The 52412-nt window shown below is 74.7% G+C and carries 65 protein-coding genes; 24 read left to right on the top strand and 41 right to left on the bottom strand.

Annotated features, from left to right (window positions below):
* Window positions 1-128 precede the first annotated feature (128 nt).
* The gene (locus AB0B41_RS10040; RefSeq protein WP_358201103.1) at window positions 129-920 is read right to left on the bottom strand and encodes a DUF1990 family protein; all 792 of its coding nucleotides are present in this window, start codon (window positions 918-920) and stop codon (window positions 129-131) included.
* 37 nt (window positions 921-957) lie between these two features.
* On the opposite strand from AB0B41_RS10040, the gene AB0B41_RS10035 reads away from it, so the two are divergent.
* The 7 genes from AB0B41_RS10035 (at window position 958) to AB0B41_RS10005 (ending at window position 7599) form a co-directional block, all read left to right on the top strand.
* Window positions 958-1179 (top strand): hypothetical protein, encoded by a 222-nt coding sequence (locus AB0B41_RS10035; protein WP_358201101.1) that lies wholly within the window; start codon window positions 958-960, stop codon window positions 1177-1179.
* A gap of 47 nt (window positions 1180-1226) precedes the next feature.
* Window positions 1227-1883 carry a DUF1990 family protein gene (locus tag AB0B41_RS10030; protein ID WP_358201099.1) on the top strand — a complete coding sequence of 219 codons (657 nt, stop codon included), beginning with the start codon at window positions 1227-1229 and terminating at the stop codon, window positions 1881-1883.
* A 59-nt stretch (window positions 1884-1942) separates the two neighbouring features.
* A complete protein-coding gene (locus AB0B41_RS10025) occupies window positions 1943-2974 on the top strand; it encodes an LLM class flavin-dependent oxidoreductase (protein ID WP_358201097.1) in 1032 nt (343 codons plus the stop codon).
* 129 nt (window positions 2975-3103) lie between these two features.
* Window positions 3104-3994 (top strand): DMT family transporter, encoded by an 891-nt coding sequence (locus AB0B41_RS10020; RefSeq protein WP_358201095.1) that lies wholly within the window; start codon window positions 3104-3106, stop codon window positions 3992-3994.
* Between the two features lie 92 nt (window positions 3995-4086).
* A complete protein-coding gene (locus AB0B41_RS10015) occupies window positions 4087-5844 on the top strand; it encodes a phosphatidylglycerol lysyltransferase domain-containing protein (protein ID WP_358201093.1) in 1758 nt (585 codons plus the stop codon).
* Window positions 5845-5887: 43 nt separating this feature from the next.
* Window positions 5888-6892, top strand: a complete 1005-nt coding sequence (gene ligD, locus AB0B41_RS10010) for a non-homologous end-joining DNA ligase (RefSeq protein WP_358201091.1) — start codon at window positions 5888-5890, stop codon at window positions 6890-6892.
* A gap of 38 nt (window positions 6893-6930) precedes the next feature.
* Window positions 6931-7599 carry an HAD family hydrolase gene (locus tag AB0B41_RS10005; protein ID WP_358201089.1) on the top strand — a complete coding sequence of 223 codons (669 nt, stop codon included), beginning with the start codon at window positions 6931-6933 and terminating at the stop codon, window positions 7597-7599.
* Here AB0B41_RS10005 and AB0B41_RS10000 read toward each other — a convergent pair.
* Window positions 7577-8584: a TIGR03557 family F420-dependent LLM class oxidoreductase gene (locus AB0B41_RS10000; protein ID WP_358201087.1), complete on the bottom strand. Its 1008-nt coding sequence runs from the start codon at window positions 8582-8584 to the stop codon at window positions 7577-7579. The two genes, AB0B41_RS10005 and AB0B41_RS10000, sit on opposite strands and share 23 nt — an antisense overlap.
* 119 nt (window positions 8585-8703) lie before the next feature.
* On the opposite strand from AB0B41_RS10000, the gene AB0B41_RS09995 reads away from it, so the two are divergent.
* Together AB0B41_RS09995 and AB0B41_RS09990 are read left to right on the top strand one after the other, a co-directional pair.
* Window positions 8704-9135: a DUF3040 domain-containing protein gene (locus AB0B41_RS09995; protein WP_358201085.1), complete on the top strand. Its 432-nt coding sequence runs from the start codon at window positions 8704-8706 to the stop codon at window positions 9133-9135.
* Window positions 9136-9184: 49 nt separating this feature from the next.
* On the top strand, window positions 9185-10261 hold the full coding sequence (locus tag AB0B41_RS09990; RefSeq protein ID WP_358201083.1) for a glutamate--cysteine ligase: 1077 nt from the start codon (window positions 9185-9187) through the stop codon (window positions 10259-10261).
* Window positions 10262-10270: 9 nt separating this feature from the next.
* Here the strand turns inward: AB0B41_RS09990 and AB0B41_RS09985 are convergent, their stop codons facing one another.
* The 12 genes from AB0B41_RS09985 to AB0B41_RS09930 form a co-directional block, all read right to left on the bottom strand.
* Window positions 10271-11185: a Ku protein gene (locus AB0B41_RS09985; RefSeq protein WP_358201081.1), complete on the bottom strand. Its 915-nt coding sequence runs from the start codon at window positions 11183-11185 to the stop codon at window positions 10271-10273.
* Window positions 11186-11255: 70 nt separating this feature from the next.
* Window positions 11256-11552, bottom strand: a complete 297-nt coding sequence (locus AB0B41_RS09980) for a gas vesicle protein K (protein WP_037046795.1) — start codon at window positions 11550-11552, stop codon at window positions 11256-11258.
* Complete coding sequence (locus AB0B41_RS09975) at window positions 11545-11808, bottom strand: gas vesicle protein (RefSeq protein ID WP_358201202.1); 264 nt, start codon at window positions 11806-11808, stop codon at window positions 11545-11547. The genes AB0B41_RS09980 and AB0B41_RS09975 overlap by 8 nt, the downstream gene beginning before the upstream one ends.
* A 2-nt stretch (window positions 11809-11810) precedes the next feature.
* Window positions 11811-12563: a GvpL/GvpF family gas vesicle protein gene (locus AB0B41_RS09970; RefSeq protein ID WP_358201079.1), complete on the bottom strand. Its 753-nt coding sequence runs from the start codon at window positions 12561-12563 to the stop codon at window positions 11811-11813.
* The gene (locus AB0B41_RS09965; RefSeq protein WP_358201077.1) at window positions 12560-13012 is read right to left on the bottom strand and encodes a gas vesicle protein; all 453 of its coding nucleotides are present in this window, start codon (window positions 13010-13012) and stop codon (window positions 12560-12562) included. Before AB0B41_RS09965 ends, AB0B41_RS09970 begins: the two co-directional genes overlap by 4 nt.
* Window positions 13009-13509, bottom strand: a complete 501-nt coding sequence (gene gvpO, locus AB0B41_RS09960; protein WP_358201075.1) for a gas vesicle protein GvpO — start codon at window positions 13507-13509, stop codon at window positions 13009-13011. The genes AB0B41_RS09965 and gvpO overlap by 4 nt, the downstream gene beginning before the upstream one ends.
* 13 nt (window positions 13510-13522) lie before the next feature.
* Window positions 13523-13753: a gas vesicle protein GvpG gene (locus tag AB0B41_RS09955; protein WP_358201073.1), complete on the bottom strand. Its 231-nt coding sequence runs from the start codon at window positions 13751-13753 to the stop codon at window positions 13523-13525.
* Window positions 13754-13759: 6 nt separating this feature from the next.
* A complete protein-coding gene (locus AB0B41_RS09950; protein ID WP_358201071.1) occupies window positions 13760-14491 on the bottom strand; it encodes a GvpL/GvpF family gas vesicle protein in 732 nt (243 codons plus the stop codon).
* On the bottom strand, window positions 14488-14925 hold the full coding sequence (gene gvpJ / locus AB0B41_RS09945) for a gas vesicle protein GvpJ (protein WP_358201069.1): 438 nt from the start codon (window positions 14923-14925) through the stop codon (window positions 14488-14490). The genes AB0B41_RS09950 and gvpJ overlap by 4 nt, the downstream gene beginning before the upstream one ends.
* 3 nt (window positions 14926-14928) lie before the next feature.
* On the bottom strand, window positions 14929-16209 hold the full coding sequence (locus AB0B41_RS09940) for an SRPBCC family protein (RefSeq protein WP_358201067.1): 1281 nt from the start codon (window positions 16207-16209) through the stop codon (window positions 14929-14931).
* Window positions 16202-16942 (bottom strand): hypothetical protein, encoded by a 741-nt coding sequence (locus AB0B41_RS09935; RefSeq protein WP_358201065.1) that lies wholly within the window; start codon window positions 16940-16942, stop codon window positions 16202-16204. Before AB0B41_RS09935 ends, AB0B41_RS09940 begins: the two co-directional genes overlap by 8 nt.
* Window positions 16943-17343: 401 nt before the next feature.
* Complete coding sequence (locus AB0B41_RS09930) at window positions 17344-17796, bottom strand: hypothetical protein (RefSeq protein ID WP_358201063.1); 453 nt, start codon at window positions 17794-17796, stop codon at window positions 17344-17346.
* Between the two features lie 217 nt (window positions 17797-18013).
* Between AB0B41_RS09930 and AB0B41_RS09925 the strand changes: the two genes are divergently transcribed.
* Window positions 18014-18967 (top strand): TIGR03557 family F420-dependent LLM class oxidoreductase, encoded by a 954-nt coding sequence (locus AB0B41_RS09925; RefSeq protein ID WP_358201061.1) that lies wholly within the window; start codon window positions 18014-18016, stop codon window positions 18965-18967.
* 104 nt (window positions 18968-19071) lie between these two features.
* Complete coding sequence (locus AB0B41_RS09920) at window positions 19072-19794, top strand: G1 family glutamic endopeptidase (protein WP_358201059.1); 723 nt, start codon at window positions 19072-19074, stop codon at window positions 19792-19794.
* A 4-nt stretch (window positions 19795-19798) separates the two neighbouring features.
* Here AB0B41_RS09920 and AB0B41_RS09915 read toward each other — a convergent pair whose 3' ends face one another.
* A complete protein-coding gene (locus AB0B41_RS09915) occupies window positions 19799-21424 on the bottom strand; it encodes a Na+/H+ antiporter (protein ID WP_358201057.1) in 1626 nt (541 codons plus the stop codon).
* An 89-nt stretch (window positions 21425-21513) separates the two neighbouring features.
* Between AB0B41_RS09915 and AB0B41_RS09910 the strand changes: the two genes are divergently transcribed.
* The gene (locus AB0B41_RS09910; RefSeq protein WP_358201200.1) at window positions 21514-22134 is read left to right on the top strand and encodes a ribonuclease H; all 621 of its coding nucleotides are present in this window, start codon (window positions 21514-21516) and stop codon (window positions 22132-22134) included.
* A gap of 12 nt (window positions 22135-22146) precedes the next feature.
* On the opposite strand, the gene AB0B41_RS09905 is transcribed toward AB0B41_RS09910, so the two are convergent.
* The 4 genes from AB0B41_RS09905 to AB0B41_RS09890 all read right to left on the bottom strand — a co-directional run bounded on the left by AB0B41_RS09905 (window position 22147) and on the right by AB0B41_RS09890 (window position 24331).
* Window positions 22147-22419: a DUF3040 domain-containing protein gene (locus tag AB0B41_RS09905; protein ID WP_358201055.1), complete on the bottom strand. Its 273-nt coding sequence runs from the start codon at window positions 22417-22419 to the stop codon at window positions 22147-22149.
* A gap of 121 nt (window positions 22420-22540) precedes the next feature.
* Entirely contained in the window at window positions 22541-22873 is a 333-nt protein-coding gene (locus tag AB0B41_RS09900; RefSeq protein ID WP_358201053.1) for a DUF3140 domain-containing protein, read from the bottom strand.
* Window positions 22870-24069, bottom strand: a complete 1200-nt coding sequence (locus AB0B41_RS09895) for an alcohol dehydrogenase catalytic domain-containing protein (protein WP_358201051.1) — start codon at window positions 24067-24069, stop codon at window positions 22870-22872. Before AB0B41_RS09895 ends, AB0B41_RS09900 begins: the two co-directional genes overlap by 4 nt.
* Before the next feature lie 58 nt (window positions 24070-24127).
* Entirely contained in the window at window positions 24128-24331 is a 204-nt protein-coding gene (locus AB0B41_RS09890) for a hypothetical protein (RefSeq protein ID WP_358201049.1), read from the bottom strand.
* A gap of 255 nt (window positions 24332-24586) precedes the next feature.
* On the opposite strand from AB0B41_RS09890, the gene AB0B41_RS09885 reads away from it, so the two are divergent.
* The 3 genes from AB0B41_RS09885 to AB0B41_RS09875 all read left to right on the top strand — a co-directional run bounded on the left by AB0B41_RS09885 (window position 24587) and on the right by AB0B41_RS09875 (window position 26921).
* Complete coding sequence (locus AB0B41_RS09885; RefSeq protein WP_358201047.1) at window positions 24587-24970, top strand: STAS domain-containing protein; 384 nt, start codon at window positions 24587-24589, stop codon at window positions 24968-24970.
* Window positions 24971-25163: 193 nt separating this feature from the next.
* A complete protein-coding gene (locus AB0B41_RS09880) occupies window positions 25164-26615 on the top strand; it encodes an MFS transporter (protein WP_358201045.1) in 1452 nt (483 codons plus the stop codon).
* A 96-nt stretch (window positions 26616-26711) separates the two neighbouring features.
* Window positions 26712-26921 carry a hypothetical protein gene (locus AB0B41_RS09875; protein ID WP_358201043.1) on the top strand — a complete coding sequence of 70 codons (210 nt, stop codon included), beginning with the start codon at window positions 26712-26714 and terminating at the stop codon, window positions 26919-26921.
* A gap of 278 nt (window positions 26922-27199) precedes the next feature.
* Here AB0B41_RS09875 and AB0B41_RS09870 read toward each other — a convergent pair whose 3' ends face one another.
* Genes AB0B41_RS09870 through AB0B41_RS09860 form a run of 3 tightly spaced genes read right to left on the bottom strand, consistent with a single transcriptional unit; the run spans window position 27200 to window position 30208 of the window.
* A complete protein-coding gene (locus tag AB0B41_RS09870) occupies window positions 27200-28789 on the bottom strand; it encodes an NAD(P)/FAD-dependent oxidoreductase (protein ID WP_358201041.1) in 1590 nt (529 codons plus the stop codon).
* Window positions 28786-29217, bottom strand: coding sequence for an SRPBCC family protein (locus AB0B41_RS09865; RefSeq protein WP_358201039.1), 432 nt, complete (start codon window positions 29215-29217; stop codon window positions 28786-28788). The genes AB0B41_RS09870 and AB0B41_RS09865 overlap by 4 nt, the downstream gene beginning before the upstream one ends.
* A gap of 25 nt (window positions 29218-29242) precedes the next feature.
* Window positions 29243-30208: an SDR family NAD(P)-dependent oxidoreductase gene (locus AB0B41_RS09860; RefSeq protein ID WP_358201037.1), complete on the bottom strand. Its 966-nt coding sequence runs from the start codon at window positions 30206-30208 to the stop codon at window positions 29243-29245.
* 80 nt (window positions 30209-30288) lie between these two features.
* Here AB0B41_RS09860 and AB0B41_RS09855 point away from each other — a divergent pair, with 80 nt between their 5' ends.
* Window positions 30289-30528, top strand: coding sequence for a hypothetical protein (locus tag AB0B41_RS09855; protein ID WP_358201035.1), 240 nt, complete (start codon window positions 30289-30291; stop codon window positions 30526-30528).
* Between the two features lie 165 nt (window positions 30529-30693).
* Here the strand turns inward: AB0B41_RS09855 and AB0B41_RS09850 are convergent, their stop codons facing one another.
* The 8 genes from AB0B41_RS09850 to AB0B41_RS09815 all read right to left on the bottom strand — a co-directional run bounded on the left by AB0B41_RS09850 (window position 30694) and on the right by AB0B41_RS09815 (window position 35656).
* Window positions 30694-30876, bottom strand: coding sequence for a hypothetical protein (locus AB0B41_RS09850; protein WP_037046767.1), 183 nt, complete (start codon window positions 30874-30876; stop codon window positions 30694-30696).
* A 51-nt stretch (window positions 30877-30927) separates the two neighbouring features.
* Window positions 30928-31497, bottom strand: coding sequence for a hypothetical protein (locus tag AB0B41_RS09845; protein WP_358201033.1), 570 nt, complete (start codon window positions 31495-31497; stop codon window positions 30928-30930).
* A gap of 93 nt (window positions 31498-31590) precedes the next feature.
* Window positions 31591-32025, bottom strand: a complete 435-nt coding sequence (locus AB0B41_RS09840) for a ChaB family protein (RefSeq protein WP_358201031.1) — start codon at window positions 32023-32025, stop codon at window positions 31591-31593.
* A gap of 17 nt (window positions 32026-32042) precedes the next feature.
* Window positions 32043-32846 (bottom strand): SDR family NAD(P)-dependent oxidoreductase, encoded by an 804-nt coding sequence (locus AB0B41_RS09835; RefSeq protein WP_358201029.1) that lies wholly within the window; start codon window positions 32844-32846, stop codon window positions 32043-32045.
* A gap of 48 nt (window positions 32847-32894) precedes the next feature.
* Window positions 32895-33101 (bottom strand): DUF2945 domain-containing protein, encoded by a 207-nt coding sequence (locus tag AB0B41_RS09830; RefSeq protein WP_358201027.1) that lies wholly within the window; start codon window positions 33099-33101, stop codon window positions 32895-32897.
* A 60-nt stretch (window positions 33102-33161) separates the two neighbouring features.
* Window positions 33162-34004: an oxygenase MpaB family protein gene (locus tag AB0B41_RS09825; RefSeq protein WP_358201025.1), complete on the bottom strand. Its 843-nt coding sequence runs from the start codon at window positions 34002-34004 to the stop codon at window positions 33162-33164.
* A 27-nt stretch (window positions 34005-34031) separates the two neighbouring features.
* Window positions 34032-35135, bottom strand: coding sequence for a spore photoproduct lyase family protein (locus AB0B41_RS09820; RefSeq protein ID WP_358201023.1), 1104 nt, complete (start codon window positions 35133-35135; stop codon window positions 34032-34034).
* The gene (locus AB0B41_RS09815) at window positions 35132-35656 is read right to left on the bottom strand and encodes a CinA family protein (RefSeq protein ID WP_358201021.1); all 525 of its coding nucleotides are present in this window, start codon (window positions 35654-35656) and stop codon (window positions 35132-35134) included. The genes AB0B41_RS09820 and AB0B41_RS09815 overlap by 4 nt, the downstream gene beginning before the upstream one ends.
* Window positions 35657-35794: 138 nt before the next feature.
* On the opposite strand from AB0B41_RS09815, the gene AB0B41_RS09810 reads away from it, so the two are divergent.
* Complete coding sequence (locus tag AB0B41_RS09810; protein WP_358201019.1) at window positions 35795-36379, top strand: DUF6328 family protein; 585 nt, start codon at window positions 35795-35797, stop codon at window positions 36377-36379.
* A gap of 134 nt (window positions 36380-36513) precedes the next feature.
* Here the strand turns inward: AB0B41_RS09810 and AB0B41_RS09805 are convergent, their stop codons facing one another.
* A complete protein-coding gene (locus tag AB0B41_RS09805) occupies window positions 36514-37512 on the bottom strand; it encodes a chemotaxis protein CheB (RefSeq protein WP_358201017.1) in 999 nt (332 codons plus the stop codon).
* A 132-nt stretch (window positions 37513-37644) separates the two neighbouring features.
* Between AB0B41_RS09805 and AB0B41_RS09800 the strand changes: the two genes are divergently transcribed.
* The 3 genes from AB0B41_RS09800 (at window position 37645) to AB0B41_RS09790 (ending at window position 41071) form a co-directional block, all read left to right on the top strand.
* Entirely contained in the window at window positions 37645-38730 is a 1086-nt protein-coding gene (locus AB0B41_RS09800) for a chemotaxis protein CheB (protein WP_358201015.1), read from the top strand.
* Window positions 38731-38812: 82 nt separating this feature from the next.
* Window positions 38813-40672, top strand: coding sequence for a CheR family methyltransferase (locus AB0B41_RS09795; protein ID WP_358201013.1), 1860 nt, complete (start codon window positions 38813-38815; stop codon window positions 40670-40672).
* Between the two features lie 27 nt (window positions 40673-40699).
* Window positions 40700-41071: a hypothetical protein gene (locus AB0B41_RS09790; RefSeq protein WP_358201011.1), complete on the top strand. Its 372-nt coding sequence runs from the start codon at window positions 40700-40702 to the stop codon at window positions 41069-41071.
* Window positions 41072-41117: 46 nt separating this feature from the next.
* Here AB0B41_RS09790 and AB0B41_RS09785 read toward each other — a convergent pair whose 3' ends face one another.
* Window positions 41118-41834, bottom strand: coding sequence for an ATP-binding protein (locus AB0B41_RS09785; protein ID WP_358201009.1), 717 nt, complete (start codon window positions 41832-41834; stop codon window positions 41118-41120).
* A 118-nt stretch (window positions 41835-41952) separates the two neighbouring features.
* The gene (locus tag AB0B41_RS09780; RefSeq protein ID WP_358201007.1) at window positions 41953-42684 is read right to left on the bottom strand and encodes an ATP-binding protein; all 732 of its coding nucleotides are present in this window, start codon (window positions 42682-42684) and stop codon (window positions 41953-41955) included.
* 148 nt (window positions 42685-42832) lie between these two features.
* Between AB0B41_RS09780 and AB0B41_RS09775 the strand changes: the two genes are divergently transcribed.
* Window positions 42833-43636, top strand: coding sequence for a sigma-70 family RNA polymerase sigma factor (locus tag AB0B41_RS09775; protein ID WP_358201005.1), 804 nt, complete (start codon window positions 42833-42835; stop codon window positions 43634-43636).
* 118 nt (window positions 43637-43754) lie between these two features.
* Here the strand turns inward: AB0B41_RS09775 and AB0B41_RS09770 are convergent, their stop codons facing one another.
* Window positions 43755-44339 carry a hemerythrin domain-containing protein gene (locus AB0B41_RS09770; RefSeq protein WP_358201003.1) on the bottom strand — a complete coding sequence of 195 codons (585 nt, stop codon included), beginning with the start codon at window positions 44337-44339 and terminating at the stop codon, window positions 43755-43757.
* A gap of 214 nt (window positions 44340-44553) precedes the next feature.
* On the opposite strand from AB0B41_RS09770, the gene AB0B41_RS09765 reads away from it, so the two are divergent.
* Entirely contained in the window at window positions 44554-45435 is an 882-nt protein-coding gene (locus AB0B41_RS09765; protein WP_358201001.1) for a manganese catalase family protein, read from the top strand.
* A 41-nt stretch (window positions 45436-45476) separates the two neighbouring features.
* Here AB0B41_RS09765 and AB0B41_RS09760 read toward each other — a convergent pair whose 3' ends face one another.
* The 4 genes from AB0B41_RS09760 to AB0B41_RS09745 all read right to left on the bottom strand — a co-directional run bounded on the left by AB0B41_RS09760 (window position 45477) and on the right by AB0B41_RS09745 (window position 48051).
* A complete protein-coding gene (locus AB0B41_RS09760) occupies window positions 45477-46337 on the bottom strand; it encodes a SigB/SigF/SigG family RNA polymerase sigma factor (RefSeq protein WP_358200999.1) in 861 nt (286 codons plus the stop codon).
* Window positions 46338-46475: 138 nt separating this feature from the next.
* Window positions 46476-46769, bottom strand: a complete 294-nt coding sequence (locus AB0B41_RS09755; RefSeq protein ID WP_358200996.1) for a hypothetical protein — start codon at window positions 46767-46769, stop codon at window positions 46476-46478.
* An 84-nt stretch (window positions 46770-46853) separates the two neighbouring features.
* A complete protein-coding gene (locus AB0B41_RS09750) occupies window positions 46854-47156 on the bottom strand; it encodes a hypothetical protein (protein WP_358200994.1) in 303 nt (100 codons plus the stop codon).
* Window positions 47157-47229: 73 nt separating this feature from the next.
* A complete protein-coding gene (locus AB0B41_RS09745) occupies window positions 47230-48051 on the bottom strand; it encodes a SigB/SigF/SigG family RNA polymerase sigma factor (protein ID WP_358200992.1) in 822 nt (273 codons plus the stop codon).
* A gap of 253 nt (window positions 48052-48304) precedes the next feature.
* Between AB0B41_RS09745 and AB0B41_RS09740 the strand changes: the two genes are divergently transcribed.
* Window positions 48305-49102 (top strand): class I SAM-dependent methyltransferase, encoded by a 798-nt coding sequence (locus AB0B41_RS09740; protein ID WP_358200990.1) that lies wholly within the window; start codon window positions 48305-48307, stop codon window positions 49100-49102.
* A gap of 40 nt (window positions 49103-49142) precedes the next feature.
* Here AB0B41_RS09740 and AB0B41_RS09735 read toward each other — a convergent pair whose 3' ends face one another.
* Entirely contained in the window at window positions 49143-49538 is a 396-nt protein-coding gene (locus AB0B41_RS09735; RefSeq protein ID WP_358200988.1) for an STAS domain-containing protein, read from the bottom strand.
* A gap of 319 nt (window positions 49539-49857) precedes the next feature.
* Here AB0B41_RS09735 and AB0B41_RS09730 point away from each other — a divergent pair, with 319 nt between their 5' ends.
* Window positions 49858-50832, top strand: a complete 975-nt coding sequence (locus AB0B41_RS09730) for a SigB/SigF/SigG family RNA polymerase sigma factor (RefSeq protein WP_358200986.1) — start codon at window positions 49858-49860, stop codon at window positions 50830-50832.
* On the opposite strand, the gene AB0B41_RS09725 is transcribed toward AB0B41_RS09730, so the two are convergent.
* Window positions 50729-51559 carry an MBL fold metallo-hydrolase gene (locus AB0B41_RS09725; protein WP_358200983.1) on the bottom strand — a complete coding sequence of 277 codons (831 nt, stop codon included), beginning with the start codon at window positions 51557-51559 and terminating at the stop codon, window positions 50729-50731. The two genes, AB0B41_RS09730 and AB0B41_RS09725, sit on opposite strands and share 104 nt — an antisense overlap.
* A gap of 267 nt (window positions 51560-51826) precedes the next feature.
* The gene (locus AB0B41_RS09720; protein WP_358200981.1) at window positions 51827-52321 is read right to left on the bottom strand and encodes a hypothetical protein; all 495 of its coding nucleotides are present in this window, start codon (window positions 52319-52321) and stop codon (window positions 51827-51829) included.
* Between the last annotated feature and the right edge of the window lie 91 nt (window positions 52322-52412).

Below are 52412 nucleotides of genomic sequence, written 5' to 3'. Positions count from 1 at the left end.
ACGAGGCGAGGCCGGGGCCGCCACCCCGATCACGGCGACCCCGGCCCGAAGGACTGCCCGATCCGCTCCCCAACGACGGACAGTCGCGGTCTGTGCCTCGGTATCCGGGTCCCCGCCCCGCACGCCGTCTACACCTGGTGCGGCGAATCCGTCCGATCCGCGTCGCCCGGGCGTGTCGTGGGCGCTCCGTCCCCGTCCACCGCGAGCCGTCGGGTGCGCACCGTGAGGCCGCCGCGGGGCCGCCCGCCGGCCAGGCGGGCCGCGCGCAGGCAGGCGTGCGTCCACATGACCAGCTGCACCTCCTTGGCCACCAGCACCTGGTCGTACAGCAGATGGGACAGCCGGTCGCCCGGGCGGGCCCAGGACTCGACGACGAACCGGACGTCCTCGCCCGCCTCCTCGGTCCGGAACTCGATCTGCCCGGCCTCCAGGTGCCCGCGCAGCGTCGCGAGGCGGAAGTGCCGCGGCCCGGACCCGACGACGCGGACCGGCCCGTCCCACGGCCCGGGCAGCCGGATGAGGAACTCGTCGCCCACCGTCATGGCGCCGTCGGCGCCCCGCGTCCGCCGGAACACCGCCATCCCCGACGGCGACCAGGCGTTGGGGTCCGCCGCGAGCAGCTCGAGCAGCTGCTCCGGCGTCCGCTCGCTGCCGGCGATGCGCACCGAGTAGGTGCGGTGCAGCAGGTCGCCGTGGCCGTCCTCGAGATGCTGGACGCGGTCGTCGCACACCTCCGCCGGCAACGGCTTCGGCAGGTCGGAGTCGTCCCCGGGCTCCTCGCTGCGGTGCGTGACCGTCGTCCGCCAGAGGTAGCGCCACGCGACGATGCCGACGCCGACGGGCCAGCGGACGAGCGCGCCGACCCGGCGGGACCGTCGCGAGCCCGTCGCCGGACGCGCACGGGAACGGAGGAGGGGCACCGGGTGTGAGTACCCGACGATCGGGAACCCATGCGGCGTGACCATCGGGACGATCCTCCGGCGCGCAGGCGTCCGCGCGATCCACCTGCAGAGCGCCTCGCTGGGCTGCATCGCGCTCTGCATCGGGCTGTGGATGCGGGCGAAGACGGTCGACCAGGAGGAGCGGGGCAACGCCGAGCGCCGCGCCCTGTTCGTCGGGCTCTGGCCGCCGACGATCTGGCTGATCGGCGAGTCGGTGCGGCGCGAGGAGTCCCGCTGAACCGCGCGGCGCTGGAGGCGGAGGTCGACCACCTCGCCGGCCTCGACGTGAACTACGCCGAGGACGAGGCGCCCACCACCACGGACGACCCGCACTGGCACGTCGACTCCGGCTACGCCGAGCTCGGCACCGAGGCCCCGGGCCCGCCCGAGCGCGACGGCCCCTTCGAACGCGCCTGCCGGGTCGTGCGCAACTACGAGTTCGCCGACGACCGCATCCTCCGGGGCATCTACCGTCGCGACGACCCGCTGCTCGGCCGGGACATGGTGCTGGAGGGCCGGTTCCTGTTCCTCCGCTTCCTCATGCCCGTCCGGGTCACCGACGCCTACGACACCGTCCGCGACGGCAAGCGGGTGTGGGGCTGGACCTACCAGACGCTGTGCGGGCACCTCGAGCAGGGCCGGCTGAGCTACGAGGTGGCCAAGGACCCGGAGACCGGGCGCGTCACCTTCTGGATCCACGCCTACTCCCGCCGCGGTCCCGTGCCCAACCCGATCCTCCGCCTCGGCTGGCGACTGTTCGGGCGCACCGTCCAGCTGGAGTTCTACCGGCGGGTCGGACAGCGCGTGCGCGAGCTGATCGACGCGAACCCGCCGGGGGACGACGAGCCGGAGGTCGGCCTGGTCATCGTGCCCCGTGAGCGGCCGGAGCGGTGGCGGGACCGGTTCGCGCTCGACCTCGTCCGGCCCGGGGTGTGCCGGTAGCCCGGCCGCGGCCCGGCCCCCACGCGCGGGCGCACCCTCCCGCGGATCATGATGGACGCATGCCCGCGCCGTCGGAACCGCTGGAGAAGCTCGGATTCCTCACGATCGGCTCGTTCGACGGCGCCGATCCGGGCGCCGGCCACGAGACGACCCTGCGCATGATCGAGCTGGGCGAGGAGCTCGGGTTCGACAGCGCCTGGGTCCGCCACCGCCACCTGCAGTACGGGATCTCCTCCCCCGTCGCGGTGCTCGCCGCGGCCTCTCAGCGCACCCGGCGCATCGAGCTGGGCACCGCGGTGATCCCGCTGGGCTGGGAGAACCCGCTGCGGCTGGCCGAGGACCTGGCGACGGTCGACGTCCTGTCCGGCGGCCGGCTCAACCCGGGCGTGAGCGTCGGACCGCCGATGCACTTCGACGACGTCAAGGGGTCGCTGTACCCGGACACCGCGGACCTCGAGGACTTCGGCCCGGAGCGGGTGTCCCGGCTGCTGCGGCTGGTCGCCGGCGAGACCGCGAGCTCGTTCTCCGGCACGCAGGGCATCGAGGTCTTCTCCGACCGGGTGGAGCCGCACTCCCCCGGGCTGCGCGGCCGGATGTGGTACGGCGCGGCCAGCCTCGGCTCGGCCCGGCGGGCCGGCGAGCAGGGGATGAACTTCCTGACCAGCAGCGTGGTCCGGGCCGAGGACGGTGTCGGCACGGACTTCGCCGAGATCCAGCGCAGCCACGTCGACGCGTTCCGGGCGGCGCACCCCGCCGGTGCGGCCGCCCGCGTGTCCCAGGGGCTCGTCGTGGTGCCCACCGACTCGGCCACGCCGCAGCAGCGCGCGAAGTACGAGGCCTACGCCGAGGCCCGGCTGCCGCGCACGTTCGCCCCGCAGCGCCCGGCCGGGATGCTGTTCGCCCGCGACCTGGTCGGTACGTCCGAGGAGATCGCCGCGCAGCTGTACGCGCACGCCGGGTTCCGGGCGGTGCGCGAGGTGGTGTTCGCGCTGCCCTTCAGCTTCGCGCAGGAGGACTACGTCCAGATCCTCACCGACATCGCGACGCGGCTGGGGCCGGCGATCGGCTGGCGGCCCGCGGCGGCCGCCTGATCCCGGTCGCGGCCCGAACCGGACGGCCGGGCGCGGGCCGGGACGATCCCGACGGCGGCGTCATCGAAACTGCCGATTCCCGTGCGGGGCGGCCCGGTGCACCGGGGCCCGGCCCGTATCGTCGCGGAGGTGCTGATCCCCCTCGCGATCCTGCTCGCGGTCGCCTCGGCGGTGTTCTACGCGATCTCCGCGGTGCTGCAGGAGCGCGAGGCGTCCCGGGAGTCCGCGGCGGGGCTCGGCCTGATGACCCGGCTGCTGCGCCGCCGGCTCTGGTGGGCGGCCGTGGCGGCCACGCTGACCGGGGCGGGCCTGCACGTCGCCGCCCTGGCCGCGGGGCCGCTCGTCGTCGTGCAGCCGATCGGGGTGTCCTGCCTGGCCATCGCCCTCGTGCTCGGCGCGCGGGTGAACCGCACGGCGATCACCCCGCGCTCGTGGGCCGGGGTGCTGTGCGTGGCGCTGGGCCTGCCCGCGGTGCTCGCCGCCGTGCCGCACCACGGCCCGCACGGCGCACCGCCCCCGCCGGGCGCCGGCCTCGGCTTCTGGGCGGTCACCGGCGTGCTGACGGCGCTGGTCGCGGCTGCGGCGGCGGGCGGGCTGCTGTGCGGACGCCGGCTGCCCCGCGGGGCGGCGGTCTGCTACGCCGTGGGCGCCGCCCTGTGCTTCGGCGTCGCGTCCGCGACCACCAAGACCCTGCTGGTCGGCCATCTCACCCCCGGGCGGGTCGCCGTGACCGCCGCGGCCGCGCTGGTCGGCACGGCGCTCGCGCAGCACGCCTACCGTGGCGGCGGGCTGGGCGCGCCGCTGGCCGTCCTCACCCTCCTGGACCCGCTGACGGCCGGCGCGATGGGCGTGCTGGTGCTCGGTGAGCCGTTCGGCACCACCCCGCCGACCCTCGCCCTCGGCGTCGTGGGCCTGGTGGTGACGGCCGTCGGCGTCGGCCTGCTCTCCGCCCGCCGGCCGCCCGCGGGCCTGCCGCCGCCCCTCGGCCCGGTACCGGTGCCCGCGGGCTCGCGCGGCTGAGTCCGGGGACCGGTGTGCCCGCCGTGGGGAGGTCGTAGGGTGCGCCCCATGGCACCGGCGCCGACCGCGTCCCGCACGCCGGGGCGGGCGCGATGACCCGTCCCGCCCCGGCCCGCACGCTGCCGAGGGTGCCCGGCCGCACCCTGGCCGGAGCGACCGCGGTCGGGCTGGTCGTGTGGTCCTCGCGCGTCGTCGGGATCCTCACCCTCGCCGGCGGGCTGCTGGCCGGGCCGCGCCGGATGCTCGGCGAGCCGTTCCGGGCCTCGGTGGGCCTGCCGGAGATCGTCGGGGTCGGGCAGGTCGTCGTCACGGTGGTGGCGGGCGTCGGGATGCTGCTGCTGGCCGCCGGGCTGCGCCGCCGGAAGCGGCGGGCGTGGGCGCTCGCGGTGGTGATCACGGCCGCACTCACCGCCGTCAACCTCGGCCGGGTCATCGGCCCCGCGCACGGCCACGCCGCGGTGGCCACCGCGGTCACCGCGCTGCTGCTGGTCCTGCTGGTGGTGACCCGCCGGTCCTTCCCGGCCCGTTCCGACCCGGGCGGGGTCACCCGGGCGGCGCGCGTGCTCGTGCAGTTCGCCGTGGCCGGCGTGGCGGTGGTGTGGCTGTTCCTCGCGCTGAACCCGCACCGGCTCGCGCCCGGGACCAGCGCGTCGGACCAGCTCGTCCAGGCGCTGCTGTCGCTGGTCGGCGTGTCCGGCCCGGTCGCGTTCCCCGCCCGCGGGATATGGCTCGACGACCTCACCGCCACCGTCGGGCTCACCTTCGGCGTGCTCGCGGTGCTGGGCGCCGGGTACTTCCTGCTGCGCTCCCCCGAGCCCGAGTCCCGCCTCGAGGCGGCCGACGAGGCGCGGCTGCGCGCCATGCTCGCCCGCCGCCCCGACCCGGACTCGCTCGACTACTTCGCGCTGCGCCGCGACCGCACCGTCGTCTACGCGCCGAGCGGCGGGGCCGCGGTGTCGTACCGCGTGCTGGCCGGCGTCGCGCTGGCCTCCGGGGACCCGCTCGGCGAGCAGGGCGAGTGGAACGCGGCGATCGGGGCGTTCCTCGACCGGGCGGTCGCCCACGCCTGGGTGCCGGCCGTGCTGGCGTGCTCCGAGGAGGGGGCGACGGCGTGGGCCCGCGCCGGGTTCTCCGTGCTGGAGTTCGGCGACGAGGCCGTCCTGGACACCGCGGCGTTCACGCTCGAGGGCCGGACGATGCGGGGTGTGCGGCAGACCGTGGCGCGTGCCGAACGGGCGGGCTTCACGGTCCGCGTCCGGCGGCTCCGGGAGATCGACCCGGAGGAGCGGGCCGAGCTCGCCCGGCTGGCCCGCAGCTGGCGCGGCGACGCCGAGGAGCGCGGCTTCTCCATGGCCCTCTCCCGCACCGCCGACGGCACGGACGGCGAGGCGGTCCTGGCCGTCGCGCACCGCGACGGCGTCCCGGCCGCGCTGCTGCAGTTCGTGCCGTGGGGGCGCGCCGGGCTCTCCCTCGACCTCATGCGCCGCGACCCGACGGCGGACGGCGGGCTCACCGAGCAGCTCGTCGTCGAGGTCGTGCGGTGGGCGGGCGGGCACGGGATCGCCCGGGTCTCGCTGAACTTCGCGGTGTTCCGCGGCGCCCTCGAGCGCGGGCAGCGGCTGGGCGCCGGGCCGGTCGCGCGGCTGTGGGCGCGGATCCTGCACGTCGCGTCGCGGTGGTGGCAGATCGAGAGCCTCTACCGGTTCAACGCCAAGTTCCGGCCCTGCTGGGTGCCCCGCTTCCTGCTCTTCCCGGCCGTCCGGGACCTGCCGCGGGTGCTGCTCGCCATGCTCGAGGCGGAGGGGTTCGGCGGCCGCCCGCCGGCCCTGCTGCGGATGCTGCGCCGCTGAAGGGGGACGTGCGCCGGTCCGCGGGAGGCGGTAGGCATCGTCCATGGCCGACACCGATCCGCTCGACCTGCTCGACCCGGACGAACGGGCCGGGCTGCGACCCGCGGCGGCCCGCTTCGTCAGCCCCATGCTCGCCACGCTGACCGCCGACCACTTCTCCGACCCGGGGTGGCTGTACGAGCGGAAGCTCGACGGCGTGCGGGCGGTGGTCGTTCGGGACGGCGACGGCACCACGATCTGGTCACGCTCGGAGAAGTCGATGACCGGGACCTACCCGGAGATCGCGGAGGCGCTGGGCCGCGGGCCGGCCCTGGTCGCCGACGGCGAGATCGTGGCCTTCGACGGCCCGCAGACCAGCTTCTCGACGCTCCAGGCGCGGCTCGGGCTGCACGACCCCGACCGGGCGCGGGCCACGGGCGTGGCGGTGTTCGTCTACCTGTTCGACGTCATGGTCGTCTCGGGCTGCGACGTCACCGGCCTGCCCCTGCGCACCCGCAAGCGGCTGCTGCGGGCGGCGGTCGACTTCGCTGACCCGGTCCGTTTCTCGACCCACCGCAACACGGACGGCGAGGCGTACCTCGCCGAGGCCTGCGCCCGCGGGTGGGAGGGGCTGATCGCCAAGCGCGCGGACTCCGGGTACCGGCCCGGGAGGCGGTCCGACGACTGGCTGAAGTTCACGTGCGTCCGCGAGCAGGAGTTCGTCGTCGGCGGCTGGACCGACCCGGCGGGCTCTCGGCAGGGCTTCGGCGCGTTGCTCGTCGGTGTGTACGACGGCGACGGGCTGCACTACGCGGGCAAGGTCGGCACCGGCTTCGACGGGCGCGTGCTGCACCGCCTGCGGGAGCTCTTCGACGGGCTCGCTGCGGACCGCTCGCCCTTCGCCGGCGCCGTCCGGGAGAAGGGCACGCACTGGCTGCGGCCCGAGCTCGTCGCCCAGATCGGGTTCACCGAGTGGACCCGCGACGGCCGGCTGCGGCATCCCCGCTACCTCGGCCTGCGCGACGACAAGGATCCCCGCGAGGTCGTGCGCGAGGAACCGCGGGCGTGAGCGCGAGTCGCGGGGCGCCCCGCGGGTACCCGGCCCCCATGGCTCCCGAGACCACCGTGGACACCGCCGTGCTCGACGTCGACGGCACCCTCGTCGACACGAACTACCACCACGCCCTGGCCTGGTTCCGCGCGTTCCGGCGGTTCGACGTCACGCTGCCGGTCTGGCGGCTGCACCGGGCGATCGGGATGGGCGGCGACCAGCTGGTCCCCGCCGTCGCCGGGAAGGACTTCGAGGAGGAGCACGGGGACGCCGCCCGCACGGCGTGGGCGGAGGAGTTCCAGCCCCTGCTCGGCGAGATCCGGCCCTTCGAGGGGGTGCGCGAGCTGCTCACCGCGCTGCGCGACGCCGGGCTGAAGGTCGTGCTGGCCAGCTCCGGCAAGCCCGAGCACGTCGACGCCTACCTCGACCTCTTCGGCGGCCGCGAGCTCGCCCACGCCTGGACCAGCAGCGAGGACGTCGAGCAGACCAAGCCCCAGCCCGACCTGATCGGTGTGGCGGTGGAGAAGGTCGAGGGCCGCGACGCCCTCGTCGTCGGCGATTCGGTGTGGGACTTCGAGGCGGCCCACCGGGCCGGGTACGCGGGCTACGCGATCCGGACCGGCGGGTTCTCCGTCGACGAGCTGAAGGAGGCGGGCGCCCGGGAGGTGTTCGAGTCCGTCCCGGAGCTCCGCGACCACCTGGTCAGCGCGCTCGCACGCCGATAGCGGCGTCCTTCGCCTCGCCGTACTCCTCGCGCAGCGCCGGCAGCAGTTCGGTGCGCGCGAACTCGAGGAAGTCCGGCTGCATCCCGCCACCGACCTCGACCAGCGCGACGTGCGTGAACCCGGCCTCGACGAACGGGCGCACCGCCTCGACGTGCGCCGCGACGTCCGGCCCGCACGCGATCGCCGCCGCCACGTCCTCCTTGCGCACGAACTGGGTGGCCGCGGCGAAACCGGCGGTCCCGGGCAGCTCGGCGTTGACCTTCCACCCGCCGGCGAACCAGCGGAACAGGGAGTGCGCACGCTCGACGGCGGCGTCCGTGTCCGGGCCCCAGCTGAGCGGCTGCTGGCCGATCTTCGGCAGGTCGGCACCGGAGGCCCGGTCCCAGCCCTGCACGAGGTCCGGCTCGGGCTCGACGGCGACCATCGCGTCGGCGACGGGGGCGTACCGGTTCACCGACTGGGCGCCGGACACCGCGAGCGCGAGCGGGACGCCGTCCTCCGGGCAGTCCCACAGCTTCGCCGAGTCGACGCGGAAGTGCTTCCCCTCGAACGTCACGTAGCCGCCGGCGAACAGCTCGCGGATGATCGTGACGGCCTCGTCGAGCATCTCCTGGCGGACGTCGGCCGTCGGCCAGCCCCGCCCCACGACGTGCTCGTTGAGGTTCTCGCCGGACCCCAGCCCCAGGGTGAACCGGCCGTCGGACAGCAGGGCGACCGTCGCCGCCTTCTGCGCGACGACGGCGGGGTGGTACCGCATGATCGGGCAGGTCACGTAGGTCATCAGGCCGACCCGCTCGGTCGCGGTCGCGACGGCGCCGAGGACGCTCCACGCGTACGGGGCGTGGCCCATCTCGTCGAGCCACGGGAAGTAGTGGTCGCTCGTCACCTCGAAGTCGAACCCGGCCCGTTCGGCGGCGACGGCATCGGCGACGAGCTCCCGGGGCCCGCGCTGCTCGGTCATCAGGGTGTAGCCGAAGGAGGTCATGACGGGCGGGTACCCGCCCTGTGCCCGGCGATTCGGTCACGACGGGTAGGGCCGGGAGCGGTTCGGACCGCCGGTCCGGGGTAGTCCGAGCCGCGCGATCCGGACGAGAGGAGCACACGGTGCTCAGCAACAAGGAACGGGCGACCCTCGCGGCGATCGGCAGGTACCTCGAGCACGAGGACCCCCGGCTCGCCCGGCAGCTCACGGCGGACCCGAGGGAGGTGCCCGGGGCCGTCGAGCCGAGCCCCGGCCATCCGGCGCCCGCGGCCCCGGTCCCCGGCCCGCTGCTCGGTACGGGTGCGTCCGCCCCGGCCGCGGCCGACGGTGGCCCCGACGGCGTCGGCGAGATCGGTGAGGAGGACGACGAGGAGGAGCCGCCCTCCCCCGGCCCCGAGATCGCGGCGATCGCCGTCCTCGCCGTGATGTCCGCGATCGGGCTACTCGTCGGGCTCCTCGCCGGTCGGCCGGGCTACGCGCTGATCGGTGCGGCACTCGGGGCCGCGGGCGGGTTCTGGTGCCGCTCCCGGCGCCCGGCCCCGCGCTGCGACTGATCGTCCCACCGCCCGAGCCGGGCTCCGCCGGGCCCGCGATACTGACCGCGTGGCAGTGCGGACGCTCGGCGTCGAGGAGGAGTTCCTGCTGGTCGACCCCGATTCGGGGGAACCGCGCGCGGTCGGCTCGACCGTCCTGCGCCGCGCCGGGGACGCTGATCTCACGGCCGAGCTGCAGGCGGAGCAGGTCGAGACGGCGACCGACCCGGTGCGCGATCTCGGCGACCTGCTCGGCGAGATCCACACGCGGCGCGCGGAGGCGGTCCGGGCCGCCCGGACCGCGGGCGTGGAGGCCGTGCCGCTCGCGACCCCGCCGGTCCCCGCCGACGCGCACGTCTCCCCGGGCCGCCGCTACCGCGCGATGGTGGAGCGCTTCGGCCGCACCGGCCGCCAGCAGCTGACCTGCGCCTGCCACGTGCACGTCGCGGTGGACTCCGCCGAGGAGGCCGTCGGCGCGCTCGACCGGATCCGGCCCTGGCTCGCGGTGCTGATCGCGCTGTCGGTCAACTCGCCCTTCTGGTCGGGTACCGACACCGGCTACGCGGGCTTCCGCAGCCAGGTGTGGGGGCGCTGGCCCTCGGCGGGCCCGACCGGCCCGCACGGCTCCGCCGCCGCGTACCGCGAGCTCACCGAGACCCTGCTCGGCACCGACACCCTGCTCGACGAGGGGATGCTCTACTTCGACGCCCGCCTCTCCCACCACCACCCGACCGTCGAGGTCCGGGTGGCGGACGTCTGCCGCGAGCCGGCCGACGCCGTCCTCGTCGCCGCCCTGACCCGCGCCCTGGTCGAGACGGGGGCCCGGGACTGGGCGGCCGGCGTCCCCGCCGACCCGGTGCGCACCGAGGTCCTCCGGCTGGCCGCGTGGCGCGCGAGCCGCTCGGGGCTGGACGGCGACCTGCTGCACCCGCACACCTGGCGCCCCGCCCCGGCGGGTGACGTCGTGCGCGCCCTGCTCGACCACGTCCGCCCGGCCCTGGACGACGCCGGCGACCTCGACACCGTCGGCGAGCTCTGGCACGTCCTGGACGGGCGCCGCCCCGGCGCGACCCATCAGCGTCTCGCGTTCGAGAAGGGCGGCGACCTCCGCGCGGTGGTGCTCGACGCGCTGGCGGCGCGGGGCTGAGGCGCCCGGTCAGGAGGCCTTGCGGCGGGAGCCGGACGACTTCCCGCCCGACCTGCTGCTGCCGGACTTGCCGCTGCCGGACTTGCCGCTGCCGGACTTGCTGCCACCCGACTTGCCACCCGACTTGCTGCCGCCCGACTTCTTCCCGCGGGCCTCCTCGACGCTGCGCTGCAGGGCCTCCAGCAGCGCCGACATCTCCGTGGGCTCCGGCGGCTCGGACTCGGTGACGATCTCCTTGCCCTGCTTCTTGTCCTCGATCAGCTGCCCGACCCGGTCGCGGTAGGTGTCGCGGTACTGGTCGGGCTTCCACGGCCCGCTCATCGACTCGACGAGCTGCGTGGCCATCTTCAGCTCCTTGTCCCCCGGCTTGGTCCGGCGCGTGGGCACGTTCTCCAGCTCCGCGGGGTCCCGGACCTCGTCGGCGAAGTGCAGGGTGTGCAGGGCCAGGACCGCGCCGTCGGCGCGCACGGCGGCCAGGTACTCCTTGCCGCGCATCACGAACGTGCCGATCGCGGCCTTGTCGCCCTGCATCATCGCCTCGCGCAGCAGCGCGTAGGGCTTGCGGTACTCGTCGCCGGTCGGGGCCAGCCAGTAGGTGCGCTGGTAGTACACCGGGTCGATGTCGGCGAGGTCGACGAAGTCGGTGATGTCGAGGGTCCGGGAGCGGCCGGGCGCGATCTGGTCCAGCTCCTCCTGCTCGACCACGACGTACTCGCCGTCGCCGACCTCCGCCCCCTTGACGACGTCGCCGTACTCGACCTCCTCGCCGGTGCGCTCGTTGACCCGCTGGTTGCGGATGCGGTCCGAGGTGCCCCGCTGGAACTGGTGGAAGTGCACGGTGTGGTCGTCCGTCGCGGTGAACAGCCCCACCGGGATCGACACCAGCCCGAAGGTGATCGAGCCCGTCCAGATCGCGCGTGCCACGCCGCCTCCCTCGTCCCGCCCGGCCGGTCCGGGCGACGGTCGTGTACCCGCCGCCGCGGCCCGTCACCCGTCAGCGGCTGCCGGCCTCCGGGCCGAGCAGGTTACCGAGCGGGCCGAGGTCGATGTTCAGGTCGCCGGGCTCCAGTCCGAAGTGCTCGCGCAGCTCGACCATCGCCTCCTCGAGCCGCATCAGGCCCAGGCCGAGCTGCTCGATCTTCTCGTCGGGGAGGTCGCCGGCGTCGACCCGGCGCAGCGCCTGCCGCTCCATGAGCTGGCGCAGCAGCTCCACGATCGTCAGCACCAGCCGGCCGAGGTCGCGGCCGACCGTGTCCGGCTGGGCCTCCACGCGGCGGGGCAGCTCAGGCACGCCGGGCCTCCGCGCGCTCGGCCTCCGTGAGGGCGGACTCCGGCACGGCGGTCTCCTGCCCCTCCATCAGGGTCGACACCGAGCTGATCAGCGCCCGGAGCGAGACGTGCACGAGGTCCACGTCGGCCAGCGAGATCGTGATGTCGCCGGTGAGCATCACGCCGCCGGCCAGCAGCCGGTCGAGCAGGTCGACCAACGACAGCTCGTCGTCCGGGTGGAGGGGGAGCTCGCGACCCCGGCCATCAGCTCGGGCCAGCGTCACGACTCCCCCAGCGTGGCGAAGGAGAAGGGCGGCCACGGGCCGGTGAGCTCGACCGTCGCCCCCTCCGCCTCGACCGCGGCGAGCGCCGCCCGGAACCCGTCCTCGCCGTCCGTGTCGACCAGGTACGTCGCGTTGAGCACCATCTCCTGCTCACGGCCGCTGAGCCGGGCGTCCTGCGGCTTCATCCGGTGCGAGCCGGCCGCGACCTGCGCCAACGTGTCGTCGAGGCGGTCCGCGACGGCCCGGGCGCGCTCGCGGGCCTGCGCGCCGCGGTCCCGGTCGGCCCGCCGGCGCAGCAGGTACGACGTCCCGGGCCGCTCCGACGACGCCGCCGGCTCCTCGGCCGGCGCCTCGGGCTTGGCGTCGACGTAGACCTTGACGCCCCATTCCCGCCGGTCCCGGACGCGCTCGAGGACGGTCCCGAACTCCACCGCCCGCTCGCGCAGCATTTGGGCGACCGCCTCGTCGTCCCGGTAGACGGTGGCGAGCCGCAGCGGCGCCGTCGGTTCCGCGGCCGCCGCCTCCACGATCACGGCGTGGTGCGCGCGGGCGAGCCGCTCGATGCGGCCCAGGTCCTCCATCGCGCGGGCGAGCGCCGACTCGTCGAACTCCTCCTCGCGCACCGTGCCGACCACGGCGACGAGCGGGCCCTCGACGACGAGCCGGGGGCTCTCGCCGTCGACGCCCGGTCCGGCGGGCGGCCGGTCCGCCCCGCCGAGGCGCACCGCGTACAACCAGACCAGGCTCATCCGCGCTCCTCCCGGGCCCGGGCGGAGCGCCTCCGCGTCGGTTCCGGCTGCGCCTCCGGCGCCGACTCCAGCTCCGACTCCACCTCCGGCTCCGGCTCCCGGGCCGAGCCGTCCTCCAGCTCGCCGCGCGTGCGGGCGGCCTCGAGGTCGCCGATGCGCTGCCGCAGCCGGCGGTTCTCCTCGTTCAGGTCCCGCTGCCCGGAGCTGAGGCTCGGGTCGTGCTCCCACCAGTCGATGCCCATCTCGCGGGCCTTGTCGACCGAGGCGACGAGCAGCCTGATCTTGATCGTCAGCAGCTCGATGTCGAGCAGGTTCACCCGGATGTCGCCGGCGATCACGATGCCCTTGTCGAGTACGCGCTCGAGGATGTCGGCGAGGTTCGTCGACTCCTGGCGGTGCTCGGGCGGTCGCGCCGTGCGTCCCGGTAACGGAAGGCCTCCGCTCGTCATCGTCCTCCTCTGTGCATCTGACCCCTGCTGTAGCGGCCGGTTCGGCGGTAGCCGTGGAGGTCGCCGTTCTCGTCGACGTCCACCTCGAAGACGGCCAGGATGTCGGCGGAGTCCGGGATGCGGCGCGTCTCCACGACCTCCACGCCGATCGACCAGCCCTCGTCGCGGCGCTCGATCGACACCACCGACTCCAGCTCGCGGCCGGTCAGCGAGACGATCTGCTCCGCTGCGCGGCGGGCGGCCTCGGCGGGCAGCGCGCGGCCGTTGCGCCCGGCCTCCCCCGGGCCGTCCGGGCCGCCCGGGCCGTCCGAGCCGTCCGAGCCGTCCGAGCCCCCCGACCCGCCGTCCGACGCACCCTTCGACGCCGTCTTCCGGGAGGCCGTCCTCCTCGTCCGGGTCGCGGGTGCGTCCTCCCGCTCGCCGCGCCGGGGTGCAGCGCGGCGAGCGGGCCGGGCCCGCCCGGTCTGCTCCTGGTCGTGCTCCTGGTCGTCCGTCATCGGTCTCCGCCGGTCAGGCGCGGCGCACCATCAGTCGCTGCAGCAACTCGTTCTCCCGCTCCGCGGCCTCGGACTCGGAGAGCTCGCCGGTGCGGCGCGCCTCGTCGACCCACTCCAGTTCGGCACGGATCCGCGCCGGGTCGTAGTACTGCTGTTCGGCCTGGTCCTGGATCTGCTCGGCCAGCCAGAGGACACCGCGGACCGGGGCCAGCGGCAAACCCAGCAGACCCGACACGAGACCCATCAGCGATCACTCCTCCGGCACGAAGTCGTAGGGGGCGAGCGGCCCGAGCAGCCGCAGCTTCAACCACTCGTGGGTGTCCGCACCCAGTTCCTCCACGGCGGCCTCGAACTCCTCCGCCCCGTCCCTGCGTACCAGGAACGCCGCGTTGACGACGTCCTCGGGCTGGGTCGGGGTGGTGCTCGACACCGCCTCGGCGAACGAGCCGATCCGGTCGAGGATGTCCTTCGCATCGACCTCGCGGCGCTCCTCGAGCGCCTTGACGATCAGCTCGCCGAGCTTGACGCGGTCGTAGTAGGCCGCGTCCTCGGGCACCCCGCGGATGCGCTCCTGCAGCTCACGCACCCCCTCGTCCTCCTCCACGACCTCGCGGAGCAGGACGTCCTGGTCGTAGCGACCCTTGAGGGTGTACTGGACGGTTCCCTCCAGCTGGTCCAACGCCCGGACGAACCGGTCGTGGTGCGGCGCGAGGAGCTCGTCGAGCACGCCCTCCTCCTCGATCACGGCCGGGAACCGCATCGGGAGCACCGTCGTGTGGGCGGCCACCGAGTCCACCACGGCCTCGTGGGCCACCAGGTCGTCCCGGGTGCCGAGCGGGCGGTCGAGCGGCACGTCGCCCACGATCGCGGCCACCTTCTCGTGCACCACGGTGGTCACCGTGCCCGACGGGCCCAGCCCCACCAGGTCGTCGGGCAGCTCGGCGTCCGACCGGACCAGCCCGTAGACGTACGTCGCGCTCACCCCTCACGCTCCCGCGTCCGCTGCGGCCGGCGCCGGCGCGGCGCCTCCTCCCGTTCCTCCTCGCGGTTGTTGCCGCCCAGGAGCTCCTCCACCTTGTCGACGGCGGCGTCGAGGACCCCGGAGGTCTTGCCCTTGGCGCCGCCCTCCATCACCCCCTGGGTGAGCTCGGTGATGTCCTTGCCGCCCTTGCCCTTGCCGTACAGGTCGAGCCGGTTGGTGGCCTCGGCGAAGCGCAGGAACGTGTCCACGCTCGCCACCACCACGCGCGCGTCGATCGTGAGGATCTCGATCCCCACCAGCGACACCCGCACGAACACGTCGATGACCAGGCCCTTGTCCAGGATCAGCTCGACGACGTCGGCGAGGCCGCTCGAACCGCCCCCGCCGCCGCGGTCGACGTGCCCCCCGCCGCCCGTCTGGGTCGCCACCGTCATCGCTCATCGACTCCTTCCGCCGGCGCCCGCGGTCTGCCGGCGTGCGGTGCGGCGGCGGGCCGGGGGCGGCTCCTCGTCGGGTTCCTCGTCGGGCTCGGTGTCCTCGTCGGCGGCCGGCTCGGCCTCGTCCGCCTCCTCGTACTCCTCGTCCGGCTCTTCGTCCGGCTCCTCGTCGGCGTACTCGTCGGCCTCCTCGTACTCCTCGTCCGGCTCCTCGTCGGCGTACTCCTCGGACTCGTCGACGGGGCCCTCGTCCGTCTCCTCCGCGGGCTCCTCGTCGTAGTCCTCGTCGTACTCGGCGGCCGGCTCGGCCTCCTCCTCGTACTCGGCGTCCTCGTCGGGCTCGGCGCCCTCGGCGTACTCGTCGCGCTCCTCGGGCTCACCCTCCTCCTCGCGGGCGCTCCGCTCCTCGTCCAGCGCCTCCTCGTGGGTCTTCACGACCTCGCCGTCGCGGATCTCGCCGCGCCAGCCCTCGATCTCGTCCTGGTGCAGCAGGGCGGTGGTCATGGCGTGCCGGCGGAAGTGCTTGAACTCCAGCCGGGCCCGGCGGCCCTGGGCGCGCCAGATGTTGCCGGTGCGCTCGAACAGGCCCTGCGGGTGGTACTCGAGCACCAGCAGGATCCGGGTGAGGTTGGGCCCCAGCCCGGTGAAGCTCACCGCGCCGTCGACGTGGCCCTTGGCCCCCTTGGACCGCCACATGATGTGCGAGTCGGCGACCTGGTCCATGATCGTCGCCTCCCACTCGCGGTGGGACAGGAAGACCTGCGCCTTCCAGTGGGTCTTCTCGTCGGAGAGCTGGTCGACGCTCTCGACCTTCTTCATGAAGCCCGGGAAGTCGGCCATCTGGGTCCACAGGTTGTACGTGGTCCGCAGGGGCAGGCCGACGTCCTGCTCCTCGACGATGTTGATCAGCTTGACCTTCTTGCCGCCGCCGCTGCCGCCGCCCCCGCCCTCGGAGTCGTCGCCGCCGCCGCCGAACAGGCCGCTGACCTTCTCCTTGATCCCGGAGAAGAACCCGCCCTTCTTGCCGTCCTCGTCCTCGTCGCCGTCCTCGTCGTCGGGGTCGCGGTCCTCGTCGTCGTCGCGACCGCGGCCGCGGCCGAGCGCCTCGCGGACCCCGCTGCCGCCGTTCTCGGTGACCGTGTCGAGGCGGTCGGTCAGGTTCGTGACCCGGTCCGTGGCGGCCTCGGCCGCCTTCTGCACCATCAGCGACAACAGGCGCTGACCGGCGTCCTTCAAGGCGTCGGCCGGGAGGGCCTCCGCGAGCTTCGACGTGTCAGGCATCGCTGCTCCTCCGCTTGGCGGTGCCCTTGCCCCGGCCCGAGGCCGCCTTCGCCCCGCCCGCGGCGGCTCGCGCCCCGGTCCGGGCCGTGGCGGTGCCCGCGGCCGCGGTACGACGGCCGGAGCCGGAGGCGCGGGACCCGGCCCCGCGCGACGCGCCCTGCGCCTTGGCGGTGCGGCGCCGCGGCTTCGGCTCCTCCTCGGGCTCCTGCTGCTCGTCCTCGACCGGCTCGTCGCCCCGGTCGGTCTCCTCGTCGGAGTCGGCGCCGCCGGCCTCGCGGGCGCTGTCGACAGCGCTCTGCGTTGCGTCCGTGCCCGCGCCGGCGGCGGCCTCCCCGGTGTCCTCGGCGTCCGGCGCCGTGTCGGAGGCGGAGTCCTTGGCCTCGCCCGCCTTGTCCTTCGCGCCGTCCTTCGCGCCGTCCTTCGCGCCGTCCTTCGCGCCCGAGGCGCCGCTCGCGAGGGTTTCGACCTTCTGACCGACCTTGTCGGTCAGCGCGGCGACCTGGCGCGCCGCCACGGCCATGGCGGCGCCCTTGCCCGCCTCCAGCAGCCGCCCGCGGACCTGGTCGGTCACCGCGGCCAGCTCGGGGGAGCTGTTCAGCAGCTTGGTGGCCTGGGCGAGGAGCTCACCCGGCCCGCCCGCACGACGCCCCGCGGCCATCCCGCCGAGCATCAGGGCGAGCTTCATCTTCTTGGTGCGTCCCAGGAAGTAGCCGCCGGCTACCCCGAGCGCCACACGTGCGCCGCATTTCATCGTGCCTCCAAGTTGTGGTGGCCGGCCCGCGCCCACGCGAAGGGATCGATGTCACCGAACCGCTCGCGCCCGAGCCCCGAACCGGGGTCAGCAGCTTCTACCCGAACGGATCTGGCTGCACACGCCGATCGACCACATCAGCCATTTTTGCGCCGTTCGGCCCACCCGTCCGGACCATTTCCCGGAAATGCTCCTGAAACAGGCGGGTGAGCACTGCTGCAACGTTTCCGTGAGAGCACTGGGCCGAACGAGCGCTTACCGCCCGGTCGGCCCAGCGACTGGTCACGGTGCGGAAGCGGGCGAGCGGACTGCGTGCAGGAAAAGAGTGACGGCCATCGACGGAGTCCGGCGTGGACGGGCCCGCCGACCGGCAGAACGGATCGTCAGGAGCCTGCTTTGGCGGCCGCCACGATGATCAGCACGATGAGCGCGACGAGCAGCAGCACCACGGTGATCGGCAACAACACGATCGCGAGCACGAGGGCGAGAATGATCGCCACGCGCATTCCGGTGCTCATGGCCCCGACCGCGCCTTTCAGCGCACCCCAGATCGGGTTCTTCCCGGCCAGCCCGGCACGGACGCCACCCAGCAGCCCGCCCATGGCGACCCCACCCGAGGCGGCAAATTTCTGGACCAGCCCGCCCAGGTCCTCCACGTTCTCCAGGACGAGCCCGACCGAGCTGCGCAGGAGCGTGCGGAGCAGGTCGCGCAGGCTCTCCTTGAGGTCGGCGACCGCGGCGTTCCGGCGCTCGACGGGGTCGAGGCCCGGCTGGCGCGACCGGTCGCTCGACCGCGGGGCGTCGCCGCCCATCTCCAGCGCCGTCATGGGCTGCATGAGTTCCTCCCCGCCTGCGCCGCCCGAATCGTGCGGCGCTGGTGCCGACTACCCCGATCCGGGTCCGCACCACTCGCCGCGGGCGGCGCGTGGCGCGGATTCCGCCCGGACGTCGCAGCGCGCGGTCGTGGACGACGGCCCGCGTTGCCCCGACCGGAGCAACGGCGCCCGCCGGGGTGCCGTGATTCGCGCGGTCATGCAAGGGTAGCGCCCTTCCATGGCGAGCATCGGCTACTTCCTGTCCTGCGAGCAGTACGGCCCGAAGGAGCTCGTCGTCCAGGCGCGGGCGGCGGAACGGGCCGGCTTCGAGCGGCTCTGGATCTCCGACCACTTCCACCCGTGGAACGACGAGCAGGGCCAGAGCCCGTTCGTCTGGTCCGTGATCGGGGCGCTGTCCGAGGCGGTGTCGCTGCCGGTCACCACCGCCGTGACCTGCCCGACGGTGCGCATCCACCCGGCCGTGATCGCCCAGGCCGCCGCGACCGCCGCGGTGCAGCTCGACGGCCGGTTCGTCCTCGGCGTCGGCAGCGGCGAGCTGCTCAACGAGCACGTCCTCGGCGACGCCTGGCCGTCCGTCGGCGAGCGCCTGGCCATGCTCGAGGAGGCGGTCGACGTGATCCGCCTGCTGCACCAGGGGGAACAGATCAGCCACCACGGGACCTACTACGAGGTGCAGGAGGCGCGGATCTACACGCTGCCCGAGCAGCCCGTGCCGATCTACGTCTCCGGCTTCGGCCCGCAGGCCACCGAGCTGGCGGGCCGAATCGGCGACGGCTACTGCACCGCGATGCCCGACGGCGACCTGGTCCGGACGTTCCGCGAGTCCGGTGGCGGGGACAAGCCCGTCCAGGCCGGGATGAAGGTCTGCTGGGAGCCCGACCGCGAGGCCGCGATCGACCGGGCGCACCGCCTGTGGGCCAACGACGCGCTGCCCGGCCAGCTCGGCCAGACCCTGCCCCGGCCGCAGGACTTCGCCGACGTCATGACGCTGGTGCCGCGCGTGCAGGTCGCGGAGACGATCGTGTGCGGCGACGACCCGGAGGACCACCTCGAGCGGGTCCGCCGGTACCTCGACGCCGGTGTGGACGAGGTCTACGTCCAGCAGGTCGGCGCCGACCACGACGGCTTCTTCCGCGGGTGGGCCGACACGGTGCTGCCGCAGCTGCGCTGAGCCGGCGACCCGCCCGGTGACAAGGGCCCGTCGGCCTGTCCTGCAGGCGGCGCGGCGTGCTTGGCTTGCGCCCCTGTCCGGCCGCGAGATGGGGGTGCGTCGTCATGGCGGGAGCACGGGGACGGCACGGGCGCCGGGTGGTGGGCGCCCTCGTGGCGACGGCGGGCGCGGTCCTGCTGCTGCTCGCCCCGCCGGGGGCGGCCGCGGCGGCCCCCGGACCTGCCGCCCACGCCGGCTACCAGCCGGTCACCGGTTCCAACTGGTCCGGCTGGGCGGCGGTCGGGTCCGGCTTCACCACGGTCTCCGCCGCCTGGTCGGCCCCCACGGTCCGCTGCGGTGCGCCCACCCAGGTCGTCGGGCCCTGGGTCGGGCTGGGCGGCGTCGTGACGAACACCGTGCAGCAGACGGGCCTCGAGATCACCTGCGCGTCCGGGAAGCCGGTCTACCGCGCCTGGTACGAGACCGCGCCACAGCCGCCCGTGTACCACCCCGACCCGGTCGGCCCGGGCGATCGGATGACCGCGAGCGTGCACCGGACGGCGACGGGCTACACCCTCACCATCGCGGACACCACGCGTGGCTGGACGCGGACCGCGCACACGGCCCACCTCCAGGACGACCACGCGTCGGCGGAGGTCGTCGTCGAGTCACCCACCGGCGCGTTCCCGGCGTTCGGCAGCCTCACGCTCTCCGGCGCCACCGTCGACGGCAGGCCGCTCGCCGCCACCGACCCGGTCGGCTTCGAGTCCGGCACCACGGATGTGCGGCAGACCCGGACCGGACCGGTGCGCGGCGGCACGTTCACCGTCAGCTACCTGCACGAGTAGGTGCTCACCGCCTCCGGCGGAGCTGCGTCTCGTCCAGGTCCAGCTCCTGGCTGATCGCCACCATCGTCGGCCGGCTGATCTCCCCGCGTGCCTGCATCCGGCGCAGCGTCTCGCGCTCGACCTCGACCAGGCGCAGCCGCAGCGCACTGACGTCCGTCGCGCCCTCGCCGGATGACTCCGGCTCCGGGCCGCCCTCGTCGTCACCGTGGTGGTGGGCGTGGCGGGTCGCCTCCAGCTGGTCGCGGAGGTGCTCCCGGCGCAGCTCCAGGACCTGACGCAGCTCCTCCACCCCGGCCGGCCCGGGCTCGTCCCGCTCGGCGACCTCGTCGAGCTCGCGCAGGGCCGCGTCGACGGCGGCCCGGCGCGCCCGCACCCCCTCGGTGCGCTCGCGCTCGTCGGGCCGCAGCTTCAGCACCTTCAGCAGCCGGGGCAGCGGGACGGTCTGCCCGACGAGGGTCACGAGCACCACCACCACGGTGAGGAACAGCAGCAGATCGCGGCGCGGGAAGGGCGTGCCGTCCGCCGCCGTCAGCGGGATGGACAGCGCGACGGCGAGGGACACCGCCCCGCGCGGCCCGCACCAGCCGAGCACCACCCGTTCCTGCCAGGGCATCTGCGCGGCCAGCTCCTCCCGGACCGGCAGCAGCGCGCCCAGCGGCGCCACCAGCATCACCCACGCCATCCGCACCAGGATCGCGACCGCGACCACCGCCGCCGCCGCGAGCGCCAGCGCCGTCCACGAGTACGCCCCGACCTCGCGGATCACCGCGGGTACCTGGATCCCCAGCAGTACGAACAGCAGCGCGACGAGCAGCGAGTTCAGCACCGTCCAGAAGGTCTCGGAGTGGAGCCGGACCGTCGGCTCGACCAGCCCGCGGCCGCGGACCCCGAGCCACACGGCGGCGGTGACCGTCGCGAGCACGCCGGACGAGTGCAGCTCCTGTGCCGGCACGAACGCGAGGTACGGCGTGACCAGGGAGAGGATCACGTGGCTCGCGGTGTCCCGGACGAACCGGCGCAGCGCCGCGCTGACGATCCCGACGACGAGCCCGAACGCGATGCCGCCACCGACCTCGATCAGGAGTTGCAGGCCGACCTCGCCCACCGAGGTCGTGGCGCCGACCGCCCCGATCGCCACGGCGAACAGGGTGAGCGCGACGCCGTCGTTGACCAGCCCCTCGGACTCCAGCACGGTGACCAGCCGGCGCGGCGCCCCGAGCCGCTGCAGGACCGAGCCCGCGGCCACCGGGTCGGGCGGCGCGACGGCGGCGCCGAAGGCGATCGCCGCGGCCCAGCCCACGTCGGGGAAGACCAGGAGGAGCGACCCTCCGACCGCGAGCGCCGTCGCCACGACGAGCCCGACGGACTGCCCGACGACGGGGACCAGGTTGTTCGCCGTCTCGCGCGGGTCGCTGAAGAACGCGGCGTAGTAGATCAGCGGCGGCAGGAAGACCAGCAGCACCAGGTCCGGTGAGAGCCGCACCTCGGCCACGCCGGGGATGAACGCCGCCCCGACCCCGAGCAGCACGTACACGGCGGCCTCGGGCAGGCCCGTCCCCCGGCTGACGAGGCGGCCGAGGACGACGCCCGCGGCGAGCACGAGCACGACGAGCAGGACCTGGGTCGGCACGGAGCAGTCGGTACCCGTCCGGGCGGCGGACCATGCCGGGGAGCCGGGACGGTGCTCGGCGGGCCGGGTCGTAGGGTGGCCGGGTGCCGATGACCGCGAAGTACGCCACCACCTGCGGCGTCTGCTCCAGCCCCGTCCGGCCCGGCGAGGAGATCGCGAAGGCGGGCAGCGCCTGGGCGCACTCGGCCTGCGCCGAGGTGGCGAAGAGCGGCGGGAAGGGCGACTCCGGTGCGCTGACCGCCCGGCCGTCCCGGTCGGCCCCGCGCCCGGACATGCCCGCCGCCGAGGGCGCCCTCGAGGTGTGGACGGACGGCGCGTGCTCCGGCAACCCGGGCCCCGGCGGCTGGGCCTGGGCCACCCGGGACGGCCGGCAGGACAGCGGCGGCGAGGCCGGCACCACCAACCAGCGCATGGAGATCCGCGCGGCGCTGGAGGCGGTCCGGGCGCTCGACGGCCCGCTGGTGGTGGTCAGCGACTCGACCTACGTCGTGAACTGCTTCCGGGACGGCTGGTGGAAGGGCTGGCTCGCGCGCGGCTGGACCACGAGCGCGCGCAAGCCGGTGGCGAGCCGGGACCTGTGGGAGCCGCTGATCACCCTGGTCAACGAGCGGGGCGACGTGTCCTTCCGCTGGGTGAAGGGCCACTCCGGGGACGAGATGAACGACCTGGTCGACGCGCTGGCCGTGGAGCAGTCCCGCGCGGTCGCCTGACCCTCGGAGTCGTCAGTCCGCGGGGCGGTGGCCGCCGCCCTTCCGGCACCACAGGGTGATGCCCATCCCCGTGACCAGCACGGCGAACAGCACCATCACCCCGGACAACAGCGCCATCCCCGCGAGCAGGCCCAGCAGGCCGATCACGACGAGGACCAGCGCCACCGCCCGCCGGGCACGCGTGGGGAAGCTCCCCTGCGCGAGGCGTTCGGCGAACCGCGGGTCCTCCATGCGGATCGCCGCCTCGATGTCCTGCAGCCGGCGCCGGTCCTCGTCGCTCAGCATGGCTCCCCCTCGCTCCTGCGTGAGAGCGAACTCCTCGGAACCTGCCCGGTCAACCGTCCTTCGTGTCAATCCCCCGGTGTCAGTCCTTCGGTGTCAGTCCTTCGGGGTCAATCCTTCAGGGTCAGTCCTTCAGGGGGTCGTGACCCCAGTTCATCAAGGAGTACCGCCACTTCGTCTCCGTGACGTCGCCCTCCGGCTTCTGCGCCAGGTGCCGGTGCACGTAGCCGACGACCTTGCCCATGTGCTTCTCGTCGTCGTCGGAGAGGTCGGCCTTCTCGCTCCGCAGGATCTCCACGATCCGCCGGCCGGACTCGTGCCCGACGGACTCGCCGCCGTCGTGCTGCCCGGCGTCCTTCGACTCGTCCGACTCGAGCCACTTCTCGAGGTCGCCGGCGGTCATGTTGACCACCTCGCCGAACTCCGTGCGGACGTCCTCGTCGCCCGTGCCGCTCACGAGGTCGCGGTCCCGGGCTTGAACAGGACCTTCACCGCCCCGTCCCGTTTCTCCTGGAACATCTTGTAGGCGTCGGGCGCCGACTCCAGCGGGACGTGGTGGGTCGCGAAGTCCTCGGTGCCCAGCGGATCGTCGTCCGTGAGCAGCGGCAGCAGGTCCGGCACCCAGCGGTGCACGTTCGCCTGGCCCATCCGCAGCTGGATCTGCTTGTCGAACATCTGCAGCATCGGCAGCGGGTCGGCCATGCCGCCGTACACGCCGGAGAGCGAGATCGTGCCGCCGCGGCGGACGAGCTCGACCGCCATCTGCAGGGCGGCCAACCGGTCCACGCCGGCGGTCTTCATGAACGGCGCGGCCAGGGCGTCGGGCAGGTACCCGACGAGCTGGTGGGCGATCTTGCCGAAGGGCGAGCCGTGCGCCTCCATCCCGACCGCGTCGATCACCGCGTCGGCGCCGCGGCCGCCGGTGAGTGCGCGGACCGCGTCGGCGACGTCCTTGCCGGCCTCGCGCAGGTCGATGGTGGTGACACCGCGGTTCTGCGCCCGCTGGAGCCGCTCGGGCACCAGGTCGATGCCGATGACCGTCTCGACGCCGCGGTGCCGGGCGATCCGGGCGGCCATGTCGCCGATCGGCCCCAGCCCGAGGACGACGAGGCTGCCGTCGCGCGGCGGGTCGGCGTAGGCGACAGCCTGCCACGCCGTGGGCAGCACGTCGGACAGGTAGACGAAGCGGTCGTCCGGCGGGCCCTCGGGCACCTTGATCGGCAGCGTGTCGCCGAACGGCACGCGCAGGAACTCCGCCTGCCCGCCCGGCACCTGGCCGTAGAGCTTCGTGTAGCCGAACAGGGACGCCCCCATGCCCTGCTCGCGGTTCTGCGTGGTCTCGCACTGCGAGTGCAGCCCGCGTTCGCACATCCAGCAGGTCCCGCAGGAGACGTTGAACGGCACCACGACGCGGTCGCCGACCTCGAGCGAGGTGACGCCCGGGCCCTTCTCGGCGACGATCCCCATCGGCTCGTGGCCGAGGATGTCGCCCTCGCCGAGGAACGGGCCCAGCACCTCGTACAGGTGCAGGTCGGAACCGCACAGCCCGGTCGAGGTGATCTGCACGACGATGTCGTCGGGATCCTTGATGGACGGATCCGGGTGGGTGTCCACCCGGACGTCGCGCTTGCCGTGCCAGGTGAGCGCGCGCACGACGCCTCCTCTCTCGCCCTTCCGCAGGGCCTTCCTCAGGCGGGGTACTGGTGCTCGTTCAGCACCCGGGCCAGGTGCGCCGCAGTGGCGGCGAGGGTGGCGGTCGTGTCCGCCACCGGCTCGGGGTGTCGTCGAGGTCCTCGGAGTCCGTGCCGGACATCGCCTCGCCGTTCCAGTAGACGGACCCCTGCGCCGGCACGGTGAAGCCGGTGTCGTTGAGGGCCTGGAACAGGCCGGCGGCGATCTTGTGGGCACCGTCCATCGTTGCCGACGACGGCGGCCACCGCGACCTTGCCGAACATCAGCGGCCGGCTGGCCAGTGCGGTGAGCATGGCGGACCTCCCGTTCGCCGGATCCTCGGTCGCGGGCAGCGATACCCGGCCGCGACCCCGGCAAACGGACTCCCGACGGGCCGCGCGGGGGTTACGCCGACCGGTACGGCCGTGTCAGCATCAGTGTCCCGAGTCGCCGCGTTCAACCACGCAGCGCGCGACCTCCTCTCTCTCCGGAGGGGCGCATGCCGACGCAGGACAAAGCCATTGTCGAGATCGAGTTCGACGACCGCCCGGAGACGGGCCACCTGGTCGCCCACCTGAGAGGTGAGGTCGATCTGGCGAGTCTCGCGTGCTTCCGCTCCGTCCTGCGCGGGCTGGCCGACACGGACCGCGCCGCGGTTGTGGTGGAGCTCGACGACCTGCAGCACCTGTGCGCCTCGGGGGTGCGCGAGCTGCTGCGGCTGCGGGACGAGCTCGAGCTCCGGGGTAGTGGGCTGCACCTGGTCTGCGGCGAGCACCGGCCGGCCCGGATGATCCTGCGGGCCCTGGGCATCGACGCCCTCGGCGCGCTGCCCGGCGCACCCACTCCCCTCGTCGTCGACTCGCGGGTGCGCCGGCTGAACTGAGAACCCATCGGCCCCGGACCCGAGGCCCCTTCGCACGAGGGCGCGATCCGCCGATTCCCTTCACGGCGTCGAGCGCTCCTCGGCGCGGGTGTGCGCCGGTTGGGCCGGGCAGCCGCCGGGAAGTCCGGGAGATGTTCCAGCTCCCCGTGCCACTGCGTGTGCCGATCCCCGGGGCCGCGCTGCGGCGGACCCGATGAGCCTGCCGTCGCCGCGCCTGGCCGGCCGGTGGTCCACCGGGATCACCATGGCCCTCCTCGGCCTGACGCCGTTCGTGCTGCTCTCGACCGCGCCGTTCCTGTTCACCGGGGTGCAGGCGGGCGAGCTCGGCACCGACCGCGCGGGGCTGCAGCTCGGCCAGGGGCTGGCCAACGCGTCGTACGCCTTCGCCGTCGTGCTCGCCGCCGACCTCATGCACCGCGTCGACCGGCGCCGGATCTACCTCGGCTGCACCCTGCTCATCGCGGCCGGGGCCGCGCTGGCGGCGGTCTCCGGCTCCAACGGCGTGCTGATCGCGGGCCGGGTGCTGCTGGGCCTGGGCAGCGGGATGCTGCTGGTCGTGGCGCTGCCGCCGGCCGTGACGGGGCACGGCCCGCAGCGGGTCCCGCTGACCGTCGCCCTGATCAACCTCGGGCTGTTCGGCGGGTCCGTGGCCGGCACGTCGATCGGGGGGTTCGCCGCCACGCCGGGCGCGTGGCGTTGGGTGCACGTCGCAGCCGCGGTCGTCGCGCTCGCCGGGTTCGTGGTGGGGCTCCTGGGGTTCGAACGGGCCGAGCCCGAGTCCCCGCGGATGCGGGTCGACCCGTCCGGTGTCCCGCTGGCCGCGGCGGCGACGTTCCTGCCGTTCGTGGGCGTGAGCATGCTGGTCGGGCACCCGCCCAGCTCCCCCGGGTTCCTGGTGCCGACGGTGCTCGGGCTGGCCGCGCTCGTCCTCCTCGTGGTGCGGGAGTACCGCAAGGAGAACCCGCTGATGCCGGTGCGGCTCATCGCGCACACGCTGCCCATCACCGGGATCGGCGCCGCGATGGTGACCGGCGCCGGGTTCACCGCCTTCACCGAGCTGGCGGTGCTGCGCCTGCAACAGGTCGAGGGGCACCCGCCCGCGGTCGTCGGCGCGGCGCTCGTCACCCAGGTGGCCGGGATGCTGGTGGCGATCCTGCTGATCGTGCGCGTGCTCCCCACCCGCTGGCTGCCCGTGCTGGTCCTGGGCGGGCTGCTCACGGTGTGCGCGGCCGGCGCCGTGCTGCTGAGCGGCGGCGGGCTGGTGCGCGCCGCGGTGGCCGGGTTCCTGCTGGGGGTGGGCGCCGGCACGGGGGTCGGGCCGGGGCTGTTCCTCGGCGCGCTCAGCGTGCCCGCGCCACGGCTCGGGCCGGCGTTCGCGCTGGTCCAGCTGCTGCGCTCGGAGGCGGCGTTCCTGGCGGCACCGGTGGTGATGACGCTGGCCATGTCCGAGGGCGCCGCCACCCCGTCCTCGATCGACCGGACGATCCTGCTCGGCGTCGTGCTCACCGGGGTCGGCGCGGTCGTGCTGACGGGCACGCTGCTGCTCGGCGGCTCCGGACCGCAGAAGCCCGACCTGCGGCGCTGGACGGACGGCGAGGGGCCGGCCTTCCGCTCCCCGCCGGTCGCGGCGGTGCTGCGGGAGTGACCCTCGCCGTCGGCGGGCGGGGTGTGAGCCGGGTGTGATCGGGTACGCGGAGGCCGGACCGCACAGGGACACGACGTCACGAGGGAGGTCCCAGTCGTGCAGGACCCCGGCCGCGAGGACCGCGAGGACCGCGACACGCGCACCGACACCGCTCCCGACACCGCCACCGGCTCCGGCTCCGGCTCGGACGGTGAGGACCGGGCCCGGGAGGACCGGGCACGTGCGGAGCGGGTCGACGAGCTGGCCGCGCAGATGAACGTGGCGAACAACTGCTCGCCGCCCCGACCCGGCGACCCGGAGTACTGATCGCCGGCGCACCTCTGCACCAGGTGTCGGGTGGACGGCCTGCGCGCCGATCCCGCGGAGGCCGCGCACGATCCGCGGGGTCGCAGCTGCTTCGATGATCGATGCGAGTGGGACAGGAGCGTCGGTCGAGGAACCCTCCCGTAGCTCTCGCTCCGATCACCGGCTCGTGGTCAGCGCGAGTGTCACAGGAGCGCTGCTCGCGGGACCCTCACGTGCCGCTCGGACGGATCATGGGTGGTACCGACGATCGAGCCGAAGGGGCCGCACCGGCCAGGCGGTCAGGCGTAGATGCGGCGGTGCGCGGCGCGGACGAGGCCGCGGTAGACCGGGCCGAGGCGGCCGGAGGCGGCGAGGGCCGCACGGGCCGCGTTGGCGCCCGCCCCACCGTGCACGGCCCCGCCGGGGTGCGCCGAGGAGCCCGAGAGGAACAGCCGGTCGATCGGGGTGTCCGCACGCCCCAGCCCCGGTACCGGCCGGAACACCAGCTGCTGGTGCACCGCCGCCGTGCCGCCGTTGATCGCGCCGTCGACGAGGCCGGGGTTGCGCCGCTGCAGGTCCGCGGGCCCGGCCACGCTGCGCGCGCGGATCAGGTCGCGGAAGCCCGGGGCGTTGCGCTCCACCGTGCGCTCGACGAGCTCGGCGTGCCGCAGCACGTCGGTCTCGTCCCAGCCCAGCCCGCGGGGCACGTGCGTGTACGTCCAGGCGGACTCGGTGCCCGCCGGCGAGCGGGAGGGGTCCGCGGTGGTCATCTGCCCGAACAGCAGAAACGGCTCCTGGGGCACCCGGCCCGCGGCGAGGTCGGCCGCGTAGCCGCGCAGCCCGTCCATGTCCCCACCGAGGTGCACCGTGCCCGCCCGGCGGGCCGCCTCCGCGGTCCAGGGCACCGGGCCGTCGAGCGCCCAGTCGAGCTTCACGGTCGCGGTGTCCCACTGGAACCGGTCGAGATCGCGGACGAACCGCGGCGGCAAGTTGGCCTCTCCCACCAGGTCCCGGTACAGCACCGGGGCCGGGACGTCGGCGAGTACGGCCCGGCGGGCCGTGACGGGCGTGCCCTCGGCGTCGCGCACTCCGACCGCGCGCCCCCCACGGAGCAGCACCTCGCGGACCGGGCGATCGCACTCGACCCGGCCGCCGCGCTCGCGCAGCCGTGCCACCAGCGCGTCGACGATCCGGCCGGCGCCGCCCTCGGGCACCGGGAAGCCGACGTCCTGGCCCAGCATGCAGAGCAGCCACCCGAAGACCGCGCTGCCCGCGGTGTCGGGACCCAGGTCGGTGTGCAGGGCGTTGCCGGCGAGCAGCAGCTTCGCGCCCTCGCCGCCGAACCGCTCGTCGGCGAACCGGCGCACGGGCTGCACGATCGTCCGCGCGAACCGCAGCGCGTCGGCGGTGCCGAGCGCGCGCAGCAGCCGCGGCGTGCCCCGGACCGGCGGGAACGGGCGCAGCACCGTCTCCAGCAGCGAGTCCCGGATGCGCGTCCACTCCTCCGCCAGGGCGCGCCAGGCCGCCCCGTCGCCCGCGGCGAACGTGTCGAGCGCGCCGGCGGTGGTGTCGAGGTCCCGGGAGAGGACGACGCAGCGGTCGTCCGGGGTGACGTGCGCGAGGACCGCGGGGGCGTGCCGCCAGCGCAGCCCGTGCTCGTCGAGCCGGAGCTCGCGCAGGATCGGGGAGGCGGCCCCGAGCGGGTAGAACGCGCTGAACAGGTCGCTGCGGAAGCCCGGCGCGGTGATCTCGGCGGTGCGCACGGCCCCGCCGGGGGCGTCGGCGGCCTCCAGGACGAGGACCTGCCAACCGGCGTCGGCGAGCAGGTTCGCGGCGACCAGACCGTTGTGCCCCGCCCCGACGACGACGGCGTCGGCGGTCCCGGTCACGGTCGGTTCCGGACGATGCTCTCGAGCCGGGCCAGGGTCTCGGTGTTGCGCGGCACCAGCACGACCTGCTGCACCGCCCGGGGGATAAGCACCGCGGGACCGGACTCGGCGTGCTCCTCCATCACCACCCGGGTCCCGCCGGTCTCCGGCCGCAACGTGATCCGCACCCGCGCCGCGCCCGACGGCCAGGCGTGCGCCTTCAGCTCGAGCAGCCGCTCCGGTTCGCAGGCCCGCACCTCGGTGCGGTCCTGGATCTGGACCGGCCAGCTGCCCACGCTGTGGTGCAGGCGGGTCCCCACGGCGGGGTAGCCGTCGTCGACTGCCCGCATGTGGGTGGCGCCGACGACCCAGAGCGGGTAGCTCCAGCCGTCGGCGATCACCTGCCAGACCTTCGCCGGTTCCGCCGGGACGAGCCGATCGACCTTCATCGGGCTCCCTTCTCGAGGTCGTTCCTCAGCGCCGCGCCAGCCCGACGGCCGCGCCGACCGCGGCCGCGAGCCCCAGGCCGGCCGCGAGCGTCCGTGCCCGTTCGCGCCCCGGCCCGTTCCAGCCGTCGTGCACCCGCCGCGGGTGGTCCGGCGGGTCGTACAGGGTGCCCGGGTCGTCGGCCGGGCCGCCACCGCGGGCGAGCACGTAGCGGACCACCTCCGCGGCGAACACCCGCTCGGCGCTCTCCGGCCAGACCTTGTGCTGCAGCAGGAGCAGCCGGGCGAGGACGCCCCCGGCCACGACCTCCCGGCGTGGTGTGCGGATCTGGTTCACGATGATCCGCGCGACGCGCTCCGGCGCATAGGTCGGTGCCGCCAGCCGCGGCCGGGCTCCGGTCCGGTTGGCGGCGTCACGCCAGATCGGGGTGTCGATCGCCGCCGGCAGGACCGTGCCCACCCGCACTCCGCGCACGCCGGAGGTCCGCAGCTCCTGGCGCAGGCTCACGCCCAGCGCCCGGATCGCGAACTTCGCCATCGAGTACGCGGCGCCGTAGGGCAGCGCGACGACCCCGAGGATCGACGACACGTTGACGATCACGCCGCGGTCGCGCTCCACCATCCCGGGCAGCACCGCGCGGCAGCCGTGCACGTACCCCATGAGGTCGACGTCGAGCACCCGCCGGACCTCGTCGAGGGGCACGTCGAGGAACGCCCCGAACCCGACGACCCCGGCGCAGTTCACCCAGGCGTCGATCCGCCCGAACCGGTCGGTGGCCTCGCGGACCACTCCCTCGACCGCCGCGAAGTCGCTGACGTCGGCCGGGGCCGGGACGAGGCCGCGGCCCTCCAGCTCGGCGAGCGCGCCGGCGTCCCGGGCGACCCCGACGACGGTGGCGCCGCGCCGCAGCAGCTCCTGTGCGGTCGCCCGCCCGATGCCGCTCGAGGCGCCGGTCACCACCACGACGCTGCCCGCGATCTCCACAGTGGGCACCTACCCGCGGAGCGCCCTGCCACACCTCCGCACGGCCCGCACCTCCGCGTGGCGCGGGCCCGTACGGGTAGTCGCAGGCCATGAGCGCCGACCGCATCGCGCACCCCTGGGGCGCGCGGACGCCCTACGGAAAGGGCGCGCCGTGGCCCGTCCGCGTCGACCCGCAGCTCGCCGAGGGGCGTCACGGAGGCGGACGTCGAGCGCTGGGTGCCCGCGGCTCGGCAGCGACGGCCGGCCCGGCTCCTACGACGACGTCGACCACGCCGGCGTCGAAGCAGCCGACGTTCAAGACCGGGGCCGCCGCGCTGGGCCCGGCCTGACCGCGAGCGCGGCCGACGGGCACAGCCGACGGGCGCGGCCGACGGGCACCCCGATGCGCCTCCCACACCCGGTCGACGAGATGCGGACGGCGCAGCAGGGTGTGCCGGCTCCGACTCCCCCCGGGCAGTAGGCGGGCGTACTGCTGGCCGGCCGCTCCGGCGCCGTCAGCGGTCCTTGTCCTCGTGGGCGCCCGCGCTGTCGGCCTCGTCCGCACCGCCACGCGGGAACGCAGCGCCCTGCGGCTCCTCCGGGGCGGTGTCGGGCTCGTCGCCGGGGGCGCCGGTGGTGGTCGCCTCCTTGAGGACCTGCTCGGTCATGGTCTCGTCGTGGTCGTCGCGTCCGGTCATGCCCGGGGCGTGCCCACCGCCGCCCGCTTCAATCCTCGGCGCGGAGGCGACCTACGACCGGACGATGTCCAGGTCCGACCGCGCGACCTCGACGTGGGCACGCTGGCGGGACAGCAGCGCGGAGGCGGCCGCGTCGCCGGGCAGGACCTGCGCGGCGAAGGCGTCCGTGTGCGCCGTCATCAGGCCGGTGAAGGACACACGGTCGCCGGTGGCGGCGACGAAGGGCGCCTCGCCCGGCTGCGTCAGCACCTGGACCCAGACCCGCTCGTCGGCCGCGGTGCCCAGCCAGAAGCCCCCGTCGGCCGGCACGGACTGCACGGGCACGCCCTCGGCGGTGACGGTGTCCCCGGCGAACCCGGAGAGGTCCCCGCCCGGCCCCGAGGCGCGCTCCAGCGGCAACAGGGTCGCCCCGCCGGCCGTGAGCCCGCTCGCCGCGCTGGTGTCCGTGTCCGCGACGGTGCCGGCGCCACCCAGTGGGTCCCACTGCACGAAGGCGGCCACCGCGACCAGCGAGCAGACGGCGGAGATGATCGCCCAGAGCCACAGCGGGGCTCCGAGGCGGGGGCGGGCACGGACCCGGGTGTGGGCCACGGCGAGGCCCTCCGGGTGCACGTCGGTCACGGCAGGCTCCTCAGGGGGACGCGATGGGATCGCGCCCGGTATTCCTCCCGTCACCGCCGGTCAAACTCGTGTCACCACAACGATGTAACCAGCTCACCGCTTCCGCGCGCGGGCGGTCTCGCGGTCGTTCGCCTTCTGGATCTCCTCGACGAGCTCGTCCTTGTTCCTGCCGTCCGGATCGTCGATGCCGAGCTTCTGCGCGACCTCCACGAGATGGCTCTTCCTCGCCTTCGCGTCGACGCCGCCCGCGGTCTCGTCGCCCGCCGACCGGGACTGCGGCGCGCTCTTCTCCGCCTGCTCGTCCGAGGGGCCCGGCTCGTCCTTGGGCTCCCAGTGGTCGCCGACCTTCTCGTGGGTGTGCTTGAGCGCGGCGTAGGCGGTGCGGTGGGCCCGCTCGCCGTCGCCGTAGCTGTCCTCGGCCGACTCCAGCGCCTTCTTGTACGTGCGCACGGCCTTGTCGTCGGAGCGCGCGATCGTCGACGGCACGTCGTCGCGCATCTTCTCGGCCTCGTCGTGCTTCCCGGCCATGTCGTCCTCCTCCCCGGTCAGTTCCCGGCCGAGCCCGGCTCGGCCATCTTCCGGTGGGCCCCGGCCTTCATCCGGTCCGGCAGCACGTCGTTCGCCAGGGCCTGGGCCTTGGTCGACAGCGAGCCCGCGACCACCTTCTGGTCCCCGGACAGCAGCGCGTCGACGCCCTGCCGCGCCACCTGGGCGGGGTCGTCCTTGTCCGACGCGCCGACCTTCGTGTCGTCCATCCCGGCGCGGTGGAAGAAGTTCGTCTCGGTCGGGCCGGGCATCAGCGAGGTCACGGTGACCCCGCTGTCCCGGGCGTCGAGCTCGGCCCGCACCGCCTCGGCGAACGACTGCAGGAACGACTTCGAGGCGTTGTAGACGGCCTGGTAGGTCCCCGGCATCTGGGACGCGATGGACGAGGTGATCAGCACCCGGCCCGCGTGCCGCGCCTCCATGTCCCGCAGCACGTGCTTGGCCAGTCGCACGGTCGAGGTGACGTTGACGTCGATGATGTCCTGCTCGGCGTCGAGGTCGTTCTCCACGAAGGCGCCGCCGAGGCCGAGGCCGGCGTTGAGCGCGGCGACGGCGAGCGGGCGGCCCGTCTGGCCGACGGCCGCCCACACCTTCTCGACGCCCTCGCGGCGCCGCAGGTCCGCGTGCACGGTGGTGACGTGCGTCCCCTCGCCGGCCGCGCGGATCTTCCCCGCGGCGGTCTCGAGGGCCGCGTCCTCGGCGGTGACGACGAGGTCGTAGCCCCGGCGGGCGAGCTCACGGGCGAGCTCCAGCCCGATGCCGCTGGAGGCGCCGGTGACGAGGGCGAGTTCTCGGGTCGACATGCCCGTCGGCTACCCGCCCCGCCCCCGGTCAACCGGCGCCGGGCCCGCTCAGCAGCGCTCGAGGGCGTCGGGCTTGTGGACGGCCTCGCTGTCGCTCTTCTCGCTGCGCACGAGGTACTGCGGCTCGTCCTTCGACGCCCGCACGGTGCGTCCGGCCGCCTCCGTGTCCTCGGTGATCTTCTCGAGCACCTCGCCCTCGGCCCAGCCGCCGTGGCTCTTCCAGCGGACCTTGTCGCCCTTCTCGAACTCGCTCATCGTGTCCTCCCGGTGTGGGTCCGAACGGTCCACGGGGCGATACCCCGCGTGCCGCGCCTCTCACACCGGGCGGGCCGCCCGGGCCTCACGGACGAGCCGGCGCGCCTCACGGACCTCGGGCGGCGCGGGCGGGTCGGGCAGCAGATCGGTGGCCCGGCGCAGGCCGACGAGCAGCGCGGTCGCGGCGAGGTCGGTCGTCGGCAGGCCGGGCAGCCCGTACATCCGGCGGGCCCACCGCGGCAGCGTGGCCAGCGCGGCGGTGGCCGTGGCCGAGATCGCCGCCCGGGTCCAGGCGGGCGCGCCCGCCGGCGGGGCGAGCAGCCCGCCGACGGCGATCCGTGCCTCGTCGGTCACCCGCAGCCGGGGCCGCATCCGCGCGAAGTACGCCGCGAGCTCGGCCCGCGAGGCCGGCACGACGGCCGGGTCCAGGCCCACGACCTCGGCGGCCCGGACGCTCTCGGCCACGTACGCGTCGGCCTCGGCCGCGGTGACGATCCCGGCCCGGCGGGCGACGTCGACGTAGGAGTCGATCTCACCGCAGTGCACCCACAGCAGGCCCTCGGGCGCGTCGATCGGGAACCGCCGGCCGCTCTCCGGGTCGACCCCGCGCAGCTTGTGGTGCAGCCGCCGCACCCGGGCGCCGGCGACCTCCACCTCGGCGAGCGAGCCGAAGGTCCGGGTCCCGACGAACTCCACGGTCCGCTGGAACCGCGGCCACGCCTTGGCCGGGTCGAACAGCGCGCTGTTCTGGTAGGTCCCGCGCATCACCCACGGGTGCAGGGACTGCAGCAGCAGCGCGCGCATCCCGGCGACCCACATCACCGGTTCCAGGTGCACCCGCCAGGTCACCGACTCCGGCCCGAACAGGCCGTGGTCCGTCGGCTGGACGGTCTCGACGGTCATCTGCGACCTCCTCCCGCGCAGTCCCCCTCAGAAGGCGTACCGCACCCGCAGCCACGGCGCGTGTCGGGCGACGAGGTCGGTGACGGCCTGCACGCCCTCGCGCTTGGGCACGTTGCGGTACCGGACGTTCCACATCCCGCTCTGGCTGCGCTTGGCCTGCTGCAGCTCGGGCCGCCACAGCACGTCCTCGGCCTTCGGGTGCCAGCCCAGGTTGACCTCGTGCAGCTCGCGGTTGTGGGTCAGCATGATGATCTCCGCAGCGGCCTGCTCCTTGAACGCGGCGCCGAGCTCGTCGTCGAGCCGGACGAGCAGCTCCGCCCAGTCCCGCTCCCAGCCCTCGCGCAGCACGATCGGCGAGAGGTTGAGATGCACCTCGTACCCCGCGGCCACGAAGTCGTCGATCGCCGCGATCCGCTCCGCGACCGGGCTGGTCCGCACGTCGAGCAGCTTCGAGTCCCGCTCGGGCATGAGCGAGAAGCGGATCCGGGTGCGGCCCTGCGGGTCGAGGTCGAGCAGCTCGCGGTTGACGAACTTGGTGGCGAAGCTGGCCTTGGCGGCGGGCAGGTCGCGGAAGATGGCGACCAGGTCGGCCACGTTGTCGCTGACCAGCGCGTCGACCGAGACGTCCGAGCTCTCGCCGATGTCGTAGACCCAGGCGTGCGGGTCGACCTGGTTCGGCTCGGGCTTGGGGCCCTGGCGCGACACGTGCCCGCGCAGGTACCTCGTGATCCGCTCGATGTTGGTGAACACCGTGATCGGGTTGGCGTAGCCCTTGCGCCGCGGCACGTAGCAGTAGGCGCAGGCCATCGCGCAGCCGTTGGCGGTGGAGGGCGCGATGAAGTCCGACGACCGGCCGTTGGGCCGCGCGCTCAGCGACTTCTTCACGCCCAGCACGAGCGTCTCGGTCTTGACCCGGACCCAGCGGTCGACGTTGCCGGCGTTGCCGTGCAGCTCCGGGATCTGCCAGTGCGACGGCACCTCGATGATCTCCGCGCCCGGGAACCGCTCGAGGACCTGCCGGCCGCGGGGGGAGGCCCGGGCGTCGGGCTCGGCGTAGATCGTGCGGACCTGCAGCAGCCGCTGCGCCGGCGTCGGCGTGCCCGTGAGGGTTCCGGAGGGGCCGTCGGTCATCCCGTGCCGCCCCGCCCGGCGGCGACCCGCTGCCCGCTGCCCTGCTCCGTCTCCAGCCGGGCCGCGATGAGCTCGAGGGCCGCCTTCGTCGCGGCGTCGCAGATGTCGGCCGGCTCGCCCTCGAGGTCGAGGCGGAGCACCTCCTCGCCGCCGGGCTCGCCGTCCACCGCCATGTAGACGGTGCCCGGGGGCCGGCCGTCCTGCGGGTCCGGGCCGCCGGAGCCGGTCAGTGCGACGGCGAGGTCGGCGCCGAGCAGCTCACGCACCCGTCCGGCCATGGTCCGGGCCGCGGGCTCGCTCACGACCGGTCCCTCGGGGACCTGCAGCAGGTCGTGCTTGACCTCGCTGGAGTAGGCCACGATCGAGCCGCGGAACCACTCCGCGGCGCCCTCGGCCCGGGCCAGGGCGGAGGCGACCATGCCCCCGGTCAGCGACTCGGCGACGGCGACGGTGCGGCCGGCCGCCGAAGCACGCTCCGCGATCGTCGCGGCGATGTCGTCGGGAGTCTGCTGTGCGCTCATGGGATGTCGTGCCTCGCGGTGGTTCGGGGACGGTGCGGCGGTCGTTCGACCTGCGAGGCCGATACCCCTCGCGGCCCTGCCGAAACGAGGGGCGCCCGTGGCACTCTCGGCTCCCGGCGTACGCAACGGAGGTGGCCCGTGGACCCCGAGCGCCCCGGCTCCCCCACGGAGCCCACGGATCACCCGGACGGACCCGCGCACGGGCCCACCGACCCCGACGTCGACGACGGGATGGACGCGGACGCCGCCTGGGACCTCCGCGAGCGCCGGGAGACCCCGACCGAGCGGCTGGACCGGAACTGGGCCGACCTGCTGCAGGAGCTGCGGGTGTCGCAGACCGGGGTGCAGCTGCTCACCGGACTGCTGCTGACCGTCCCCTTCCAGAGCCGGTTCGCCGAGATCACCGCGCACCAGCGCGTGATCTACCTGGTCACCACCTCGCTGTCGGTGGTCGCCACCGGCCTGCTCATCGCGCCCGTGATGCTGCACCGGGTGCTGTTCCGCCTGCACGCCCGCCGTCCGCTCGTGCAGGTGAGCCAGCGGTTCGCGATCGCGGGGCTCGCGACGCTCGGGCTGGCCGTCGTCGGGGTGGTCGGGCTGATCTTCGACGTGGTCCTCGGGCCGGTGCCGGGGCTCATCGCCGGGCTCGTGGCGCTGGCCCTGCTGGGCGTGCTGTGGGGCGTGGTGCCCGGCGTGGTGCGGCGCCGGTTCCACAACGGCTGAGCACCGGCTCCACCTCCCGCCCCGTGACACCACCGCGTTCGAGCTGCTGCGGCGCGCCTCCCGCGGCACCGACACCGAGCTCGTCGAGGTCGCCCGGCGGGTCGTGGCGGCCGACCCGGGCCGACGACCGCGGGTCAGCTCGCGCGGCCGCGCAACAGCCGCGCCCGCATCAGCCCCGCGAGCTCCGCGGAGTGCTCGGCGGCGCGGATGTAGGCCTCCCCGGCGTCGAGGTCCGGCCCGGCCCCCTCGTCCAGGTAGCGCGCGAGCGCGGCGTGCTCCTCCAGGGCGGCGATCGCCGTCCACAGCTTCGCCTCGGCGGCCTCCCGCTGGACGGCCTCGAGCGAGCGGGGGCTGTACTGGTGCCCCACGTGGCAGCGGAAGTAGCCGATGCGCGGCAGGTCGATCCGGGCCAGCCCACCGCCGCACTCGGGGCACGCCATGCGGGTGGCGGTGGTCTCGTCCGGCCGCAGGAAGACCGGGTCCCCGCTCCGGACCATCCCGTCGTCGTCGGCCGGGGTCGGCGGCGTGTCGGCCATGACGTCACCCCCCGCGGGAAGCTCCTGCACCGTCGTCGTGAGCAGCGGGCCGAGCGCGGAGGCGGGCGCCGCCCGGGCGCTCGGGACGGCCGCCGCTGCGGCCCGCGGCATCGAGTCGAAGCGGGCGTCCGCCGGATCCTGCACGAGGACCCGGCCGCCGGCCCGGTCGACGAGCGCGGCGCCCACCGCGCCGTCGTCGAGGGCACCCGAGAGCACCGCCGCCACCACCCGGAGGCCCCGCGCCCGTGCGGCCGAGGCGAACATCGCGTCGACCGCGGGACGGTGCCGGTTCACCGTCGGCCCCGCGCTGAGCACCGCGGAAACCACCTCCCCGTGGCGGCGGACGAGCAGGTGCCGGTCCGGCGGGGCCACGAGGATCCGGCCCGCCCGCAGCGGCTCGCCGTCCGTCGCCTGCGCGGCCGGCAGCGGCCCGGCGCGGGCGAGGACCCGCGCCAGCGTGCTGTGCGGCCGGTCCCCCGTGTGCACGGTGACCAGGACGGCGGCGGGGAGGTCGCCGGGCAGCCCGGCGACCACGTCGACGAGCGCCTCGACGCCCCCCGCGGAGGCGCCGAGCACGAGCAGTGGGGCGTCGACCACGCACCCACTGTTCCCGGTCCGCAGCGGTCCAACCGTCCGGCGGGCGATCGGCCGACCCGGGAGGGGGTACGGTTCGCCCGGGCCCGGGGGCACCGCCCGGGTCGGCCGACCCCGAGCGAGGGGGCGATCTCCGTGCCGGACGCGTCCGTCGCCGGACCGATCCCCGGCGGACCGGCGGACGGCCCACGCGCGGCCGCCGGGGGTGCGCCCCGCGCGCCCGTCACGGACGTGGTCGTGGTCGGGGCCTCCGCGGGCGGGGTGGAGGCACTGCGCGCGTTCGCCGCCTCGCTGCCGGTGGACCTGCACGCGGTCGTCGTCGTGGTGCTCCACATCCCGAGCGACGCGCCCAGCGCGCTCGCCGCGATCCTCGACCGGGCCGGGCCGCTGCGCGCGGTGACCGCGCGGCACGGTATGCGTCTGGAACCGGGCACGATCGTCGTCGCGCCCGCGGACCACCACGTCCTGCTCGCCGACGGGCACGTGCACCTCTCGCGCGGGCCGCGGGAGAACGGGCACCGGCCCTCGATCGACCCGCTCTTCCGCTCCGCGGCGGTGGACTTCGGGCCGCACGCCATCGGGATCGTGTTGTCCGGCAACCGGGACGACGGCACCGCGGGGCTCGTCGTGCTCGCCCGCGAGGGCGGCGCAGCCCTGGTCCAGGAGCCCGCGGAGGCCGGGTACCCCGGCATGCCGCAGAGCGCACTCGACCACGTGCCGACAGCCCGCGCCGTCCCCGCGGCGAAGCTGGGGGCCGCGGTCGCCGAGCTGCTCCGGGACCCACCCGACGACCCCCCCGGCGCGGACACGGCGGTTCCGGCGGACCCGCTCGCCGCGGAGGAGGCCGACATCGCCGACGCGGTGCGCGGGACGGGCCCGCGGGTCGGGCTGGGCGAGCCCTCGCCCCTGTCCTGCCCCGACTGCGACGGGGTGCTGTTCCGGCTGGAGGGCGAGCCCTTCCCGCGCTTCCGCTGTCGGGTCGGCCACGCCTGGTCCCCCGGCAGCCTCGCCGCCGAGCAGCCCGACGGCGTCGAGGTCGTGCTGTGGGCGGCGCTGCAGGCGCTGGAGGAGAAGGCGGCGCTGCAGCGCTGGCTCGCGGACACCGCAGCCGCGACCAACCGGACGCACACGGCCCGGTCGCACCGGCACAACGCCGAACGCACCGGTTCGGAGGCCGCGCTGTTGCGCCGGATGCTCACCCGCGACCTGCCGGAGGGATGAGCGGCGGAGGGGCGGGGATCGGCTAGGCTCCCGGCGCGTCCGACCCCGTGGCGCACCGCAGAGGGGAGCGGGAGAGAAGTCGTTGTCCCAGCCGGATCCGGCCTTCGAGGCCCTGCTCCAGCACCTGAAGGTGAGCCGCGGCTTCGACTTCACGGGCTACAAGCGGTCCACTCTCATCCGCCGGGTCGAGCGGCGGATGTCGCAGGTCGGCGTCCCGGACTACGCCGAGTACCTGGACCACCTCGAGCTGCACGCCGAGGAGTTCACGGCGCTGTTCAACACCATCCTGATCAACGTCACCGGGTTCTTCCGCGACCCCGAGGCCTGGGACTTCCTGCGCAGCGAGGTGCTGCCGGCGCTGCTGGCCACCAAGGGCCCCACCGAGCCGCTGCGGGTGTGGAGCGCGGGCTGTGCCTCCGGCGAGGAGGCCTACACCCTCGCGATCGTGCTGGCCGAGATGCTGGGCACCGCGGAGTTCCGCGACCGCGTGAAGATCTACGCCACGGACGTGGACGAGGAGGCTCTCACGCACGCCCGGCACGGCGCCTACTCCGACCGCGAGGTCCGCGGCATACCGCCCGAGCTGCTGGAGAAGTACTTCGAGCAGACCGGCGGCCGCTTCGCCTTCCGCAAGGAACTGCGCCGCTCGGTCATCTTCGGACGCAACGACCTGGTGCAGGACGCCCCGATCTCCCGCATCGACCTGCTGGTCTGCCGCAACACCCTGATGTACTTCAACGCGGAGACGCAGGCCCGCATCCTGACCCGCTTCCACTTCGCGCTCTCCGAGCCCGGCGTGCTGTTCCTCGGCAAGGCCGAGATGCTGCTCAGCCACGGCGCGTTGTTCCTGCCGATCGACCTCAAGCGGCGCACCTTCCGCAAGGCGCCGCGGGTGCCACCGCAGAACGGCACCCTGTTCGCCGACGCCCCGCCCACGCCCGGCCGGGCGCCGCTCACCGGTCTCGACGTCCTGCGCAACGAGGCCGTGCTCGCGTCCCCGCTGGCCCAGGTCGTGCTCACGGACGACGGCGTGATCGCGGTGGTCAACCGGCAGGCCGAGGTGATGTTCGGCGTGTCGACGCGGGACGTCGGCCGGCCCTTCCGCGACCTGGAGCTCTCGTACCGCCCGCTGGAGCTGCGCCGGCACATCGAGAAGGCGCAGACCGAGCGGCGCACGGTCCGGGTCACCGACGTCACCTACCACCGCGGGCCCGAGTCGATGAACCTCGAGGTGCAGGTCAGCCCACTGGTCGGGTCGAGCACCGAGGTGCTGGGGGTGAGCGTCGCCTTCCACGACGTCACCGACTTCCGCCGGCTGCAGGACGAGCTCGAGCAGGCCAACCGCCAGCTCGAGACGGCTTACGAGGAGCTCCAGTCCACCAACGAGGAGCTCGAGACGACCAACGAGGAGCTGCAGTCCACGGTCGAGGAGCTCGAGACCACCAACGAGGAGCTCCAGTCGACCAACGAGGAGCTCGAGACGATGAACGAGGAGCTCCAGTCGACCAACGACGAGCTCCAGACCATCAACGACGAGCTGCAGGACCGCACCGGCGAGCTCGACCGGACCAACGACTTCCTCGAGACCATCCTGACCGGCCTGCGGGCCGGCGTCGTGGTCGTCGAGACCGAGCTGCACGTGCAGGTCTGGAACCACCAGGCCGAGGAGCTGTGGGGGCTGCGCCGGGACGAGGCCGTGGGCCAGCACTTCCTCAACCTCGACATCGGCCTCCCGCTGGACCTCGTGCGGCCGGTCGTCCGCAGTACGCTTGCGGGCGAGGACGGACCACAGGAGGTCACCCTTCCCGCGATCAACCGACGCGGCCGCAGCATCGACGTCCGGGTGATCGCCAGTCCGCTGCGGGGCGACGGCGGCGCGGTGGTCGGCGCCATCCTCACGATGGAGGAGTCGGCGGGCGCCGAGGGCGCTCCGGCCCGCTAGCGGCCCGTCGACGCGGCAGGAGCGGGCGTGGGGGACGAGGCCGAGTACTTGGCCGCGGTGGAGCGCCGCCGCGCGGAGATCGACGCGCGGCTCGAGGAGCTGCGGGTACACCGGCGCGAGATCGCCGCCCGCGGGCGTCGCGGCTCCTCGTCCGCCGACGTCGAGTCCGCGGAGGAGCGGGCGCTGACGGCCCGGCGGCACGCGGTGACCGCCCACGAACGATCGGCCCGCCGGCACGTACTCGCCGCGGAGAGCCACGAGAACGCGGTCCGGACACTGACGGCGGCCGGCGACCTGGACGGTGCCGAGCGGCACCGGCAGGCCGCCCTCGAGGCCCGGGCAGCCGCGGCCCGGGCCTTCGAGGAGGCCGCCAGCGGCCGGCTCCCGGATCCGGGATGACCGGACCGTCGGAGAGCGGCGCCGGAAGGCGGGTCGGAGGGCGACGTCAGAAGGCGCGGAGCAACGCCCAGACGGTCTTGCCCACGGCGTGCCGGCTCGTCCCCCACCCGTCGGACAGCTCGGCGACGACGTGCAGGCCCTGCCCGGTGGCGGTGTCCGCGTCGGGCACGCCGGTTCCCTCGTCCCGCACGCCGACACGCAACCCGGTGGCGTCGAGGGTGAGCAGCAGTGTCCGGCGCCCTCCGCCGTGCACGACCGCATTGGCCACGAGCTCGTCCGCGAGCAGCTCGGCCCGGGCCGGGATCCCGCCCGCCAGCTCCCACTCCTGGCAGGCGTCGCGCACGAGCGCGCGGGCGAAGCGCACCGCGACCACGGAATCGGGCAGCTCGGTCCGGCGCCGCACGCGCGAGGGCCGGATCTCCAGCTGGGCGAGTCCCTCGGCGCGGTCCGCGGCCAGCGCGACCTCCCGGAGCACCCCGCTGCGCCGCAACGCGAGGGCGAGCGAGTCGGAGGGTGCGACGAGCACGAGCCGGGCGGCGGGCCATCCGCCGACGCCGGAGAGGATGCTGGTGAACAGGGCCAGCGCCGAGGGCAGGACCGGCTCGAGGTCGGCCACGTCGACCAGCAGCGAGCCGCGGTCCAGCAACAGCTTGCGCACCGCCGCCTCCGCCAGGGGGGCCGTCCGCAGGGTCAGGGGCCCGTCGAGGACGAGGACCGGGACCGGTTCGTCCTCGACGCAGCACGTCAGCTCGTTCCGGGACACGCCCGCTCTCCGTGGTCGTGATGGGGACCCCGCACGGGCGCCGGTCGGACCCCCGGGGCGGTGTGGGTACCCCGGCGTCACCGGATCATGCCCCCTTCCGGTCGGATTCCGCCCCGACTCAGGCCGGCCCGTCGTCGACGAGCGCCCAGACGGACTTGCCGCTGCCCATCGGGGTCACTCCCCAGGTCCGGCTGAGCTCCGCGACGGCACGCAGGCCGAGCCCCTCCGCCTCGGCGGTCAGGACCGGCCGGGCGGACGAGCCGTCGCGCACCGCTATCCAGAGCCCGCGCCGGGAGTGGGCCAACGCCAGCTCCCCCGGGCCGAGCGTGTGCTGCACGGCGTTGCTCACCAGCTCGTTCGCCACGATCGCGGCCCGATCGACCACGTCGGACGGGATGTTCCAGTCCTCGCACACGGACCGCAGGAGCAGGCGGGCGAACGGCGCCGCGTCCGGTCCCGGCGGCAGGTCCGTGGTGCGCCGCACCCGGGCGGGGCGCCGCCCGAGCAGGGTCAGGCCCTCGGCGATGTCGCCCGCCACGGGGACCTCGCGGTGCCGCCCGGCCTGCCGCATCGCCTCGACGACCGGCCCCCCGCGCGAGACCAGCACCATCCGGGACGCCGGCCACCCGCCGGTCGCGGCCAGCGCGGCCGGGAAGGAGGCGAGCACCGCGGTGGACGCCAGGTCCAGCCGGGAGACGTCGACCAGCACCCGCCCGCGGTCCAGCAGCTGCTTGCGCAGGACAGGGTCGAGCTGCGGCGCGGAACGGGTGCCGAGGACTCCGTAGACGGTCAGCAGACACACCCCCGAGGCCTCGGAGACGTCCGCACCCACCAGCGCCTCGTCCGGCATGGCTGTCCTCCGGTCACGATGTCGCGCGGGGTGTCATCGTCACCTTCCCCGTCCGGGCGCCCGTCCGCAACGTGCGGTCCGGCATCACCACTCGCCGAGTACGGCGGCCCGAGCCGTTTTCCTCCGGACCACCCGGGTAGGCGGGCTCGTGCCGACGACGACAACCACCCTGCCGGGGAGCCTCCCCGCCGGAGCCCGGGACGGTCCGCACGCCTACGACGACCTGGAACCGCTGCTGCGCAAGCACGCCGGGTCCGGCCCCGAGGACCCGGAGCACGACACGCGCCGCGAGTACCTGATCACGCAGTTCCTCCCGCTGGTGCGCAACATCGCCCGGCGGTACGCGAGCTCCGCCACGGCGGAGGACCTGGAGCAGGCCGGCGTCGTCGGGCTGATCCGGGCCGTCGACAACTACGACCCGGACGTGACGACGGGCGGGCCGCTCGCCTACCTCGTCCCCAGCATCCGCGGGTCCATGCTGCGCCACCTGCGCGACCACACCTGGGCCCTGCGCGTGCCGCGGGGCATCAAGGACCTGACGATCTCGGTCAACCGCGCCACGATCGACCTGACCCAGCGGCTGGGCCGCGCGCCGCGACCCAGCGAGATCGCCGCCGAGCTCGACCAGCCGCTCGACGACGTCGTCGAGGCCCTCGAGGCCCTGGCCGGCCACCGCGCGGACAGCCTCGACGAGCCCGGGTCCGAGACGGGGTTCACCCTCGCCGACCGGCTCGGCTCGGCCGACTCCGGGCTCGACCTCGTCGACCACAGCGGGGACCTGCGCCGGCTCGTCGCGGCGCTGCCCGAGCGCGAGCGCACGATCCTGCTGCTGCGCTTCTACGGCGAGCACACCCAGACGCAGATCGCCGAGAAGGTCGGCATCTCGCAGATGCACGTCTCCCGGCTGCTCGCCCGCACGCTCGCGCACCTGCGCGCCGAGCTGAGCCGTTGACCGGCGCCCGGGCCTGACGCGACGCCCGGACGTCGGCTCCCCGGCCCCGCCGACCGTTCGGCGATCGGCCGCGCGGCCGGAGGCCGCAGTTTCGGCAGGGGCCGGCCGTTCGCCCGGGTCAGCCGTTCGACCGGCCGGAGAGCCGGTCGCGAAGCCGGTCGACGAGGCCGACGCCCGGGCCGGCCATCTTGTGGAACAGCTCCGCGTTCGGCGCGTCGGGGTGCGGGCGGGTCGGCGCGATCTTCTTGGCCGCCTCGACCTTGCCCCGCAGCTCCACGAGCGTCTCCTGCGGGATGCGCTCGCGCATCTTCGGGAACTGCTCGGTCTCCTCGTCCTCGGCGTGGTGGCGCAGGGCCCGCGCCATGTCACCGACGAGCGCGTCGAACCGCGCGTCGTCGCCGTCGACGCCCTCGAGGTCCTTCATGATCCGCTCGAGCTTGGCGTGCTCCTCCTTGTCGTGCTCGACGGTGTCGCCGCCGTGCTCGAGCGCGTCGGACATGGCCGGGTAGACGTACATCTCCTCGGCCACCGAGTGCCGCACCACCTCCGCGATCGCGGTGTCCGCGAGGTCGCGGCGCTCCTTCGCATCCCGCGTGGCGGTGACCCGCTCCAGCAGGTCCAGTACCTCGTGGTGGTCACGGGTCAGCTCGTCGACGACGTCGGCGCCGGCCGGCATGTCATCGCGCGCGACGGTCTCGGTCATGGGTGTCTCCTCGTGGTGGTGGGACCGCGTCCACCGCGGCGGCTACCCCGGTCGTCCGGTGTCAATCCGCCGACCACGCCGGTTTACGGCGGTCGGCGCCGGGCATCCGCCGCCCGCCGGTCGAGCAGCGAGCCGGGCCACGTCGCGGCCGTCCAGGCGCCGCGCGTCCTCGTCGCCCAGTGGGCGGCGCCACCGGATTCCCTGAGGAGCACGCATGTTCCTGCACCGTCAGGAGTTGCAGTACAAGGCCACCCCCGAGAAGCCCGACGCGGTCTACGCCCGCAAGCTGCAGGAGGTGCTGGGCGGGCAGTACGGCGAGATCACCGTCGCGATGCAGTACATGTTCCAGGGCTGGAACATGCACACCCCCGGCAAGTACCGCGACCTGGTCTTCGGCATCGCGTCCGAGGAGATCGGGCACGTCGAGATGCTGGCCACGATGATCGCCCAGCTGCTGGAGAAGGCACCGCTGGGCATCACCTCCGACGCCGTCCAGGACGACCCGACCGTCGCCGCGGTCATCGGCGGCACCGACGTCCAGCACGCCATCGTCGCGGGCGCGGGCGCCCGGCCCGTCGACAGCAACGGCAACCCCTGGCAGGGCAGCTTCATCACCGCCAGCGGCAACCTGCTCGCCGACTTCCAGGCCAACGCCAACGCGGAGATGCAGGGCCGCCTGCAGGTCGCGCGGCTCTACCACATGACCGACGACCCGGGCATCCGCGACCTGCTGTCGTTCCTGCTCGCCCGCGACACGATGCACCAGAACATGTGGCTGGCCGCGGCCGAGGAGCTCAAGGAGGAGGGCGCGGAGAAGCTGCCGGTGCCGAGCAACTTCCCGCAGAGCAAGGAGGCGACCGAGTTCTCCTACCAGTACCTCAACTTCTCCGACGGCAAGCACGCCGGCGAGGGCCGCTGGGCCAAGGGCCCGACCCCGGACGGCAACGGCGAGTTCACCTACCACGAGGGCCCGACGTCGTCGGTGCCGATGCCGCCGCCCACGCACCCGGACAGCCGCTTCTACGGCACCACCGAGCTGCCCAACACCATGGAGAAGGCCGCCGGCCTCGCCCAGGACAAGCTCAACAAGGAGTGAGCCCCGCCGGCCGCGGGCACGTGTCCCGCGGCCGGCCCGGCTCACCCGGGGACCTCCTCGGCGGGGTCGTCGAGCAGCTCGTCCCGCAGCCACCTCAGGGTGCGGGAGAGCAGCCGCGACACGTGCATCTGCGAGATCCCGATGCGCTCGGCGATCTGGGTCTGGGTCAGCTCGCCGAAGAACCGGAGCAGCAGGATCGTGCGCTCCCGCTCGGGGAGCCGGTCCAGCAGCGGGCGCAGCGAGTGCCGGTACTCGACGAGGTCGAGCGCGCGGTCGACCTCGCCGAGCCGGTTCGTGATCGGGTTGTCGGCGTCGTCCGCGCCGAGCACGGCGTCGAGCGACCCCGCGTACTGGTTCGCCTCGGCGTCGAGGGCCTCGATCACCTCGTCCACCGGGGCGTCGAGGTGCGCGGCGAGCTCGCTCGGCCGCGGCGCGCGCCCCAGCTGCTGCGAGAGCGGGCCGGTGACCTGCCGGATCGCCACCGTCAGGTCCTTGAGCCGGCGCGGGACCCGCATCGTCCAGGTCCGGTCCCGGAAGTGGCGCAGGATCTCCCCGCGCACACAGGGCACCAGGTAGCCCAGGAACTCCCCGCGGGCCAGCTCCGGGTCCCACCGGTCCAGCGCGCTCAGCAGGCCGACGGTGCCGACCTGCACCAGGTCCTCGAGGCCGCCCGGGTAGCCGCGCGCGTGGCGACCGGCGACGTGCCGGACGACCGGCAGGAAGCCCAGTGCCAGCTGTTCGCGCAGGCGGGCGCGGTCCGGGTGGTCCGCGGGCAGCGATGCGTACCGGTGCAGCGCGGGCATCAGCCCGACGTACTCGCTCGCGATCGCCTGCCTGTCGGGTTCGGCGAGCACCTCGCGGCTCGGGCACGCGCCGGGGAAGGGGACGGTCGTGGGGCGCACAGGGATCCCTCCGCCGTTGCATCCGACGAGGGCGGCCTGCTTCACCCCGGCTCGCTCGCGAGCACTCCGGACGCTACCGGGATACTCCGTACGGCCGCGCGTCGAAGTGCCGGGACCTGCGCAAAGGCTCCCGGGCGCTCAGCAGCGCGGCGACGGGCCGGGTCCGGCCGACATCCGCTGGATCCGGCGCAGGACGTCCGTGCTCGGGAAGCAGCCCTCGCGCGACTTCTCGATGAGCACCTCGACGTACTCGGGCACCATCTCCGCCGGGATCGACTCCTCGATGAGGTCGAGCTGGGTGCCGCTGGGGTACGGGTCCTCGCGCACCGTGTCGAGCAGGAAGCGGATGAACATCTCGCGCGGGTGCGGGCGCACGTTCTCGTTCGTCGCGTCGTCCCGGCTCTCCGTTGTCCGCCGGTCGGTCGAGGTCATGGTCGCTCCCCTGGGGTCCGTCTGTCCGGGCGCGTCACCCGATCGGGGAACGGGTTCCCGCGCGGGCGAGCGCCTAACCGTCCGTCACGGGCCGTCGGCGGTCTCGGACCGCAGCTCCTCGGAGTAGGCCACGGGATGGTCCTGGCCGCGCTCGGTGAACCACTCGTTGAGCGCCGCCGCGACGACGTCGTGCTCGGCCCAGGTGGGCTCGCGGCGCAGCTCCAGGGTCTCGCGCAGCTCGTCCTCGGAGAGCATCCCGCCGAGGGCCACCTGCGCCGTCCACAGCTCGCGCAGCGTGAGCTCGCACAGCGCGAAGCCCGCGCGCAGTGCCGGTGCCGACCGCATCGTCTCCGCCGCCCGGGCCCGCGCTGCCCTGTCGTCGCTCATCTCGGCCACACCGCCCGGATTACCGGTCGCCACCCTCCCCAACCGCGTGCCCGGCAACGGGTTCGTGCCGGGCTCACCCGCGCTCCTCGGTCAGCCCCTCGCGCAGCCGAGCCAGGGTGCGCGCCAGCAGCCGCGACACGTGCATCTGCGAGATGCCGAAGTGCTCGGCGATCTGCGTCTGCGTCCGGTCCCCGAAGAAGCGCATGGTGAGGATGCCGCGCTCGCGCTCGGGGAGCTCGGCGATCAGCGGGCGCAGCGCCTCGCGGTTCTCCACCTTCTCGAGGTTGCGGTCCAGGTCGCCGAGGGTGTCGACGACGCCGGTGCCGGGCTCGTCGCCGGTCACGGACTCCAGCGGGGTGGTGTGCTGGTTGGCCTTGGCGGTGAGCGCCTCGACGATCTCGCCGACGTCGACGCCCAGGTGCCGGGCCAGCTCGCTCGGCTTCGGGGCGCGGCCGAGGCGGTGCGAGAGCGGCCCGGTGGCCCGGGTGATCTCGACGCTCAGCTCCTTGAGCCGCCGCGGCACCCGCACCGACCAGGTGCGGTCGCGGAAGTAGCGCAGCATCTCGCCGCGGACCGACGGGATGAGGAAGCCGAGGAACTCGCCCTGGGCGCGGTCCGGGTCCCACCGGTCGATCGCGTTGATCAGCCCGACCGTGCCCACCTGGACCAGGTCCTCCTGGCCGCCGCGGTAGCCCGCGCCGTGCCGCTTGGCGAGGTTCCGCACCACCGGCCGGAACGCCACGATCAGCTCGGAGCGCAGCCGGGCGCGCTCCGGCGAGCCCTCGGGCAGGGCGGCGAAGCGGCGGAGCCTCGGCATCTCCTCGGCGTACTCACTGGGCCGGGTGAGCTGGGGATCCGGCTCGGGGCCGGTCTCGGACAGGGCGTGCAGGGTCACGTCGCTCCTCGCCACGATCGGGGGCGGGCGGGCCGGAGCGGTCGGCCGCGTACGGGTCGCCCGACGGGGACCCGGACGAGGTCACGGCCCGGGGGCCGGCTCGCCGGTTCGGGCCGTCGGTCTCGACCCTCGTGGTCGGCGGGTCCCACGGGAACAGGAGTGCCAAACACCCGGTGTCCTGCCTCACACGGAGGCCCGCGACGTGCGCCGTCCGGCGGAACCGCGACGGCCCCGGACGTCCTACCGTCGTGCAATGGCGGACCAGCGGGACCGGGCGTGGGTCGACTCGATGCCCGAGGCGTACGCGACCGGGCTGGAGGCGCCCGTGTTCGCGCCCTTCGCCGCCGAGCTGGCCGCCCGCGCGGCCACCACCGCGCCCCGCCGGGTGCTCGAGGTCGCGGCCGGCACCGGCGTCGTCACCAGGGCCCTCGCCGACGCGCTGCCCGGCACCGACCTGCTCGCCACGGACCTCAACCCGGCGATGGTCGGGCACGGCGCGCGCCGGGAGGCCCGGGCGCGCTGGGAGCAGGCCGACGCCGCGCGCCTGCCGGCCGCCGACGGCTCGGTCGACCTGGTCGTCTGCGGATTCGGGGTGATGTTCTTCCCGGACCGCGCGGCGGCGTACGCCGAGGTCCGGCGGGTGCTCACGCCGGGCGGCCGGTTCCTGTTCACCGCGTGGGACGAGGTGAAGGCCCATGCCTTCGCCGACGCGCTCTGCGCCGGCCTACGGGCAGCCTTCCCGGCCGACCCGCCGCCGTTCGTCGAGAGGGTGCCGCACGGCTACACCGACCCGGAGCGGATCCGGGCCGACCTGGCCGGGGCCGGGTTCGGCGACGTCGACGTCGAGCGGGTGATGCGGACCGGAACCGCGCCGTCGGCCGCCGCGGTCGCGGTGGGGTTCTGTACGGGCACCCCGCTGCGCGCCCAGATCGAGGAGCGCGGCGGATCGGCGGCCGCGCTGCGCACGGTGGGCGACACGATGACCGCCCTGCTGGGGCCCGGCGAGGTCCGCGGGGAGATGGCCGCGTACGTCGTGGAGGCGCGGCGGTAGGTCTCGGGAGGCGAGCGTGGGGCGAGGCGCAGCCCCGGTCTCAGGAGGCGAGCGCGACGTCGAGGGTCGGGACCAGCCGCAGGACCTGGTCCATCGCGGTGAGGGCGACGGGTCGCAGCACCGCCTTGTTCTCCGCGCCGGTCACCACGACGAGCACCCCGGAGCGGGCCCGCGCCGCGACGTCGAGTTCGGCCAGGACCGCGATCCCGTGCGAGCCGAGATAGGTCAGATCGGTGAGATCGAGGACCAGCCGCACACCCCGGCCGAGCCGCGGCTCCGCGGCCCGCCGCACCGCATCCGCGTGCGCGACGTCGATCTCACCGGCGATCGCGAGGACCACCGTGCCCTCGGCGGGCTCCGCCGCCCGCACCCGCACCCCGTCGACCCGTACGCCGTCCACCCGGAGGTCGACCTCCCGCCATTCGAACGTGCTCACCGGAGTGTCAGCGTCGGTGGGGGGTGCGGGCGTTACACCGCGAGGCCTGCATCACGGGCGACCCGCGGTCCGACCGCGCGGCGGGGCCGACGGCCGGCCGCCCCCACCGCCCGACCGGGCGGAGAGCGGCTCCCACCCCGCTCCCACCCTGCGCCCGATGATCCGCGCGGGTAGCGTCCGGACCGGCGTCCCGGCGCCGGGGTGAAACAGTCCGCCCGTCGATCAGCACGTCCACGACGGAGGGAGCGCCCCACGTGACCGTCGGGCCCCGACTCGACCGACCCGTCGCGCCTCCGCGCCCGCGCACCGGAGGCGCCCGATGACGGCCGGACTGAGGACGCCGCCCGGCGGCGAGGAGCGCCCCGACGGCACTACGGACGACACCACCGACGTGCCGCCGGACAGCGAGTACGTCGACCTCATGCCCGGCCTCTACGCCTACGCGGCGCTCGACCCGGCCGATCCCCGGCGGCGCACGCTGCGCGAGGAGCTGGTCCTCGGCTTCCTGCCGGTGGCCCGGCACCTGGCGAAGAAGCACAGCCGCGGCTACGCCGGCGGGCTCGACGACCTGGTGCAGGTCGCGACGGTGGGGCTCATCTCGGCGATCGACCGCTGGGACCCCGAGCGCGCCCAGGGCGAGTTCCTCGGCTACCTCATCCCCTGCGTGCGCGGGGAGATCCTGCGCTACTTCCGCGACCGCACGTGGAGCATGCGCGTGCCGCGGCGGCTCAAGGACCTCGGCGTGGCCATCCGCCGCGCCACCGGGCCGCTGTCCCAGCAGCTCGGCCGCGCGCCGCGACCGAGCGAGCTGGCCGCGCACCTCGGCGCCGGGGTCGAGGAGGTCATCGAGGCCCTCGAGGCCCAGGCGAACCAGAGCGCCGGCTCGCTCGACGCCGTCACGGGCGACGAGGAGGGCGACACCCCGCTGGCCGACCGGCTCGGGGAGCTGGACCGCGAGTTCGATCTCGTCGAGTACCGCGACGCGCTGCGGCCGCTGCTCGACCGGCTCCCCGAGCGCGAACGCACCATCCTCATGCTGCGCTTCTTCGGCGAGATGACCCAGACGCAGATCGCGGAGCGCGTCGGCATCTCGCAGATGCACGTCTCCCGGCTGCTCTCGCGGACCCTCGCGGAGCTCCGCCGGGGGCTGCTCGACGACCGGCCGCCCGTCACCCGGCCCGCCGACCCTGTCAGCCGGGCACGGCCCGCGCGGCCGGCTCCAGCTGTGCGGTCTCACCCCGGTGCAGCACCCGCAGCCCCGCCGAGAGCCCGCGGTCGTACAGCTCCTGTGTGAAGTGGCTCAGCGGCGACCGGAAGACGTCGTAGTCGTCGTGGTGCACCGGGATCGTGGTGCCGGGGCGGAACGCCTCGACGAGGTCCGCGCCCTGGCGCGCGTCCATCGTCACGAGGACCCCGGCGACCCGCGTCCCGCCCAGGTGTGCGACGAGGACGTCGGGCGGGCCGAAGCGCTCGTGGACGCGGTGCAGGAAGGGTCGCATCAGCGTGTCCCCGGTCTGGTAGAGCCGCAGGGCGGTGCGGCCGGCGCGGGCGAGCTCCAGCACCGCCCCCATGACCGGCGGGAGGGCCCGGTGCACCAGCGCCGGGCCGTGCTGCCCGGGCACCGCGGTCACCCGCAGCACCTCGTCGCCGCGTGAGATCTCCCAGCTCTGCCAGGTCCGCAGCCCCTCGGCCGCGCCGAAACCCTGCCGGCGCAGGCGCCGCTCGGCGTGCGGGGTGGTCACGATCGGCACGGACCGCGGGAGGCCGCGCCGCGCGCGCCGGTCGAAATGGTCGCCGTGCAGGTGGGACAGGACCACGGCGTCGAGCGGCGGCAGGTCCTCGGGACCGAGCGCCGGTTCCGTGCGGCGCCTGCTGCTGAGGCCGTGGCCCAGGTACGCCCGCTCGCCGCGGTGCAGGAAGTTCGGGTCGGTGAGGACGGTGAAGGGGCCGAGCCGCTGGAGCGTCGTCGCGGTGCCGACGAAGGTCAGCGACGAGCCGCCGGGGCCGGGAGCGGGGTCCATCGGGTCCTGGTACCCCGGCCCGGGGTACTCACTCCCCCGCATGTCGGGGGCCGGGCGGCGGGAGGTGGTGTGACGGCGTGCGTCCGCAGCGCCGTGCTCCCGTCGCCCGGCCCGGTGGGTGATCCGATCTCATCTGCGTGTGTCTCCGCTGTGTGTGACCTCCTCTCGGTCGTGGTGGACGGTGAAGGTTCGTCGACCGTCCGGTGCCCCGTGGCGGCGGACCGTCCGGCCGGTGCGGGATGACGACGGTGGGCGGGTACGGACCGGTCAGCGGAGGCCGGCGCCGCTCCCCGCGAGTGCGGCCCGGCGGGACCGGTCCTCCGCGAGCTCCTCCGGGTCGTCCGGGGTGACGACACCGTCGAGCGCCGTGCCGGGTTCCGCGCCGGCGAAGGCCGTGAAGCCGAAGCGGACCTCGCCGGCACCGAGCGTGTGGTCGGGGTGCGGCAGGTGCCGCACGTGCGAGGTGTCGGCGCGGACGACACCGGAGGCGTCGGCCGCGTCGAGCCGGGCGAGCAGCCGGGCCAGGGCCAGTGGCGCGTCCGTCGGCGGCGTGGAGGTCTGGGCGAGCGTGCGGTGCAGCTGTTCGGTCCGCCAGCCGACGCGGTCGCCGCTGCCCACGGACAGGGGGACGGAGACGGTGAGCAGCCAGTGGGCCGGCTTCCCGGACAGCGCCGGGGTCGGGTGCACGGTGATCTCGGTGGCCTGGTCGGCCCGGACGAGGCTGCCGTCGTGCAGTTGCAGCCAGACGGAGGCGAGGCTCACGGGGGCTCCTGGGGTGCGAGGGGGCTCCGCGTGGCGGGCGGAGGGAGGGGCGGGAGGTCGCGGGCTCCGCGACCGCGCGGGTGCACGCGGC

Origin of the sequence: Pseudonocardia sp. NPDC049154 (assembly GCF_040648315.1) — a bacterium.
GTDB lineage: Bacteria > Actinomycetota > Actinomycetes > Mycobacteriales > Pseudonocardiaceae > Pseudonocardia.
Note: the sequence above shows the minus strand (reverse complement) of the source record. Positions and strands in the feature narration are given on the sequence as shown.

Bases quoted from the DNA above. Each gene is read 5' to 3' on its own strand.
- AB0B41_RS09890 (WP_358201049.1), bottom strand. From the start codon at position 24,331: ATGGACGGTGCCCACAAGATCGCCGCCGGCCTGTTCCAGGCCCTCAAC.
- AB0B41_RS09725 (WP_358200983.1), bottom strand. From the start codon at position 51,559: ATGGACCCCGCTCCCGGCCCCGGCGGCTCGTCGCTGACCTTCGTCGGC.
- AB0B41_RS09920 (WP_358201059.1), top strand. From the start codon at position 19,072: ATGGCGGGAGCACGGGGACGGCACGGGCGCCGGGTGGTGGGCGCCCTC.
- AB0B41_RS09885 (WP_358201047.1), top strand. From the start codon at position 24,587: ATGCCGACGCAGGACAAAGCCATTGTCGAGATCGAGTTCGACGACCGC.
- AB0B41_RS09825 (WP_358201025.1), bottom strand. From the start codon at position 34,004: ATGACCGTCGAGACCGTCCAGCCGACGGACCACGGCCTGTTCGGGCCG.
- AB0B41_RS09955 (WP_358201073.1), bottom strand. From the start codon at position 13,753: ATGGGTCTCGTGTCGGGTCTGCTGGGTTTGCCGCTGGCCCCGGTCCGC.
- AB0B41_RS09750 (WP_358200994.1), bottom strand. From the start codon at position 47,156: ATGAGCGACGACAGGGCAGCGCGGGCCCGGGCGGCGGAGACGATGCGG.
- AB0B41_RS09765 (WP_358201001.1), top strand. From the start codon at position 44,554: ATGTTCCTGCACCGTCAGGAGTTGCAGTACAAGGCCACCCCCGAGAAG.
- AB0B41_RS09865 (WP_358201039.1), bottom strand. From the start codon at position 29,217: ATGAAGGTCGATCGGCTCGTCCCGGCGGAACCGGCGAAGGTCTGGCAG.
- AB0B41_RS10025 (WP_358201097.1), top strand. From the start codon at position 1,943: ATGCCCGCGCCGTCGGAACCGCTGGAGAAGCTCGGATTCCTCACGATC.
- AB0B41_RS09815 (WP_358201021.1), bottom strand. From the start codon at position 35,656: ATGAGCGCACAGCAGACTCCCGACGACATCGCCGCGACGATCGCGGAG.
- AB0B41_RS09905 (WP_358201055.1), bottom strand. From the start codon at position 22,419: ATGCTGAGCGACGAGGACCGGCGCCGGCTGCAGGACATCGAGGCGGCG.
- AB0B41_RS09820 (WP_358201023.1), bottom strand. From the start codon at position 35,135: ATGACCGACGGCCCCTCCGGAACCCTCACGGGCACGCCGACGCCGGCG.
- gvpJ (WP_358201069.1), bottom strand. From the start codon at position 14,925: ATGACGGTGGCGACCCAGACGGGCGGCGGGGGGCACGTCGACCGCGGC.
- AB0B41_RS09970 (WP_358201079.1), bottom strand. From the start codon at position 12,563: ATGAGCCTGGTCTGGTTGTACGCGGTGCGCCTCGGCGGGGCGGACCGG.
- AB0B41_RS09880 (WP_358201045.1), top strand. From the start codon at position 25,164: ATGAGCCTGCCGTCGCCGCGCCTGGCCGGCCGGTGGTCCACCGGGATC.
- AB0B41_RS09780 (WP_358201007.1), bottom strand. From the start codon at position 42,684: ATGCCGGACGAGGCGCTGGTGGGTGCGGACGTCTCCGAGGCCTCGGGG.
- AB0B41_RS09910 (WP_358201200.1), top strand. From the start codon at position 21,514: ATGACCGCGAAGTACGCCACCACCTGCGGCGTCTGCTCCAGCCCCGTC.
- ligD (WP_358201091.1), top strand. From the start codon at position 5,888: ATGGCCGACACCGATCCGCTCGACCTGCTCGACCCGGACGAACGGGCC.
- AB0B41_RS10000 (WP_358201087.1), bottom strand. From the start codon at position 8,584: ATGACCTCCTTCGGCTACACCCTGATGACCGAGCAGCGCGGGCCCCGG.
- AB0B41_RS09730 (WP_358200986.1), top strand. From the start codon at position 49,858: ATGACGGCCGGACTGAGGACGCCGCCCGGCGGCGAGGAGCGCCCCGAC.
- AB0B41_RS09755 (WP_358200996.1), bottom strand. From the start codon at position 46,769: ATGACCTCGACCGACCGGCGGACAACGGAGAGCCGGGACGACGCGACG.
- AB0B41_RS09840 (WP_358201031.1), bottom strand. From the start codon at position 32,025: ATGGCCGGGAAGCACGACGAGGCCGAGAAGATGCGCGACGACGTGCCG.
- AB0B41_RS10005 (WP_358201089.1), top strand. From the start codon at position 6,931: ATGGCTCCCGAGACCACCGTGGACACCGCCGTGCTCGACGTCGACGGC.
- AB0B41_RS09740 (WP_358200990.1), top strand. From the start codon at position 48,305: ATGGCGGACCAGCGGGACCGGGCGTGGGTCGACTCGATGCCCGAGGCG.
- AB0B41_RS09850 (WP_037046767.1), bottom strand. From the start codon at position 30,876: ATGACCGGACGCGACGACCACGACGAGACCATGACCGAGCAGGTCCTC.
- AB0B41_RS09965 (WP_358201077.1), bottom strand. From the start codon at position 13,012: ATGACGAGCGGAGGCCTTCCGTTACCGGGACGCACGGCGCGACCGCCC.
- AB0B41_RS09835 (WP_358201029.1), bottom strand. From the start codon at position 32,846: ATGTCGACCCGAGAACTCGCCCTCGTCACCGGCGCCTCCAGCGGCATC.
- AB0B41_RS09930 (WP_358201063.1), bottom strand. From the start codon at position 17,796: ATGCAGCCCATGACGGCGCTGGAGATGGGCGGCGACGCCCCGCGGTCG.
- AB0B41_RS09770 (WP_358201003.1), bottom strand. From the start codon at position 44,339: ATGACCGAGACCGTCGCGCGCGATGACATGCCGGCCGGCGCCGACGTC.
- AB0B41_RS09830 (WP_358201027.1), bottom strand. From the start codon at position 33,101: ATGAGCGAGTTCGAGAAGGGCGACAAGGTCCGCTGGAAGAGCCACGGC.
- gvpO (WP_358201075.1), bottom strand. From the start codon at position 13,509: ATGACGGACGACCAGGAGCACGACCAGGAGCAGACCGGGCGGGCCCGG.
- AB0B41_RS09855 (WP_358201035.1), top strand. From the start codon at position 30,289: ATGAGCGCCGACCGCATCGCGCACCCCTGGGGCGCGCGGACGCCCTAC.
- AB0B41_RS09940 (WP_358201067.1), bottom strand. From the start codon at position 16,209: ATGCCTGACACGTCGAAGCTCGCGGAGGCCCTCCCGGCCGACGCCTTG.
- AB0B41_RS10015 (WP_358201093.1), top strand. From the start codon at position 4,087: ATGACCCGTCCCGCCCCGGCCCGCACGCTGCCGAGGGTGCCCGGCCGC.
- AB0B41_RS09925 (WP_358201061.1), top strand. From the start codon at position 18,014: ATGGCGAGCATCGGCTACTTCCTGTCCTGCGAGCAGTACGGCCCGAAG.